The 57,363-nt window shown below is 65.0% G+C and carries 48 protein-coding genes, 1 other RNA gene and 1 pseudogene (2 of these 50 running past the window's edge); 35 read left to right on the plus strand and 15 right to left on the minus strand.

Annotation, left to right across the window (positions count from 1 at the left end):
- On the plus strand, window positions 1–261 hold the final stretch of the coding sequence (locus tag BM222_RS10870; protein ID WP_092228267.1) for an extensin-like domain-containing protein. Its footprint begins 933 nt before the window's first position; the window shows 261 of its 1,194 coding nt (coding positions 934–1,194); its start codon lies beyond the left edge, outside the window; it ends in the stop codon at window positions 259–261.
- Window positions 262–270: 9 nt separating this feature from the next.
- Here the strand turns inward: BM222_RS10870 and BM222_RS10875 are convergent, their stop codons facing one another.
- The gene (locus BM222_RS10875; RefSeq protein WP_092228268.1) at window positions 271–609 is read right to left on the minus strand and encodes a DUF6665 family protein; all 339 of its coding nucleotides are present in this window, start codon (window positions 607–609) and stop codon (window positions 271–273) included.
- 52 nt (window positions 610–661) lie between these two features.
- On the minus strand, window positions 662–1,297 hold the full coding sequence (locus tag BM222_RS10880) for a TetR/AcrR family transcriptional regulator (protein ID WP_092228269.1): 636 nt from the start codon (window positions 1,295–1,297) through the stop codon (window positions 662–664).
- Window positions 1,298–1,488: 191 nt separating this feature from the next.
- Between BM222_RS10880 and BM222_RS10885 the strand changes: the two genes are divergently transcribed.
- The 4 genes from BM222_RS10885 (at window position 1,489) to BM222_RS10900 (ending at window position 8,173) form a co-directional block, all read left to right on the plus strand.
- Window positions 1,489–2,793, plus strand: coding sequence for an HlyD family secretion protein (locus BM222_RS10885; RefSeq protein ID WP_092228270.1), 1,305 nt, complete (start codon window positions 1,489–1,491; stop codon window positions 2,791–2,793).
- A 28-nt stretch (window positions 2,794–2,821) separates the two neighbouring features.
- Window positions 2,822–4,408, plus strand: a complete 1,587-nt coding sequence (locus BM222_RS10890) for a DHA2 family efflux MFS transporter permease subunit (protein ID WP_092228271.1) — start codon at window positions 2,822–2,824, stop codon at window positions 4,406–4,408.
- A 503-nt stretch (window positions 4,409–4,911) separates the two neighbouring features.
- A complete protein-coding gene (locus BM222_RS10895) occupies window positions 4,912–6,711 on the plus strand; it encodes an ABC transporter ATP-binding protein (protein WP_092228424.1) in 1,800 nt (599 codons plus the stop codon).
- A 55-nt stretch (window positions 6,712–6,766) separates the two neighbouring features.
- Entirely contained in the window at window positions 6,767–8,173 is a 1,407-nt protein-coding gene (locus tag BM222_RS10900; protein WP_092228272.1) for an MATE family efflux transporter, read from the plus strand.
- Window positions 8,174–8,240: 67 nt separating this feature from the next.
- Here the strand turns inward: BM222_RS10900 and BM222_RS10905 are convergent, their stop codons facing one another.
- A complete protein-coding gene (locus BM222_RS10905; protein WP_092228425.1) occupies window positions 8,241–8,984 on the minus strand; it encodes a sulfite exporter TauE/SafE family protein in 744 nt (247 codons plus the stop codon).
- An 87-nt stretch (window positions 8,985–9,071) separates the two neighbouring features.
- Window positions 9,072–10,442 carry an aminotransferase-like domain-containing protein gene (locus tag BM222_RS10910; RefSeq protein WP_092228273.1) on the minus strand — a complete coding sequence of 457 codons (1,371 nt, stop codon included), beginning with the start codon at window positions 10,440–10,442 and terminating at the stop codon, window positions 9,072–9,074.
- Between the two features lie 48 nt (window positions 10,443–10,490).
- On the opposite strand from BM222_RS10910, the gene BM222_RS10915 reads away from it, so the two are divergent.
- On the plus strand, window positions 10,491–10,952 hold the full coding sequence (locus BM222_RS10915; protein ID WP_092228274.1) for a DUF983 domain-containing protein: 462 nt from the start codon (window positions 10,491–10,493) through the stop codon (window positions 10,950–10,952).
- Window positions 10,953–11,027: 75 nt separating this feature from the next.
- Window positions 11,028–11,741 carry an alpha/beta fold hydrolase gene (locus BM222_RS10920; protein WP_177243141.1) on the plus strand — a complete coding sequence of 238 codons (714 nt, stop codon included), beginning with the start codon at window positions 11,028–11,030 and terminating at the stop codon, window positions 11,739–11,741.
- A 188-nt stretch (window positions 11,742–11,929) separates the two neighbouring features.
- Here the strand turns inward: BM222_RS10920 and rnpB are convergent.
- An RNA gene (rnpB, locus tag BM222_RS10925) (RNase P RNA component class A) lies at window positions 11,930–12,346 on the minus strand.
- Window positions 12,347–12,496: 150 nt separating this feature from the next.
- On the opposite strand from rnpB, the gene BM222_RS10930 reads away from it, so the two are divergent.
- From BM222_RS10930 to BM222_RS10940, 3 genes are all read left to right on the plus strand, one after another.
- Window positions 12,497–12,847: a YciI family protein gene (locus BM222_RS10930; protein ID WP_092228276.1), complete on the plus strand. Its 351-nt coding sequence runs from the start codon at window positions 12,497–12,499 to the stop codon at window positions 12,845–12,847.
- An 88-nt stretch (window positions 12,848–12,935) separates the two neighbouring features.
- Window positions 12,936–13,286 carry a YciI family protein gene (locus tag BM222_RS10935; protein ID WP_092228277.1) on the plus strand — a complete coding sequence of 117 codons (351 nt, stop codon included), beginning with the start codon at window positions 12,936–12,938 and terminating at the stop codon, window positions 13,284–13,286.
- Window positions 13,286–14,518 (plus strand): RNA polymerase sigma factor, encoded by a 1,233-nt coding sequence (locus tag BM222_RS10940; protein WP_177243161.1) that lies wholly within the window; start codon window positions 13,286–13,288, stop codon window positions 14,516–14,518. Before BM222_RS10935 ends, BM222_RS10940 begins: the two co-directional genes overlap by 1 nt.
- Window positions 14,519–14,625: 107 nt before the next feature.
- Here the strand turns inward: BM222_RS10940 and BM222_RS10945 are convergent, their stop codons facing one another.
- Window positions 14,626–15,489: an N-acetylmuramoyl-L-alanine amidase gene (locus BM222_RS10945; protein WP_177243142.1), complete on the minus strand. Its 864-nt coding sequence runs from the start codon at window positions 15,487–15,489 to the stop codon at window positions 14,626–14,628.
- Window positions 15,490–15,942: 453 nt separating this feature from the next.
- On the opposite strand from BM222_RS10945, the gene rsmH reads away from it, so the two are divergent.
- From rsmH to recN, 19 genes are all read left to right on the plus strand, one after another.
- Window positions 15,943–16,932, plus strand: coding sequence for a 16S rRNA (cytosine(1402)-N(4))-methyltransferase RsmH (gene rsmH, locus BM222_RS10950; RefSeq protein WP_177243143.1), 990 nt, complete (start codon window positions 15,943–15,945; stop codon window positions 16,930–16,932).
- A gap of 3 nt (window positions 16,933–16,935) precedes the next feature.
- On the plus strand, window positions 16,936–17,328 hold the full coding sequence (ftsL, locus tag BM222_RS10955) for a cell division protein FtsL (RefSeq protein WP_092228280.1): 393 nt from the start codon (window positions 16,936–16,938) through the stop codon (window positions 17,326–17,328).
- Window positions 17,325–19,088 carry a peptidoglycan D,D-transpeptidase FtsI family protein gene (locus tag BM222_RS10960; protein WP_092228281.1) on the plus strand — a complete coding sequence of 588 codons (1,764 nt, stop codon included), beginning with the start codon at window positions 17,325–17,327 and terminating at the stop codon, window positions 19,086–19,088. Before ftsL ends, BM222_RS10960 begins: the two co-directional genes overlap by 4 nt.
- 81 nt (window positions 19,089–19,169) lie before the next feature.
- Window positions 19,170–20,642 carry a UDP-N-acetylmuramoyl-L-alanyl-D-glutamate--2,6-diaminopimelate ligase gene (locus BM222_RS10965; protein ID WP_092228282.1) on the plus strand — a complete coding sequence of 491 codons (1,473 nt, stop codon included), beginning with the start codon at window positions 19,170–19,172 and terminating at the stop codon, window positions 20,640–20,642.
- Window positions 20,639–22,018 (plus strand): UDP-N-acetylmuramoyl-tripeptide--D-alanyl-D-alanine ligase, encoded by a 1,380-nt coding sequence (locus tag BM222_RS10970; RefSeq protein ID WP_092228283.1) that lies wholly within the window; start codon window positions 20,639–20,641, stop codon window positions 22,016–22,018. The genes BM222_RS10965 and BM222_RS10970 overlap by 4 nt, the downstream gene beginning before the upstream one ends.
- Window positions 22,019–22,180: 162 nt before the next feature.
- Window positions 22,181–23,284 carry a phospho-N-acetylmuramoyl-pentapeptide-transferase gene (mraY, locus tag BM222_RS10975; protein ID WP_092228284.1) on the plus strand — a complete coding sequence of 368 codons (1,104 nt, stop codon included), beginning with the start codon at window positions 22,181–22,183 and terminating at the stop codon, window positions 23,282–23,284.
- Window positions 23,285–23,383: 99 nt separating this feature from the next.
- Window positions 23,384–24,781 carry a UDP-N-acetylmuramoyl-L-alanine--D-glutamate ligase gene (murD, locus tag BM222_RS10980; protein ID WP_092228427.1) on the plus strand — a complete coding sequence of 466 codons (1,398 nt, stop codon included), beginning with the start codon at window positions 23,384–23,386 and terminating at the stop codon, window positions 24,779–24,781.
- Between the two features lie 2 nt (window positions 24,782–24,783).
- Window positions 24,784–25,179 carry a hypothetical protein gene (locus BM222_RS10985; protein ID WP_092228285.1) on the plus strand — a complete coding sequence of 132 codons (396 nt, stop codon included), beginning with the start codon at window positions 24,784–24,786 and terminating at the stop codon, window positions 25,177–25,179.
- 264 nt (window positions 25,180–25,443) lie between these two features.
- Window positions 25,444–26,595 carry a putative lipid II flippase FtsW gene (ftsW, locus tag BM222_RS10990; RefSeq protein ID WP_092228286.1) on the plus strand — a complete coding sequence of 384 codons (1,152 nt, stop codon included), beginning with the start codon at window positions 25,444–25,446 and terminating at the stop codon, window positions 26,593–26,595.
- A gap of 88 nt (window positions 26,596–26,683) precedes the next feature.
- Window positions 26,684–27,784, plus strand: coding sequence for an undecaprenyldiphospho-muramoylpentapeptide beta-N-acetylglucosaminyltransferase (gene murG / locus BM222_RS10995; protein ID WP_092228287.1), 1,101 nt, complete (start codon window positions 26,684–26,686; stop codon window positions 27,782–27,784).
- A gap of 166 nt (window positions 27,785–27,950) precedes the next feature.
- Entirely contained in the window at window positions 27,951–29,354 is a 1,404-nt protein-coding gene (gene murC / locus BM222_RS11000; RefSeq protein WP_092228288.1) for a UDP-N-acetylmuramate--L-alanine ligase, read from the plus strand.
- Between the two features lie 4 nt (window positions 29,355–29,358).
- Entirely contained in the window at window positions 29,359–30,276 is a 918-nt protein-coding gene (murB, locus tag BM222_RS11005) for a UDP-N-acetylmuramate dehydrogenase (RefSeq protein ID WP_092228289.1), read from the plus strand.
- Between the two features lie 101 nt (window positions 30,277–30,377).
- Window positions 30,378–31,364 (plus strand): D-alanine--D-alanine ligase family protein, encoded by a 987-nt coding sequence (locus tag BM222_RS11010; RefSeq protein ID WP_092228290.1) that lies wholly within the window; start codon window positions 30,378–30,380, stop codon window positions 31,362–31,364.
- A gap of 348 nt (window positions 31,365–31,712) precedes the next feature.
- Entirely contained in the window at window positions 31,713–32,741 is a 1,029-nt protein-coding gene (locus BM222_RS11015) for a cell division protein FtsQ/DivIB (protein WP_092228291.1), read from the plus strand.
- Window positions 32,738–34,060, plus strand: coding sequence for a cell division protein FtsA (gene ftsA, locus BM222_RS11020; RefSeq protein ID WP_092228292.1), 1,323 nt, complete (start codon window positions 32,738–32,740; stop codon window positions 34,058–34,060). Before BM222_RS11015 ends, ftsA begins: the two co-directional genes overlap by 4 nt.
- An 87-nt stretch (window positions 34,061–34,147) precedes the next feature.
- A complete protein-coding gene (gene ftsZ, locus BM222_RS11025) occupies window positions 34,148–35,941 on the plus strand; it encodes a cell division protein FtsZ (RefSeq protein WP_092228293.1) in 1,794 nt (597 codons plus the stop codon).
- Window positions 35,942–36,304: 363 nt separating this feature from the next.
- Window positions 36,305–37,267: a UDP-3-O-acyl-N-acetylglucosamine deacetylase gene (gene lpxC / locus BM222_RS11030; protein ID WP_092228294.1), complete on the plus strand. Its 963-nt coding sequence runs from the start codon at window positions 36,305–36,307 to the stop codon at window positions 37,265–37,267.
- 242 nt (window positions 37,268–37,509) lie between these two features.
- Window positions 37,510–38,397, plus strand: a complete 888-nt coding sequence (locus BM222_RS11035) for an outer membrane protein assembly factor BamD (RefSeq protein WP_092228295.1) — start codon at window positions 37,510–37,512, stop codon at window positions 38,395–38,397.
- Window positions 38,398–38,421: 24 nt separating this feature from the next.
- Window positions 38,422–40,110, plus strand: coding sequence for a DNA repair protein RecN (gene recN / locus BM222_RS11040; RefSeq protein ID WP_092228296.1), 1,689 nt, complete (start codon window positions 38,422–38,424; stop codon window positions 40,108–40,110).
- Between the two features lie 80 nt (window positions 40,111–40,190).
- Here the strand turns inward: recN and BM222_RS11045 are convergent.
- A pseudogene (locus BM222_RS11045) lies at window positions 40,191–40,477 on the minus strand (GIY-YIG nuclease family protein).
- Window positions 40,478–40,597: 120 nt separating this feature from the next.
- On the opposite strand from BM222_RS11045, the gene ligA reads away from it, so the two are divergent.
- Window positions 40,598–42,751, plus strand: a complete 2,154-nt coding sequence (gene ligA / locus BM222_RS11050) for an NAD-dependent DNA ligase LigA (RefSeq protein ID WP_177243145.1) — start codon at window positions 40,598–40,600, stop codon at window positions 42,749–42,751.
- A gap of 186 nt (window positions 42,752–42,937) precedes the next feature.
- On the opposite strand, the gene BM222_RS11055 is transcribed toward ligA, so the two are convergent.
- Window positions 42,938–44,215 (minus strand): multidrug effflux MFS transporter, encoded by a 1,278-nt coding sequence (locus tag BM222_RS11055; RefSeq protein WP_092228298.1) that lies wholly within the window; start codon window positions 44,213–44,215, stop codon window positions 42,938–42,940.
- 110 nt (window positions 44,216–44,325) lie between these two features.
- Complete coding sequence (locus BM222_RS11060) at window positions 44,326–46,155, minus strand: aminopeptidase P family protein (protein ID WP_092228299.1); 1,830 nt, start codon at window positions 46,153–46,155, stop codon at window positions 44,326–44,328.
- 184 nt (window positions 46,156–46,339) lie between these two features.
- Between BM222_RS11060 and BM222_RS11065 the strand changes: the two genes are divergently transcribed.
- Window positions 46,340–46,519 (plus strand): hypothetical protein, encoded by a 180-nt coding sequence (locus BM222_RS11065; protein ID WP_092228300.1) that lies wholly within the window; start codon window positions 46,340–46,342, stop codon window positions 46,517–46,519.
- 115 nt (window positions 46,520–46,634) lie between these two features.
- On the opposite strand, the gene BM222_RS11070 is transcribed toward BM222_RS11065, so the two are convergent.
- Window positions 46,635–47,522: a 50S ribosomal protein L11 methyltransferase gene (locus BM222_RS11070; RefSeq protein WP_092228301.1), complete on the minus strand. Its 888-nt coding sequence runs from the start codon at window positions 47,520–47,522 to the stop codon at window positions 46,635–46,637.
- 163 nt (window positions 47,523–47,685) lie between these two features.
- Between BM222_RS11070 and BM222_RS11075 the strand changes: the two genes are divergently transcribed.
- A complete protein-coding gene (locus BM222_RS11075) occupies window positions 47,686–47,841 on the plus strand; it encodes a Flp family type IVb pilin (RefSeq protein WP_092228302.1) in 156 nt (51 codons plus the stop codon).
- 272 nt (window positions 47,842–48,113) lie between these two features.
- Here BM222_RS11075 and BM222_RS11080 read toward each other — a convergent pair whose 3' ends face one another.
- Window positions 48,114–49,724 (minus strand): phytoene desaturase family protein, encoded by a 1,611-nt coding sequence (locus tag BM222_RS11080; RefSeq protein WP_092228303.1) that lies wholly within the window; start codon window positions 49,722–49,724, stop codon window positions 48,114–48,116.
- A gap of 219 nt (window positions 49,725–49,943) precedes the next feature.
- Here BM222_RS11080 and BM222_RS11085 point away from each other — a divergent pair, with 219 nt between their 5' ends.
- Window positions 49,944–52,226 (plus strand): spermidine synthase, encoded by a 2,283-nt coding sequence (locus BM222_RS11085; RefSeq protein ID WP_092228304.1) that lies wholly within the window; start codon window positions 49,944–49,946, stop codon window positions 52,224–52,226.
- A 9-nt stretch (window positions 52,227–52,235) separates the two neighbouring features.
- On the opposite strand, the gene BM222_RS11090 is transcribed toward BM222_RS11085, so the two are convergent.
- Window positions 52,236–53,174 carry a glycerophosphodiester phosphodiesterase gene (locus BM222_RS11090; protein ID WP_244547088.1) on the minus strand — a complete coding sequence of 313 codons (939 nt, stop codon included), beginning with the start codon at window positions 53,172–53,174 and terminating at the stop codon, window positions 52,236–52,238.
- A gap of 299 nt (window positions 53,175–53,473) precedes the next feature.
- Entirely contained in the window at window positions 53,474–54,256 is a 783-nt protein-coding gene (locus tag BM222_RS11095; protein ID WP_177243148.1) for a L,D-transpeptidase, read from the minus strand.
- 373 nt (window positions 54,257–54,629) lie between these two features.
- Between BM222_RS11095 and BM222_RS11105 the strand changes: the two genes are divergently transcribed.
- Complete coding sequence (locus BM222_RS11105; RefSeq protein ID WP_092228307.1) at window positions 54,630–54,953, plus strand: hypothetical protein; 324 nt, start codon at window positions 54,630–54,632, stop codon at window positions 54,951–54,953.
- A gap of 28 nt (window positions 54,954–54,981) precedes the next feature.
- Here BM222_RS11105 and BM222_RS11110 read toward each other — a convergent pair whose 3' ends face one another.
- Together BM222_RS11110 and BM222_RS11115 are read right to left on the minus strand one after the other, a co-directional pair.
- A complete protein-coding gene (locus tag BM222_RS11110) occupies window positions 54,982–55,743 on the minus strand; it encodes an ABC transporter permease (protein WP_092228308.1) in 762 nt (253 codons plus the stop codon).
- Window positions 55,740–56,663, minus strand: coding sequence for an ABC transporter ATP-binding protein (locus BM222_RS11115; RefSeq protein ID WP_092228309.1), 924 nt, complete (start codon window positions 56,661–56,663; stop codon window positions 55,740–55,742). The genes BM222_RS11110 and BM222_RS11115 overlap by 4 nt, the downstream gene beginning before the upstream one ends.
- A 281-nt stretch (window positions 56,664–56,944) precedes the next feature.
- On the opposite strand from BM222_RS11115, the gene BM222_RS11120 reads away from it, so the two are divergent.
- Window positions 56,945–57,363, plus strand: partial view of a hypothetical protein gene (locus BM222_RS11120; protein ID WP_092228310.1) — the 5' portion only. 298 nt of this gene lie beyond the right edge of the window; only the first 419 of its 717 coding nucleotides appear in the window; it begins with the start codon at window positions 56,945–56,947; its stop codon lies off the right edge, out of view.

The following is a 57,363-nucleotide window of genomic DNA, read 5'->3' on the forward strand; positions in this document are numbered from 1 at the left end:
GCGTGCGCGCATTTCACGACCGTGCTCGCGCCGGGCTCGAACGTCTATCACTACGATCACATCCATGTGGACTTGATGCGCCGCGCCAGCCGCCGCCTGATCTGCCAGCCGGCCGCGGTCTCCGGCGAAGAGGTGGCCGCGCGTGCGCAGCGGCGCAGTCCGTATGCGAGCAATCGCGATCCCTCCGTGACCGGCTCGCTCGGCACGCACAAAGGCAAGCACGACAGGGGCAACGAGGAAGACGAGTCCTCGGACGATTGAGCGGACGCGCTACCTCGAGCCCGGCTTCGACGGCGGCGCGAGCCCCATGCAGCGCTGCACTTCGGCGGGGACATTGTAGGTCCGCATGATGTGCCTGCTGTCGCGCAGGCCCGTCGCCTCGCGTTGCACGACGAACATCCAGAGCGCCTGGCCGGCTTCCATCACCAGTTTGCGCCTCGCCGGCTGCGTCGATGCCGGCGTCTCTGGAAGCGCGTGGGTCGCGTCGAATTCGCGCAATCGCGCCAGCGCCTGCTCGAGCGTGCGGCCCATCCGTCCAAGCGCCGAGGCTTGTTCCTGGACGATCTCATAATGGAGGATATCGACCGGCGGGCGAAGGTCACGGGACATGATCCCCAATATAGCGGGGCAAGGCACATGCGCAACGCGCGGCCGGCTGCCGTCACTTCGCCTTGTAGGCGCCCAGGAACATCCGCGTCGCGCTCTCGATCACTTCCGTCATGCGCTGCTCCGACGGCGGCGGCGCGGCCTGGAAGACGAAGGGCAGGAACAGCGAGGCCTTGCACAGTTCCATGAACTGCGACGCCGCCAGATCGCAATCGTCGATGGCGAGATTGCCGGAGACGACATGGGCTTTGAGATAGTCGGACAGGCGGCTGATGGTCTTGTCCAGCACGCGCAGATAATAGCGGCGGCCGACGTCGGGCATGCGCTCGGCGATCGCCATCACGGTGCGGATCGCCGATCCGCCGCCGGGGCGGCAGAGCAGATGCAGATAGGCCTGGCCGAAATCCTTCAAGGTCGTCTCGGCGTCGCGCGCGGGGTCGAAATTGAACGCGACCTGGCCGTGAAACAGCGCCTCCTCCTCGAGGATGGCTTCGAACAGCGCGGATTTGTCGGCGAAATAAACGTAGAGCGTGCCCTTTGAGACGCCGGCCGCACGCGCAATCTCGCCCATGCTGGCGCCGTCGAAACCCAGGTCCATGAACACTTTATGGGCGCCGGCCAGGATCTGGCGACGCTTCGAGCTGTCCTCTTCGGAGACGACGTGCAGATGTTCGCGGTCGGCTGCAACCATTGGTTCAGGGTCTCGAACGGTTTTGGCTCGGAGCTTGGACCATGAAACCCAAATAAAAGATTCGGGCCAGTAGGGTCCACCCGGGTTGATATCTATATTGACCGAACCGTTCGGTCAATGATATTTGGATGGACGACAGGGACCAGGCCGCAGGACGGCCACCCTGGTCGCGTTTTTTTGGGGAGGCCTTTATGGCCACATCGAGAGACCAGGCTGCGCGCGTGCTTCGCCAGGAAGCGGTGGAGACGACTGCGAATGCTGACGCTGCGCCTGAGAAGTCCGCAGCGCTTGCCGAGCAGTTGCGCTCTCATGTGGCCGAAGAGACCAAGCGCCGTACCAGCGAGGCGCCGGAGAAGCCCGTGACCGAGCAGCCGGCCCCGACAGCGTCCGCGCCCGCGGTGCCGAAATCCGGCAAGCGCAAATTCATCATGATGGGCATCGGCCTCGTGCTGGCGCTCGCGGCGGCGAGCTATGCCGGCTACTACACGCTGGTCGGCCGCTTCTTCGTCTCCACCGACGACGCCTATGTCCGCGCCAACAACACCATGCTGGGCGCGCGCGTGTCGGGCCACGTCTCCTCGATTCTCGCCGGCGACAACACGCTGGTGCATGCCGGCGACACCATCCTGCGCATCGACGACGGCGACTACAAGATCGCGGTCGATGCGGCTGCGACCCGGATCGCGACCCAGCAGGCCACCATCGATCGCATCGGCCGCCAGATCGCGGCGCTCGACAGCCAGGTCGCGCAAGCCAAGGCGCAGCTCGTCTCCGCGGAAGCCGGCCTCAAGCGCGCCGATCTCGATTATGACCGCCAGCAGGCGCTGAGCAGCAAGGGCTTTGCCTCGCGCGCGACGTTCGAGACCTCGGAAGCCGGACGCGACCAGGGCGCCGCCGCGGTGAAAGCCGCGCAGGCCGCTTACGACGTGGCGGTGAGCAATGTCGACGTCGCCAAGGCCCAGCAGGCCGAAGCGCAGGCGCAGCTCGCCGAGCTCAAGACCACGCTCGCCAAGGCCGAGCGCGACCTCGGCTTCACGGCGGTGCGCGCGCCGGTCGACGGCATCTTCTCCAACCGTCTCGTCAGCGCCGGCGACTTCATCGCCGTCGGCCAGCGGCTCGGCAATGTCGTCCCGCTCGACGACGTCTATATCGACGCCAATTTCAAGGAAACCCAGCTCAAGCGCATCCGTCCCGGCCAGCCGGTGACGATCAAGGTCGATGCCTATGGCATGCGCAAATTCTCGGGCGTCGTCGACAGCATCGCCGCAGGCGCGGGCTCGGTGTTCACGCTGCTGCCGCCCGACAACGCCACCGGCAACTTCACCAAGATCGTGCAGCGCGTGCCGGTCCGCATCCGCGTGCCGAAGGCGGTTGCGAAGCAGAACCTGCTCCGTGCGGGCATGTCGGTCTACGCCACCGTCGACACCAACAAGGGTGCCGCCGACGCCGACAGCGAGATCGATCTCGACGATCCCACCATGATCCATCCCCAGTAAGCGCCATCAGGCGCTGCGAGGTCAGACCATGGCGAATGCCGCGACCGCTTCCCCTGCCATGATGGCATCAGACGCTTCGGAGCGCATTGCGCCGAAGCGGCTGCTCGCCTTCATCATCATGGTGTTCGGGATGTTCATGTCGATCCTGGACATCCAGATCGTCTCGGCCTCCTTGAGCGAAATCCAGGCCGGGCTGTCGGCGAGCTCGAGCGAGGTCTCCTGGGTCCAGACCGCCTATCTGATCGCCGAAGTGATCGCGATCCCGCTCTCCGGGTTTCTGTCGCGCGCCTTCGGCACGCGGCTGCTGTTCGCGATCTCGGCGGCGGGTTTCACGATATCGAGCCTGCTCTGCGGCTTCGCCACGACCATCGAGGAGATGATCCTCTGGCGCGCGCTGCAGGGGTTTCTCGGCGCCGGCATGATCCCGACGGTGTTCGCCTCGGCCTACACCGTGTTTCCGCGCTCGAAATTCCACATCGTCGGCCCCATCATCGGGCTTGTTGCGACCCTGGCTCCCACGATCGGACCGACCGTCGGCGGCTACATCACCGATTTGATGACGTGGAACTGGCTGTTCTTCATCAACGTCGTTCCCGGCATCGCCATCACCCTGGGCGTTTGGGCGCTGGTCGATTTCGACGAGCCGCATTTCGAACTGCTCGACCGCTTCGACTGGTGGGGACTGATCTTCATGGCCGGCTTTCTCGGCACGCTGGAATATGTGCTGGAGGAAGGCCCGCAATATGAATGGATGCAGGACACCTCGGTGGCGATCTGCGCCTGGATCTGCATCGTCTCGGCGATCGCCTTCTTCTGGCGCGTGTTCACGGCGGCCGAGCCGATCGTCAACCTGCGCACCTTCTCCAACCGCAATTTCGCCGTCGGTTGCGTCCTGCAGTTCTGCATCGGCATCGGCCTCTACGGCCTGACCTACATCTATCCGCGCTATCTCGCGGAGGTGCGCGGCTACAGCGCGCTGATGATCGGCGAGACCATGTTCGTCTCCGGCATCACCATGTTCCTGGTCGCGCCCCTGGTCGGCCGCCTCATGGTGAAGCTCGACATGCGCTACATGATCGCGTTCGGGCTCATCGTGTTCGCGATCGGCTCCTACCAGATGACCTGGATCACCCGCGACTACGATTTTTATGAGCTGCTGGTGCCGCAGATCCTGCGCGGCATCGGCATGATGTTCGCGATGGTGCCGACCAACAACGTCGCGCTGGGCACGCTGGCGCCCGACAAGGTGAAGAATGCGAGCGGCCTGTTCAACCTGATGCGGAACCTCGGCGGCGCCGTCGGTCTTGCCGTCATCAACACCGTGCTCAACGACCGCACCGATCTGCACATCACGCGCCTGCAAGAGCGCGTGACCTGGGGCAATGCGACCGCGACCGAAACCCTGACGATGCTGATGCAGAAGTTCCAGGGGCTCGGCGATTCCACGCTGATGGCGATGAAGGAGCTCAGCCAGATCGTGCATCGCCAGGCCGTGGTGATGAGCTTCGGCGACGCCTTCTTCGTGCTGACGGTGTTCTATCTCGGCCTCAGCGTGCTGGTCACCTTGCTGAACAAGCCGGCTCCGATGGCCGGCGGTGGCGGCGACGCGCACTGAGCAAGCCGAGCATTCAGTGTCATCGCCCGGCTTGACCGGGCGATCCAGTACTCCGAGACGGTCGTTGGAGAGCTCGCTCTCGTCACATCTGCCTCGGCGTACTGGGATGCCCCGGTCAAGCCGGGGCATGACAGAGGAAATTGAGGTGACAGCAGTCCGGCGCACCAAAAAGCAACACTCGTGCGTGATCTCGCACGGCACCCGTTGCAAATCGCGAACGCCACATCTATAAAGCGCACCTCATTCAATCGAACCGGGGAGAGATTTGCATGATTTCGTCGCATTCGCAGATCGCGTTTCCGCGCTCGATGATGGTCTGGCTCGGTATTTTCTCGGCCTAGAGGCCACTTCCGCCAGCTTCGATTGGGCCAGGGTCTAGCCCCAACGCCCCGATCGCTTCGCTTCCCAAGTCCAAGTCAGTTTTAAGTGACGCCGTCTCGGCCTTCGCGGCCGGCCTGCGTCCATCGATGGAGCCGGCTCGCGCCAAGCGGCCGGATGATGCCATGACCGCATCGTCAAAGAAGCCCGCGGCGATCCGCGTGGTGCTGCCCTTCGTGTTCCGGCACTGGCTCAAGCAGCCGGGGCGCGCGCTTGCCATCGCCGTCGGCCTATTGGGTGCGACCGCAGCCGATCTGTTCATGCCGGTGTTTTCGGGGCACCTGATCGACGCGTTGACGCGCGGCCCGTCGGATCCTGCCGCTCGCCACGCCGCGCTGGTGGCGCTGGGCGGCATCGTGGTGCTGGGGGCGGCCTCCATGGTGTTGCGTCTGAGCGGCCTGCAGCTGATCGTGCCGTTCACGCTGAAGATCATGTCCGATGTCGCGCACGACGCCTTCCTGCGCGTCCAGCGCTTCTCGGCCGACTGGCACGCCAACTCCTTCGCGGGCTCGACCGTGCGCAAGATCACGCGCGGCATGTGGGCGCTCGACCTCCTGAACGATACCATCCTGCTGGCGCTGATGCCGTCGCTGGTCGTGCTGATCGGCTCGATGATCCTGCTCGGCGTGCACTGGGCCTCGCTCGGCGCGGTGATCGCGTTCGGCGCGGCTATCTTCGTCACGATGACCGTGCTGTTCTCGACGCGCTACATCGCGCCTTCCGCGCGTGTGTCCAATGCCTGGGACACCAAGGTCGGCGGCACGCTGGCGGATGCGCTGACCTGCAACGCGGTGGTGAAATCGTTCGGCGCCGAAGCGCGCGAAGACGCGCGGCTTGCCCGCGTCGTCAAGCGCTGGCGCGTGCGGGTGAGGCGGACCTGGTTTCGCTACAACTACACCGCCATCGCGCAGCTCTCGCTGCTGCTCTGCCTGCGCGCATCCGTGATCGGCGGATCGGTGCTGTTGTGGATGTCCGGGCGTGCCTCGCCCGGCGACGTCACCTATGTGCTGACGAGCTATTACGTGATCCACGCCTACCTGCGCGACGTCGGCATGCACATCAACAACCTGCAGCGTTCGGTCAACGACATGGAGGAACTGGTGGCGATTCACGATGAGCCGATCGGGATTGCCGATGCCGCTGACGCACGACCGATCGCGATCGAGGGCGGCGAGATCAGGTTCGACGACGTCACGTTCCATTATGGCGGCCATCGCGCACCGCTGTATGACGGGTTGTCGGTCAGGATCCGCGCCGGCGAACGCGTCGGTCTCGTCGGCCGCTCCGGCTCCGGCAAGACGACCTTCGTGAAGCTGGTGCAGCGGCTCTACGACGTCAGCGGTGGTCTCGTGCTGATCGACGGGCAGGACATCGCGCGGGCGACGCAGCAATCTCTGCGCAGCCAGATCGCCATCGTGCAGCAGGAGCCGATCCTGTTTCACCGCTCGCTTGCGGAGAACATCGCCTATGGCCGGCCCGGTGCCAGCCTGGGGGCGATCGAGCAGGCGGCGCGGCTTGCCAATGCGCACGACTTCATCCTGCGCCTGCCGAAGGGCTACGGCACGCTGGTCGGCGAGCGCGGGGTGAAACTGTCGGGCGGCGAACGGCAGCGCGTGGCGCTGGCGCGTGCCTTCCTGGCGGATGCGCCGGTGCTGATCCTGGACGAGGCGACGTCGAGTCTCGATTCGGAATCGGAAGCGCTGATCCAGCAGGCGATGGAGCGGCTGATGAAGGGCCGCACGTCGATCGTGATCGCGCACCGGCTGTCGACGGTGAAGAGCCTCGATCGCATCCTGGTGTTCGACCATGGCGAGATCGTCGAGCAGGGCACGCACGCCGTGCTCGCGGCCAAGCCCGGCGGCATCTATCGCAGCCTGTTCGAGCGCCAGGTGGTGGAGCTCGGGCATATCGCAGCAGCGGAATGAGGTGCGCGGCGGCAGGGCGGAAGTCCTGCCGTCACGTCGCCAAAGGTGGAATGAGATGAAAGACCTGACGCGCGGCTCGATCGTGAGCCACATCCTGAGCATGGCGCCACCGATCGTAGCGGGCATGATCTCGATCATGATCTGCCAGTTGGTCGATCTGTATTTCGTCTCGGGCCTGGGCGATGCTGCCGTTGCGGGTGTCGCCGCGGCGGGCAATGCCGGATTTCTCGTCAACGCGCTGCTGCAAGTCCTCGGTGTCGGCGCGGTGGCACTGATCGCGCATGCCGTAGGACGCAAGGATCGCGACGACGCCAATCTGGTGTTCAACCAGGCGGTCGCGCTGTCGGTGATCTTCGGCCTGTTGACCGTTGCCGCGGGGGCCGGCCTTTCGCGCCTCTACATGCGCTCGGTTGCGGCCGATCAAGCCACCATCGATGCGGGGACCACGTATCTGTTGTGGTTCATACCAGATCTGGCACTGGAATTCGTCATGCAGGTGGTTGCGTCGGCGCTCCGCGCGACAGGCGTCGTACGTCCCGCCATGTTGGTGCGGGTCCTGGCGGTCGGCATCAACATCGCGCTGGCGCCGGTGCTCATCTCGGGCTGGGGCACCGGCTACGCGCTCGGGGTTGCCGGGGCAGGGCTGGCGAGCTCGATTGCCGTGGCGATCGGCGTTCTGATGTTGCTCGCGTATTTCATGAGATCGGAGCGCTATGTCGCGTTTCATCCCGCGCAGTGGCGGCCGCAGCTTCGGCAATGGAAGCGGATCCTCAATGTCGGCCTGCCTGCCGGCGGCGAGTTCGCGATGGTCTTTATCATCATGGCGGTGGGCTATTACGTGCTGAGCGTATTTGGCTCGGCGGCGCAGGCAGGATTTGGCATCGGGACGCGGCTGCTCGGCCTGATCCAGATGCCGGCGCTCGCCATCGCGCTTGCTGCAGGGCCCATCGCCGGCCAGAATTTCGGCGCCGGCAATGGCGCGCGCGTGCGAGAAACCTTTGTCAAGGCGTCGTTGATGGCGACCGCCGTGATGCTGGCTTTTCTGATCGTCGCGCAGCTCGCGCCGAGTCTGCTGCTTGCAGGGTTCTCCAGCGATCCGCAGACGATGGCGGTTGCGTCGCTTTTTCTGCGCATCGTCTCGTTCAACATGATGGCGCAGGGGCTGATCTTTGTCTGCTCCAGCATGTTCCAGGGGCTTGGGAACACCAGGCCGGTGTTGTGGACCTCGGCAATGCGGGTCTTCACCTATTCCCTGCCATCGGTCTGGCTCTCGACATGGCCAGGCTTCCGGATGGAGCACGTCTGGTACTTATCGATCGCGACCAACGCGCTGCAGGCCGCCGTGAGCGTGTCGCTGTTGCTGCGCGAATTCAGGAAGCGTCTTGCGTTGCCACCCCGGCATACGGTTACGCAGGCGCCGGATGCTGATCCCGTTGCACCGCCGCTGCGCGAGCCGGCGTAGCCAGGCTCACTTGCTTTGTCCCCCATCCACGGCTCCGGCTCGTCTGCCGCGCAGTGGAAAAGGAAGACTAGAGCGCGCTGATGCTGTTCCAGACCAGGGTGGCGCCCGACAGGAACAGCAGGCCGAGCACGACGTCGCCGAAATGCTTGTCGCTCAGCGCGTGATAGACGCGCGCGCCGACCCATGCGCCGATCAGCGTGCCCGGGAATGCGACCATCGCGAGCCAGACCACCTTGAATGCCACCAGGCCTGATGCCGTCTGCAGCACCAGCGCGGTCGCAAGCACCGTGAAATTGAACAGCTGGAAGATGCCGCGCCGCTCGTGCTTGTTCCAGCCGCGGATGTTGGCCCATAGGATCGGTAGCGGCCCGGATAGTCCGGCCAGCCCGCCCAAAATGCCGCCGGCAAAGCCGATCGCACCGTCGGCGATGCGACCGCCGAAGGTGACGGAAAACTGCTTCTTGTTGAGGTACAGCGCGCTCGAAAAGATCAGCAGCAGCACGCCGACGCTGAGCTTGAACACTTTTGGATCGGCGGAGGCGACCAGCTTGGTCCCGAGCGGCACGCCGATCAGCCCGCCAATCAGGAACGGCCACACCAGCGAGAGGTCGAAGCTCTTCCACATCGAGGGCAATGTCGAGGTCTGCGCGATCACCGAGCAGATCAGCACGAGCGGTACCGCGAGCGCGGGCGGCAACACGTAGAGCCAGATGCCGAGCGCCATCAGCGCCGTGCCGAATCCCGCCAGCCCCGAGACGAAGCCGCCGGCCAGTGCGCCGAACAGGATCAGTGCGTAAGTGAGCGTTTCCACCAATGAGTCCCAGTCGTTGCCCCGGGCCGCGAGCGGCCTCATGGCGCATAGCACAAAGGCAGGGCCGTCAGCATCAATCAAGATTTGCTACACGATCTGCCTGGTGTCGGCGGGCTTGTGCAAGGCGCCGACGAGGATGCGCAGGGCCTCGGTCAATTCCGATCTGTTGCGCGCCGCGCCGAGTGAGACGCGCGCCGCATGCGGCGATGTTCCGTCGACGGTGAAGGCGTCGCCGCCAACGATCGCGAGCCCATTGCGCAGCAGGTGCGCAGGCACGTCGGGCCGTCCTTCCGGCAAGTGCAGCCACAAATGATGGGCGGCGGGATTCGCTCGGAACCGAAACTCCTTCAAGGCGCGCTGAGCCAATTGTTGGCGGCCGACGGCCTCGTTGCGGACGGCGGTGATGATGCGGTCGGCGACGCCGCTCTCGATCCAGTGCGTCACCAGCGCGACCATCAGCGGTGCCGGCATCTGCACCGTGGCTTGCAGATAGCCGCGCATCTGCAGCTGCGCGCCGCTATCGGGCGTCAGCAGATAGGCGACGCGCAGTGCCGGCGCGATGCATTTCGACAGCGTGGTGGCGAGATATGTCCGCTCCGGGATGAGGTTGGCGATCGGTGAGGCCGATCGGTGGAGCAGCCCGTAGGCATCGTCCTCGATCAGAACGACATCGGCATCGCGGATGATTTTTGCGATTGCGTCGCGGCGATCCGGGGCGAGCGTCGCGGTGGTCGGATTATGCAGCGTCGGGATGAGATAGACCGCCTTCGGCTTGTGGGTGCGGCAAGCCTTCGCCAGCGCATCGGGCAGGATGCCGCCCTCATCCATGGCGACACTGACGAGCCTGACGCCAAGCTGCGCAGCGGCCGCCTTGATGCCGGGGAAGGTGAGGGCCTCCGTCAGCACGACATCGCCGGGACGTGCGAGACAGGCAAGCAGGTTGAAAAGGATCGTCTGCGCGCCGGGAAAGATCACGAGCTTGTCTGCGTGGGCGTGCGGAACGCGGGTCCGCATCCAGCGCACCGCGACCTCGCGCTCATGCGCGCTGCCGCCGGGCGGCTGGTAATTCAGGAATGCAGTCAAGCCCGATTGCGCGCGAATGGCCTCAAGGCCGGTGACGATGCGCTCATCGAGCCGTGCTTCGAGCGGGTGCGGGGGCACGTTCATGGAGAGGTCGATCGCGACCGGATGCGGCAGGTCGACCGCCCGGCGCACGCTGGTCTCCGACACGAACGAGCCCTGGCCGACGCGAGCCTCCATGATGCCGCGGCGCCGCGCCTCGGTGTAGGCGCGGGTCACCGTGGTGAGATCGATGCCGAGCGCTTTTGCCAGCGCGCGCTGCGTCGGCAATTGCTGGCCCCGCACCAGCCGGCCGGCGGCGATGTCGGCCTCCATGGCCTCCACGATGCGCTGATACCGCGGCCCTGACAGCTCCGAGATTGTAGGGGTCCAATCCATGCAATTAGGCCCGTATCCTTTGAATGTATGGATTCAAGATAGTATTGTATGGATCAGCAAAACGAAAGGGGTTCCGTCATGGCGACCGGTTCAATTTCCCTGGCAAAGGCGATGTGGCACGGTTTTCGGGGCAAGTGCCCGAACTGCGGCCGAGGACATCTGTTCGGCCGTTTCCTCAAGGTGGCCGACGCCTGCGATCGTTGCGGCGAGGAGCTGTTCCACCAGCGCGCCGATGACTTCCCCGCCTATCTCGTCATGGTCGTGGTCGGCCACCTCGTGGTGCCGGCGATCCTCGCGGTCGAGACGGCTTATGCGCCGCCGGTCTGGCTGCAACTCGCGGTGTGGCTGCCGGTGACGCTGTTTGCTTCGCTGGCGCTGCTGCAACCGACCAAGGGTGCGATCGTCGGCCTGCAATGGCAGATGGGCATGCACGGCTTCGAGGCGAGCAAATCGCGGCGGGAAGCCGGTCAGCTTGCGCCCGTGCTGGTGAAGGCGTCGCGCGCGGCCTGAGGCACGTCGCGTCGTTTACATCGCGCGGCTGCCCGCTACACTCCATCGTCTCAAACAAGAAAGATGGAAACGCTCATGGCCGCACGCGCGAAAACCTTCCTGCTCTGTCATGGCGCGTGGTCCGGCGGCTGGTCATGGCGGAAAATGCATCCTCTGATGGCGCAGGCCGGCCACCGCCTGGTCGCGCCGACCTATACGGGGCTCGGCGAGCGGTCACATCTCGCCAGCGCCGCTGTCGATCTCGAGACGCATATCCAGGATATCCTCAACGTCATCAAATTTGAGGACCTCAGCGACATCGTGCTGCTTGGTCACAGCTATGGCGGCATGGTCGCAACCGGCGTTGCCGATCGTGCGCGCGAGCGCATCACGCAATTGATCTATCTCGACGCCTTCGTGCCGCGCGATGGCCAATCGCTGTTCGATCTCAACGAAGGCGGTCGCGAGCCGATGCGCAAGGCGGCTGCAGCCGGCGATGGCTACCGCATCCCGCCCAATCCGCCGCCGCCGGATACACCGCAGGCCGATCTCGACTGGCTCAACGCGCGCCGCATCAACATGCCGCTCAAATGCTTCGAGACCAGGCTGAAGCTCGCGCACGGCGAACCCGCGATGCCGCGCAGCTACATCTATTGCGCCCGTATTCCGCCGGGCGATGTGTTCGGGCAATTCGCAAGGCGCGCGAGGAGCGAAGATGGCTGGCGCTATTTCGAGCTCGACGCCAGTCATGCGCCGAATGTGACGGCGCCGGAGGCGCTGATGGGTGTGCTGCAAGAGATCGTAGCGTAGCACTCACTTTCGTCATTCCGGGGCGTGCGCAGCACGAACTACGATGCGCAATTGCGCATCTGAGAATCCATTCCTCCACATTCTCTGCTGCGCGATGGATTCCGGGTTCTCGCTTCGCGAGCCCGGAATGACAGCCTGCCCAAATTGGTGAGGGGTCCGATGCGTCGGCATCGAACCCCTCCCTGCAAGATATCAGCCGGCCTGTAAGCCGGGTTCTGTAGGGCACCGCCCGCTTGCGCAGACGATACGTGACGGCCATTCCTCTGGGACCATGTTTGCACATGGCCTCGAGCAACCTACCCGGACGGCGGGCCTGACATCGCCCCGCGGCGTTATCGCTTTCGCGAACGGCCCGCTACGCCGTCCCTATTCGGTTTTGCTCCCGGTGGGGTTTACCATGCCGGCTCCGTTGCCGGACCCGCGGTGCGCTCTTACCGCACCTTTTCACCCTTACTTCCTCCGAGGAGGGAGCGGTTCGTTCTCTGTGGCACTTTCCCTGGGGTCGCCCCCGCCGGATGTTATCCGGCACCGCATGTCAAGGGAGCCCGGACTTTCCTCCCCGGCGGCCTTTCGGCACTTGCCGGAGCGGCCGTCCGGCCGACTGACCGACAAGGCAATGGGCATTTGTGACGTTTCCGTCAAGCAGAGATCGTCGCGCACGCCGCCGCGTAAATAATTTATCCTGAAGATGTCGTTGGGCGCGGACCCCGTTCGACTGGATGCCGGCAATCCAGCCGAACAACAGGAGACAAGCGATGCAGTATCTGCTGCTGATCTATCGTAACGAAGCACAACAGAGCCAGATGGCGCCCGCGGATTACCAGAAGCTGCTGGCGGAGTATTCTACCTACACCCAGTCGATCGTCCAGAGCGGCCATTTCAAGGCCGGTGACGGGCTGCAGCCGACCTCGACCGCCACCACGGTCCGCGTTCGCGACGGCAAGACCATGACCACCGATGGTCCCTTCGCCGAGACCCGCGAGCAGCTCGGTGGCTACTATCTCGTCGAAGCCAGGGATCTCGATGCCGCGATTGAACTCGCCGCGCGGATTCCCGGCGCCAGGCACGGCTCGATCGAAGTGCGGCCGGTCATGATCTACCAATGATCGGAAAAATAGTTTCGCGATGATGTCGTTTGGCATCGGCCCCGTTCGACAGATGTCGGCGATCCAGCCGAACCACAGGAGTTAAGCGATGCAATACCTGCTGCTGATCTACCGGAACGAAAGCTATTTGACCGACATGAACGCCGCCGACCGTCAGAAGCTGGCGGGCGAATACGGCGCCTACACGCAGTCGATCATCCAGAGCGGCCATTTCAAGGCCGGCGACGGGCTGCAGCCGACGACGACCGCGACCACGGTGCGCGTGCGCGACGGCAAGACCATGACGACCGACGGCCCGTTCGCGGAAACGCGCGAGCAACTCGGCGGCTACTATCTGATCGAAGCCAAGGATATCGACGACGCCATTGCGATCGCGGCGCGCGTTCCCGAGGCCAAGCGAGGATCGATCGAGGTCCGGCCGGTCATGATCTACAAGTGATCGCCGCCACCGACATCGACAAGGTCTTCCGCGACGAGGCGGGGCGGGCGCTGGCCACCCTGATCCGCCTCGTCGGGGATTTCGACTTGGCCGAGGATGCGCTTCAGGATGCATTTGCGGTCGCGCTGGAGCGCTGGTCGTCAGGTGAGCCGCCAGACAATCCGCGTGCGTGGCTGGTCAATGTCGGTCGCAACAAGGCGATCGACCGCATCAGGCGCCAGGCCGCCTTTCGCGGCAAGCAGCAGGCGCTGCTGCACGAGCTCGCGCTCAACGCGCAAGGCCCCGACGAGCCGCTGGCGATGCTCGACGACGACATGCTGCGGCTGATCTTCACCTGCTGCCATCCGTCGTTTGCGGCCGAGGTCCAGGTCGCGCTGACGCTGCGCACCGTCTGCGGCCTCTCCACCGCGCAGGTCGCGCGCGCCTTTCTGGTCGGTGAGGACGCGATGGCGCAGCGCCTCGTCCGCGCCAAGCAGAAGATCAGGCTCGCCGGCATTCCCTATCAAGTGCCGGAGAGCGACGCCCTGGCGCCGCGGCTCGACGGTGTGCTCGCCGTGATCTACCTCGTCTTTACCGAAGGCTATGTCGCGACCTCGGGCACCGATCTGATGCGGCCCGATTTCGCGGCCGAAGCGATCAGGCTCGGCCGTCTGCTCGACCGGCTGATGCCCGACCGCGCCGCCATCAAGGGCCTGCTCGCCTTGATGCTGCTGCACGATGCGCGCCGCGCCGGGCGCGAGACCGCGGCCGGCGACATCGTGCTGCTGGAAGAACAGGACCGCTCGCTGTGGGATCGCGCGCAGATCGAGGAAGGCTTGGCTCTCGTCGACGACGCGCTGCGCGTGCCGGGGCGGCCGCAGCCCTATGTGGTACAGGCCGCGATTGCCGCGCTGCATGCCCGCGCGCCGAGCTACGCGCAGACCGACTGGCCGCAGATCGCCGGGCTCTACGAAGTCCTGCTGCGGATCAATCCCTCGCCGGTCATCGAGCTCAACCATGCCGCCGCGATCTCGATGGTCGACGGCCCGGCGCGCGCGCTCGATCTCGTCGACGCGATCTCCGCGCGCGGTGGTCTCGACGGCTACGAGATGTTGCCGGCGGTGCGAGCGGATTTGTTGCGACGGCTGGAGCGGAAGCAGGAGGCGCGCGAAGCCTATGCTGCGGCGACCGGGGCGACGCAACTCGAGCCGCTGCGAAGGCTGTATGCGCGTCGGCTGCGGGAGATGGAGTAGCGCCACATCCTCCGTCATTGCGAGGAGCTCTTGCGACGAGCAATCCAGACCATCTCCGCGGTGACAGTCCGGATTGCTTCGCTACGCGCGCAATGACGGCTTCGCCGTCACTTCGACGCGACAGCCGTCCCGTCCGCCGGCAGACTCGCCAGCAGAGCCTGCAAGGTCGACAGCGTCGAGTGATCGGCAATCCCGTCCAGCCGCGCGGGACGGAAGTGGCGCTGGAAGGCGGTGACGACTTCCATGGTCGAGGCGTCGTATTTGCCTGACAGCGGCACGCCATAGCCATAGCGAGCGAGCGCCTGCTGAAGGCTCAGCACCTCGTCGCTGATGGTGCCGAGCATCAGGGTTTCGCCGCGCACGACCGGCGCCGGCGTCACCCAGTGGCCGACACCGGAATTGGCGAGGGAATGCCAGGGAAATTTCTCGCCGGGATCCTTCTTGCGCGCGGGCGCCACGTCGGAATGACCGAGCACCCGTTGCGGCACGATCTTGCGGCGGAGCATGATGCCGCGGCACAGCGCGATCACGGCGGCGATCTGGCGCAGCGGATATTCGGGATAACCCCAATCGTGACCGCGATTGATGATCTCGATCCCGATCGAACAGGAGTTGATGTCGTCCTCGCCGGCCCAGGACGAGACGCCCGCGTGCCAGGCGCGCCGCGCCTCCGGCACGCATTGCACGATGCGGCCGTCCTCCAGCACGACATAATGCGCCGACACTTCGGAGCCGGCCGTGCACAGCCGCGCCAACGCGCCCTCGACGTCGGGCATGCCGGTGTAGTGCAGCACGATCATGTCGGGCTGGCGGCCCTTGTTGCGCTCGCCATGATTGGGCGAGGGGATGATGTCGGAGACGATCGACGAATCCGGCTCGAACGTCCGCACGCTCGCCGCGGCCTTGGGAACCGGGAGAACGCGCTGACGCTTCGAATCAGCTCCAGGCGGCGTGGACGAACCGGACGACATAAACAACTCAAATCGGACAAGAGAATGGGCCAAGGCCTTCTCTTTACTATTCCTTTACCGTCTGCTTCGCGCAATCGCGCGATGCGGTTGCCGGTGCATTTTGGGCTCAGTGTGTGGATGACGCATCACTGCCCAAGGAACCGCGTAAGCACCTTTTCGAGATGTAACGACCCGATCAACGCTTTCTTAACGCTAAGCGCCGTTACTGAGAGATGAAGAGCCGACCCGCGTCCGGAGGCGGCCAAAGCGTTTTTGGCTCGAAATCCCATGGTTGCCCGACATATTCCACTGGGAACACAGGGTTTGCCGGCTGGGAAGATCGGGCTCGGCGTACATGGTGGATTGGGGTTGGGTCGTGGAACCGCCGCGACGCGGAATTATTCGAGGCGTGATGGGCTTTCTCGCCCCCAAATTGACCGGCCTGTTTTCTTGCGCACCCGGCAGGCGCGGCGCATGAGCAAGGCGCCGCACATTCCCGTGCTTGGCCGCGAAGCGATCGCGCATCTCGCGCCGGGTGAGGGCGGCATCTATGTCGATGCGACCTTCGGGGCCGGGGGCTACAGCCGCGCCATTCTCGACATATCAGGGACCCGCCTGATCGCGATCGATCGCGACCGTACCGCGATCGCCGGTGGCGCCGAGCTCGTCGCGGGCGCGGCCGGCCGGCTGACACTTGTCGAAGACCGTTTTTCGAATCTCGCCCAAGTCTGCGCCGCGCAGGGCGTCGATGCGGTCGACGGCGTCGTGATGGACGTGGGCGTGTCCTCGATGCAGCTGGACCAGGCCGGTCGCGGCTTCTCGTTCCGCCTCGACGGTCCGCTCGACATGCGCATGGGGCAGACGGGACCGACGGCGGCCGACATCGTTGCGCGCGCCTCGGAAAGCGATCTCGCCGACATCATCTATCTCTTCGGCGAAGAACGGCATTCGCGCCGCATCGCCCGCGCCATCGTGGCTGACCGGCAGGAGACGCCGTTCACCACCACGCGTGCGCTCGCCGATCTGGTCGGGCGGGTGGTGCGCTCGAAGCCCGGCGACATTCACCCGGCGACACGGACCTTCCAGGCCTTGCGCATCTTCGTCAACGAAGAGCTCGAGGAGCTGCAAACCGCGCTGATCGCGGCCGAGCGCATGCTCAAGCCCGGCGGTCGCCTTGTGGTGGTCTCGTTCCATTCGCTGGAAGACCGCATCGTCAAGAATTTCCTGAGCCAGCGCTCGAAGACCGGCGGCGGTTCGCGCCATCTGCCGGAGGTGGCGCAAGGCGCGCCGAGCTTCCAGCTTCTGACGCGGCGGCCCGTGATTGCCGGCGAAGAGGAGGTTGCGCATAATCCGCGCGCCCGATCCGCAAAGCTGCGCGCCGCCGAGCGCACCACAGCGCCGGCGCATGTCGACGACGAGCCGTCGTCCTGGCCAAAACTCTCCGACGTGATGAGGGGGGGCTAGCAGATGCGCTTCATCCACCTTCTCGTCATCGGCGCGCTGATCTTCGCGGCCGCCTATGTCTACCGAATCAAGATGGACTCCACCGCGCGCACCGAGAAGGTGCTGCGGCTGCATGCGGAGATTCGCGAGCAGCGCGACGCGATCGCCCAGCTGCGCTCCGAATGGGCCAAGCTCGATGCGCCCTTGCGCCTGCAGGGCCTCGTCGAGCGGCATCTGCCGCTCAAGCCCGTCAGCGGCACGCAATATGATTCTCTGAAGAACCTGCCGGACCGTCCGCCGCGGATGTTCCGGCCGGGCGAGCCTGATCCGATCGGGTCCATGATCAACACCATCGAAGCCGCGAGCGATCGTGACAGCGTGACGGGCTCGGTGCCGCAGCCCGAGGACAAGCAATGAGCGCTGTTCCGGCCAAGCCCGCAGGACGACCCACAGAGCGTCCAACCGAACCTTGGCGGCAGCGGCTGGTCCGCAGCCTGCTCTACGGGCGCAACGTCGATCGCGCCGCGAAGGCGCGCGCGCGGGTGGGCCTCGCCATGCTGGCCTTTGCCGCCGTCTACGCCATGATCGGCGGACGCCTCGTGATGTTCGCGATCGGCGCCGACGCCCACAGCGCGCGGCGTGCCGCCTCGCAGGAGGTGGTTGCGACCGCACGGCCCGACATCGTCGACCGCAACGGTGCGATCCTGGCGACCGACGTCAAGGCCGCCAGCATGTTCGGCGAGCCGCGCCGCATCATCGACAAGGACGAGGCGATCGAGCTTCTGACCGCGACCGTGCCCGATCTCGACGAAGCCGAGGTGCGCGAGCGCCTGTCATCGCGCAAGGGTTTCGTCTGGCTGAAGCGCGAGATCACCGCCAAGCAACAGCTCGACATCCACAAGCTGGGCCTGCCCGGCATCGGCTTCCTGCGCGAGAACAAGCGCGTCTATCCGACCGGCAACGAGGTCGCCCACCTCATCGGCCTCGTCAACATCGACAACCAAGGCATCGCCGGCATGGAGAAGTGGCTCGACAACCAGGGCCTCGCCGATCTCCACCGCGCGGGCTTTGCCATCGACCGGTTGCAGAAACCGATCGAGCTGTCGGTCGATCTGCGCGTCGAGCACGCGCTGCGCGACGAGCTGCTCAAGGCCAAGGAAAAATTCCACACCAAGGCGGCCTCGGGCCTCGTCACCAACGTCAACACCGGCGAGATCGTGGCCATGGTCTCGGTTCCGGATTTCGACCCGAACAATCCGAAGGAAGCCCACGATCCCGACCGCATCAACCGCCTGACAACAGGCGTCTACGAGATGGGCTCGACCTTCAAGGCGTTCACGCTCGCGATGGCACTCGACACCGGCAAGTACGGCCTCGACTCGCTGTGGGACGCGCGCGGCCCGCTGCACTACGGCAAGTTCGCGATCCATGACGACGAGCCGAAGGGCCGCTTCCTGAACATGAAGGAAGTGTTCACCTTCTCCTCCAACGTCGGTGCGGCGCGGATTGCGCTGTCGCAGGGCGTGGAAGCGCACAAGGCGTTCCTGCGCAAGATGGGGCAGCTGGATCGGCTGCGTACGGAATTGCCCGAGAGCGCGTCGCCGATCGTGCCGCGGCATTGGGGCGATCTCAACACCATTACCATCGCGTTCGGCCACGGCATTGCGGTGGCGCCGTTGCAGGCGGTGATGGGCGTCAGCGCGCTCGCCAATGGCGGCCTGCTGATTCCCCCGACCTTCCTCAAGCGCTCCGAGGAGGAGGCACGGGCGATCGCAAAGCGCGTGATCAAGCCCGAGACGTCGGACAAGATGCGGTTCCTGATGCGGCTGAACGCGGAGATCGGTACCGCCAAGAAGGCGAATGTTCCCGGTTACTACATCGGCGGCAAGACCGGCACGGCAGAGAAGGTGGTCAACGGCCGTTATGCCAAGAAAAGGGTGCTGACGGCGTTTACCGCGATCATTCCAGCGGACAAGCCGAAGTACCAGCTCCTGATCATGCTCGACGAGCCGCAGCCGCTGAAGGAGACCTACGGCTTCATCACGTCTGGCTGGAACGCCGTTCCGACCGCAGGCAACGTCATCACCCGTATCGGACCGCTGCTCGGCATCGAGCCCCGCTACGACCTGCCGCCCGCGGACCGCCTTATTCTTGCAGCATCCAGGACAACCCAGTAATCACAGGGGTAGGGCCGTGGCCGCCGCTGAGTCGGGGATTTCCCTCGGGATTCGGCTTTCGGGCAGGGCAACTGGAAGATCATGAAGCTGCGCGACCTCTTGGGTCAGGACGTTTTGGGCAATGATGCCACGATCGAGCCCGCTGTCGCGGCGATCGAGGTCACAGGCGTTGCGCTCGATAGCCGCGTGGTCAAGCCCGGCGATGTGTTCTTCGCGCTATCGGGCAGCAAGACCGACGGCGCGCGCTTCATCGATGCGGCCATTGCGGCCGGTGCGGTGGCCGTGGTCGGCGATCACGGGCCCGAAGGCGGCAAGGTGCCCTTCGTCACCGTGGCCAATCCGCGCCGTGCGCTGGCGCTGGCTGCGGCAAGAGTCTTCCCGGCACAACCTGCAACCATCGTCGCGGTGACCGGAACCAGCGGAAAGACATCGGTTGCGGCGTTCACGCGGCAGATCTGGGAGCGGCTGGGCCACGCCTCGGCCAGCATCGGAACCATCGGGCTCGTCTCGCCGAAGCGCACCGTTTACGGTTCGCTGACGACGCCGGATCCGATCGCGCTGCATCGGCAGCTCGATGAGATCGCGCGCGAAGGCGTGACGCATCTTGCATTCGAAGCCTCGTCGCATGGGCTCGACCAATACCGCCTCGATGGTGTCCGCGTCGGGGCCGGTGGCTTCACCAATCTCTCGCGCGATCACATGGATTATCATCCAAGCGTCGCGCACTATCTGTCCGCAAAGCTCCGGCTGTTCCGCGAGCTCGTGCCATCGGGCGGCGCGGCGGTGATATCGGCCGATCATGATTGCTCGGCGCAAGTGCTCGACGCGGCGAAATCGCGTGGCCTGCGCGTGATGGCGGCCGGCCGCCACGGCGACGGGGCAGGCGAGGGCATCCGCCTCACCGAGGCCGTCGTCGAAGGCTTTTCGCAAAAGCTGATGCTCGAGCATCGCGGCAAGAGATACGCGGTGCGGCTGCCGCTGGTCGGCGAATTCCAGATCGAGAACGCGCTGGTGTCGGCTGGTCTTGCGATCGGCACCGGCAGTGATGCCGCCGACGTGTTTGCGAGCCTCGAACATCTCGAAGGTGCCAAGGGCCGGCTCGAGCGCGTCGGTGAGCGCAACGGCGCGCCGATTTTTGTCGACTACGCGCACAAGCCTGATGCGCTGGCAAAGGCGTTGCAGGCGCTGCGTCCCTACGCCAAGCGCAGGCTGGTCGTGGTGTTCGGCGCCGGCGGCGATCGCGATGCCGGCAAGCGGCCGATCATGGGTGAGATCGCGGCGGAGAATGCCGATCGCGTCATCATCACCGACGACAATCCGCGCAGCGAGAAGCCGGAAGCCATTCGTGCCGCGATCCTCGCCACCGCCAAGGGCGCGCGCGAGATCGGCGATCGGGCGGCCGCGATCCGCGCCGCGATCGAGGAGCTGGAAGATGGCGATGCGCTGCTCGTCGCGGGCAAGGGCCACGAGACCGGGCAGATCGTAGGCCACGAGGTCCTGCCGTTCAGTGATCACGAGGCGGTCGCCGCCGCATTAGCATCGAGGGTCGCATGAGCGGGCCATTATGGACGGTTGCCGAGGTGGCGCGCGCGCTGGGTGCGGCCGGATCATTCCCGGACACGGGAATTGACTTCGTCACCCAGGACAGCCGTCTGGTGAAACCGGGCAGCCTGTTCGTCGCACTGTCAGGTACGCCGAGCGGCGGCTTCATCTCGGCTTTCGCCAGCGCGCGCGACGGCTGGGAGTTCGCGGACAAGGCGGAAGCGTCAGGCGCGGTCGCGATGATCGTGCCGCACGAGATCGCCGGCATCCGCGTTCCCCAGATCGTCGTGAAGGACACGCTGATCGACGGTCTCTGGGGCCTCGCCCGCGCCGCCCGCGCGCGTTTCAACGGGCCGGTGATCGGGCTCACCGGCAGCGCCGGCAAGACCAGCACCAAGGAGTTTCTGGCGGCCTATCCCAATGCCTATGCGAGCCCTTCGAGCTTCAACAATTTCTGGGGCGTGCCGCTGACATTGTGCAATGCCCGGCCTGACGCCAGCCTCTGGGTCGTCGAGATGGGCATGAACCAGACTGGCGAGATCGCGCGCCTGAGCCAATTGACGCGGCCGACCGTCGCGCTCGTCGTCAACGTCCAGCCGGTGCATCTGGAAAAGCTCGGCTCGCTCGACGCCATCAGGCGCGAGAAAGTATCGATCGCGCTCGGGCTGCCCGGGGATGGCGTGCTGGTGCTGCCGGCCGGGCTGAAGGCGTCCGAATGGAAAGGCAAGGTGGTGCGCTTCGGCGAGAAGGCCGAGGTGCACGAGGTTGCGCACGCCCCTCACGGCGACAGCTGGCAGGTCGTGGCCCGGATCGGCAAGAAGGAGATCGCCTTCAGCCTCACGCCCGGCGCGCCGCACCGCGTGCAGAATGCGCTCGCCGCGCTCGCTTCGATCCATGCTGCGCATCTCGACGTGGCCACGCTCGCGATCAAGCTCGACCGCGTCGGCATCATGTCCGGCCGTGGCGTGGAGCAGGCAGTCGGCGGCGTCACCGTGATCGACGACAGCTTCAACGGCAATCCCGCGAGCGTCGCTGCCGCGCTGCAAAGTCTGCAGGCGCGCAACGTGACGGGCGGGCGTCGTATTGCGGTACTCGGCGATATGCTGGAACTGGGCGACGACGCGCCAAGCTACCACACCGGCCTCACCGCCCATCTGGGCGGCATCGACGGTATCTATTGCGTCGGCCCGCTGATGCGGCACCTTTATGACGCGCTTCCCGCGGGCAAGGGGCTGGGCTGGCACGACGATCCCGCCACGCTGAAGGCTGGTGAGGTCGCCGGTTTGCTGAAGGCAGGCGATGTCGTGGTTGTCAAGGGCAGCAAGAAGATGTTCTGGGTCAACAAGTTTGTGCCGGCCCTAGTGGCCGCCTTGCAGGCAAAGGCGTAAACTGCTTGGAAGGCCCGTTCCCGAATCCCGCCGTTTTGCGGCGCTAAGCCGGCCGCTTTCCTGGAGGTCGCCCGACCGATGATGAAGACCAGCGAATGCGCTTGAGGCGAAATCTGCGTCTCGAACAAGCCTGCGTGCGAAAGGCGCCATAGGACCGTCTGAATGTTTTACTGGCTGATCGAGATCTCCAACACAATTCCGAGTTTCGGTGCGGTGCGCACCGTCCTGAACGTCTTCCGCTACATCACGTTCCGTACCGGCGGCGCTATCGTCACTGGCGCGCTGTTCGTGTTCCTGTTCGGGCCCTGGATCATCGACCATCTGCGCATCCGCCAGGGCAAGGGCCAGCCGATCCGCACAGATGGTCCGCAATCGCATCTCTCCAAGAAGGGCACGCCCACCATGGGCGGGCTGATGATCCTGTCCGGCCTGACGGTCGGCACCGTGCTGTGGTGCAATCCGCTCAATCCCTATGTCTGGATCGTGCTGGCGGTGACGCTCGGCTTTGGGTTTGTCGGCTTCTATGACGATTATCTCAAGGTCACCAAGCAGACCACGACCGGCTTCGGCGGCAAGCTGCGGCTGCTGATCGAAGGGCTCATCGCGCTGGTCGCCTGCTACGCGCTGGTGCGGTTGAACCGCGACCCCGCGTCGACCGCGCTGACGATTCCCTTCCTGAAGGACACGGTGCTGCATTTCGGCTGGTTCTTCGTCGTGTTCGGCGCCTTCGTCATCGTCGGCGCCGGCAATGCGGTGAACCTCACCGATGGTCTCGACGGCTTGGCCATCGTGCCCGTGATGATCGCGACCGCGAGCTTTGCTATGATCGCCTATCTCGCCGGCAACGCCGTGTTCGCCGATTATCTCCAGATCAAATATGTCGCGGGCACCGGCGAGCTTGCGGTGCTCTGCGGCGCGCTGTTGGGCGCCGGCCTCGGCTTCCTCTGGTTCAACGCCCCGCCGGCCTCGATCTTCATGGGCGACACCGGCTCGCTCGCACTCGGCGGCATGCTGGGCGCGATCGCGGTCGCGGTGAAGCACGAGATCGTGCTCGCGGTGATCGGCGGCCTGTTCGTGCTGGAGGCTGTCTCCGTCATCGTGCAGGTGGTGTCGTTCAAGTTGACCGGAAAGCGCATCTTCCGCATGGCACCGATCCATCACCATTTCGAGCAGCTCGGCTGGACCGAGCCGCAGATCGTGATCCGCTTCTGGATCATCTCGGTGATGCTGGCGCTGGCCGGCCTCTCCACGCTGAAGCTGCGGTGATGGTCCAGATCGTCATTCCGGACGACGCGAAGCGGCGATCCGGAATCTCGAGATTCCGGGTTCTCGCTCCGCGAGCCCCGGAATGACGGAGAAGAAATGATGATCCCGGTCACATCCTTTGCCGGCAAGACGGTCGCGGTGTTCGGCCTCGGCGGCTCCGGGCTCGCCTCGTGCCACGCGTTGAAGGCTGGCGGCGCCGAAGTGATCGCCGCCGACGACAATGCCGAGAACGTCGCCAAGGCGGCTCAGGCCGGTTTCATCACCGCCGATCTGCGCAGTGTCTCCTGGTCGAATTTCGCCGCGCTCGTGCTCGCGCCCGGCGTGCCGCTGACCCATCCGGTGCCGCACTGGAGCGTGCTGAAGGCGCGTGAGGCGGGTGTCGAGGTGATCGGCGACATCGAGCTGTTCTGCCGCGAGCGCCGGCGGCATGCCCCGGACGCGCCTTTCGTCGCCATCACCGGCACCAACGGCAAGTCGACCACGACAGCCTTGATCGCGCACCTCACGAAGGTTGCCGGTTACGACACCCAGATGGGCGGCAACATCGGCACGGCGATCCTGTCGCTGGAGCCGCCGCGCATGGGCCGCGTCCACGTGATCGAGATGTCGTCCTACCAGATCGACCTCACGCCCTCGCTCGATCCCTCCGTCGGCATCTTGCTCAATGTCAGCGAAGACCACATCGATCGTCACGGTACGATCGAACATTACGCTGCGGTGAAGGAGCGCCTCGTTGCGGGCGTGCAGGCGGGTGGCACCTCGATCGTCGGTGTCGACGATGGCTGGTGCCGCGACATCGCAGACCGGCTCGACCGCGCCGGCAAGAATGTGGTGCGCATCTCCGTCAGGAATCCGCTGGCCTCGGGCATCCATGTCGAGCATGGCACGATCGTTCGTACGTCCGGTGGCGCGCGTAGCGCGGTCGCCACGCTTGGCGGTATCGGTTCGCTGCGCGGCCTGCACAATGCCCAGAACGCAGCGTGTGCTGCCGCGGCTGCGCTCGCGATGGGCATCAGCCTCGACATGTTGCAGAACGGCCTGCGCAGCTTTCCGGGCCTGGCGCACCGCATGGAGCAGGTCGGCCGCCGCGGCAACGTGCTGTTCGTCAACGACTCCAAGGGCACCAACGCGGATGCGACCGCGCATGCGCTGTCGTCCTTTGCCGACATTTTCTGGATCGCCGGCGGCAAGCCGAAGGCGGGCGGCATCGCTGGCCTGACCGGCTACTTCCCGCGGATCCGCAAAGCCTACCTGATCGGCGAGGCCGCGCAGGAATTTTCCGGCACGCTTGGCCCGGTCGCACACGAGATCAGCCAGACGCTCGATCTGGCCGTCGAGCACGCGGCGCGCGATGCTGAAGCGTCAGGTCTCGCCGATGTGGTCGTGCTGCTGTCGCCCGCCTGCGCCTCCTTCGACCAGTACCGCAACTTCGAGATCCGCGGCACCAAGTTCCGCGAACTGGTGCAGGCGCTGCCGGGCGTGAAACCGGTGGTCTGAGAATGTCGCGGCGACGCTGGATCGGTATCATCGCTGCGCTCGCTATTCCCGTTGGCTTCCTCTGCGTCGTCGTCATCGACGGCGTCATGCACCAATTCGGCGCGTGTCGCGTCGTTCGCCAAAGTGCGTTCGCCTCCCCGAGCGGCAGCAAATTGGTGGTCGTGGTCTGGAAGTCGTGCGGAGCGAGTGTGCCCGACAGCACGCAAGCCAGCATCGTGGCGCGCGGCCGAACATTCTCGCCCGAGAGTACGCCGACCTTCGTCAGCGTGCGCGGGCATCTTGATGCCGTCGTCGTGTGGAGCAGCGAGCGGGCGGTCAGGATCGGTTTCGTTCCCGGAGCAGACCAGATCGACAAGCGCGACCAGCGCGCAGGGGATGTCGCGATCAGTTATGAATGATAGGTCATCCGACGCTTGCTCCGCGGTCCGCCCGGCCAGTGCGCAATTGCGCACGACGACCGGGCGACCCGTATCCAGAGGCCGTGCTTGAGCCGAAAAGGCGCGGCGTGCTGGATGCCCCGGTCAAGCCTGGTCAAGCCGGGCCCTGACAGTGTGGTGTGAGGCGGCAGCGGGGGATCATCTCCAATCATCAGCGATTCCTTAACCTCCCGGTAACCAACCTCGGCGACCAATGAACGGACCTCTGTCCGAAAGCGGCCGCCCATGCTCTCCCGTGAAGAACGCACCCCCTTTACCGAGTGGTGGTGGACCGTCGACAAGCCGCTGCTCGGCGCGATCCTGGTGTTGATGCTGACCGGCGTCATCCTGTCGCTGGCGGCAAGTCCGCCGGTCGCGACCCGCATCGGGCTCGATCCGTTCCACTTCTTCAATCGCCACGTGATGTTCCTGGTGCCGTCGTTTCTGGTGCTGATCGGGGTGTCCTTCATGTCGCCGCGCTCGATCCGGCGAAGTGCGCTGATCATCTTCACGATCAGCATCATCCTGATCGTGGTGACGCTCGCCGTCGGCCCCGAGGTGAAGGGCTCACGGCGCTGGATCACGCTCGTCGGCGTCAACATCCAGGCCTCCGAGATCGCAAAGCCCTCATTCGTCGTCATTGCGGCCTGGTTGTTTGCGGAATCGACCAAGCGGCCCGAGATGCCGGCGACCTCGATGGCGCTGGTGCTGCTCCTGATGCTGGTGTCGCTGCTGGTGATGGAGCCGGACTTCGGCCAGACCATGCTGATCCTGATGGTGTGGGGCTCGCTGTTCTTCATCGCGGGCATGCGCATGATCTGGGTGTTCGGCCTTGCCGGCCTCGGCGCGGCCGGCCTGTTCAGCGCCTATCTCTTCGTTCCGCACGTCGCGGGCCGCATCAAGCGCTTCATGAATCCGGCCTCCGGCGACACCTTCCAGGTCGATACCGCGATGGAGGCCTTCTACAACGGCGGCTGGTTTGGCCTCGGACCCGGTGAGGGCATCGCCAAGCGCAGCCTGCCTGATAGCCATACCGACTTCGTGTTCGCAGTCGCGGCCGAGGAGTTCGGCATCATCCTGTGTCTCGCCATGCTGGCGCTGTTCGCCTTCGTCGTGATCCGCACGCTGTCGCGCGCCTATGCCAACGAAGACATGTTCTCGCGCTTTGCGGCCTCGGGTCTTGCGATCCTGTTCGGCGTGCAGGCGGCCATCAACATGTCCGTCAACCTCCAGCTCATCCCCGCCAAGGGCATGACGCTGCCATTCATCTCCTACGGCGGCTCCTCAATCGTGTCGCTGGCCTATGGCGTCGGCATGATGCTGGCCCTGACGCGGCTGCGCCCGCGTACCGAGGTCGAGGCCAGCGGCCATGCCGACGCGACGCGGAGTTACGCGTAGCTCTTCGTCATTGCGAGCTAGCACCCGGGCAGTCTGGATTCCTTCGCTGCGCTCGCAATGACGGCAAAGGCCTTGTAAAAGGGCATTGATGGACACCTCTCCCTTGATTCTTCTCGCCGCGGGCGGCACCGGCGGCCATCTGTTTCCGGCCGAGGCGCTCGGCGTCGAGCTGATCCGCCGCGGCTTTCGCGTGCGCCTCGTGACCGATGAGCGCGCGCTGCGCTACAGCGGGCTGTTCAGCAAGGACATGATCGACGTCGTCGCCAGCGAGACCGCGCGCGGGCGCAATCCGTTCCAGCTCGCCTATGCCGGCCTCACGCTCGCCACCGGCACGCTGTCCGCCTACGGCCTGATCAAGCGATTGAAGCCTGTCGCCGTCGTCGGCTTTGGCGGCTATCCGACATTGCCGCCACTGGTTGCGGCGAAATTCGCCGGCGTGCCCGGCATCATCCATGACGCCAATGCGGTGCTCGGCCGGGCCAACCGTTTCCTGTCGAGCCGCGTCCGCGCGATCGCGACATCGCTGCCGGGTGTGCTGGACCGCGATCCGGCGCTCGCGGGCAAAACCACGACGGTCGGCACGCCGATGCGCCCCGCAGTCCTTGCCGCGGCGGCGGTGCCTTATGCCGCACCCGAAGCGAATGGGCCGCTGTGTCTGCTCGTCGTCGGCGGCAGCCAGGGGGCGCGCATCATGGCCGACATCGTGCCGGGTGCGATCGAGCGGCTCGAGCCGGCGCTGTGGGGGCGGCTCATCCTGACCCAGCAGGTGCGCGACGAGGACATGACCCGCGTGCGCACGGTCTACGACAGGCTCAAGATCAATACCGAGCTCGCGCCGTTCTTCACGGATCTGCCGGCTCGGCTCGCGTCCAACCATCTGGTGGTGTCGCGCTCCGGCGCGGGCACCGTGGCCGAGCTCGCCGCCATCGGCCGGCCCTCGATCCTGGTGCCGCTGCCGGGCTCGATCGACCAGGACCAGTTCGCCAATGCCGGCGTGCTGGCCAAGGTCGACGGTGCCGTCCGGATCCCGCAGACCGAGTTCACGTCGGATCGTCTTGCGGCCGAGATCTCCGCCTTCGCCGCCGAGCCGGCGCGCCTCGCCGCCATGGCAGCCGCCGCAAAAGGGGCAGGGCGGCTCGATGCCGCCGAGCGGCTGGCCGATCTGGTGGTCAAAGTCGCGGGAATCTGACGCGAAACGGGCAATTTCCATAGTTTTACCGTCATGGCCGGGCTTGTCCCCGCCATCCGCGTCTTGCAAAAAAGAGCCTAGGATTCGTGGATGCCCGGGAACGCCTTGCGTAAAGACGCGCTTCGCGCTTATGCCCGGGCATGACGATGGAACGACGGGATAAAGCATGAGACTGCCGCGCGAGATCGGACCCATCCACTTCGTCGGGATCGGCGGGATCGGCATGAGCGGCATCGCCGAGGTGCTGGTCAATCTCGGCTATACCGTGCAGGGTTCGGACGCCTCGGACAATTACAATCTCGACCGCCTGCGCAAGAACGGCGCGAAGGTTTCGGTCGGCCACAAGGCCGAGAATGTCGATGGCGCCGAGGTTGTCGTGGTGTCGACCGCGATCAAGCGCGACAATCCGGAATTGCTGGCGGCGCGCGAGCGGCGTATTCCCGTGGTGCGCCGCGCCGAAATGCTGGCGGAGCTGATGCGGCTCAAAAGCTGCGTCGCGATTGCCGGCACGCATGGCAAGACCACGACGACCACGATGGTGGCGACGCTGCTCGATGCCGGCGGGCTCGATCCGACTGTCATCAACGGCGGCATCATCAACGCCTATGGTTCCAACGCGCGGCTGGGCGCCGGCGACTGGATGGTGGTGGAAGCCGACGAGAGCGACGGCACGTTCTTGAAACTGCCGACGGACGTGGCGATCGTCACCAATGTCGACCCCGAGCATCTCGACCATTTCAAGACGTTCGATGCCGTGCAGGACGCCTTCCGGCATTTCGTCGAGAATCTGCCGTTCTACGGCTTTGCGGTGATGTGCATCGATCATCCCGTCGTGCAAAACCTCGTCGGCAAGATCGAGGATCGCCGCATCATCACGTATGGCCAGAACCCGCAGGCCGACGTGCGGCTTGTTGACCTGAGCCCGATGGGCGGCGGCTCGAAGTTCAAGGTCGCGTTCCGCGATCGCAAGACCGGTGCCGTACACGAGATCGCCGATCTCATGCTGCCGATGCCGGGCCGTCACAACGCCTCGAACGCGACGGCGGCGATCGCGGTGGCGCGCGAGCTCGGCGTTTCCGACGAGGCGATCCGCAAGGCGATCGCCGGCTTCGGCGGCGTCAAGCGCCGCTTCACCAAGACGGGCGAATGGAACGGCGTCACCGTGATCGACGATTACGGCCATCACCCCGTCGAGATCGCGGCGGTGCTGAAGGCGGCGCGGGAATCCACCAACGGCAAGATCATCGCCGTGGTGCAGCCGCATCGCTACACCCGCCTGCAATCGCTGTTCGAGGAATTCTGCACCTGCTTCAATGACGCCGATGCGGTTGTTGTCGCTGACGTCTATGCCGCGGGCGAGACGCCGATCGACGGCGTCGACCGCGATCATTTCGTCGCGGGCCTGCGCGCGCACGGGCATCGCGAGGTGGTGCCGCTGCCAGCGGCGCCGGAGCTGGCGGGGATTGTGAAGGCGCTCACCAAGTCGGGTGACCTCGTCGTGTGTCTCGGCGCCGGCAACATCACGCAATGGGCCTATGCGCTGCCGGACCAATTGAAGGCGCTGGGGTAGAGCGGTGAGCTTCCCCGACATCACCCCCTCACTCAAAGCCGCGATGCCGGAGCTGCGCGGCCGGCTGCTGGCCAACCAGTCGCTGGCCGAGCTGACCTGGTTTCGCGTCGGCGGCCCCGCGCAGGTGCTGTTCACGCCGGCGGATGAGGATGATCTCGCCTATTTCCTCGCGCATCTCGCAGGCGACATTCCGGTCTATGTCGTCGGGGTCGGCTCCAACCTGATCGTGCGCGATGGCGGCATTGCCGGCGCGGTGATCCGGCTCGGGCCGCGTGCTTTCGGCGACGCCATCGCGAGCGGCGACGTCCTTACCGCGGGCACGGCGGCGCTCGACAAGCGCGTGGCGGAAGTGGCGGCCTCCGCCAATATCGGCGGGCTCGAATTCTATTTCGGCATTCCCGGCACGATCGGCGGCGCGCTGCGCATGAATGCGGGCGCCAATGGCGGCGAGACCAAGGACGTGCTGATCGAGGCGCGCGGCGTCGGCCGCGACGGCGCGAAATACGTCTTCTCCAACGCCGACATGAAATTCGTCTACCGCAACAGCGGTGTCGATCCCTCCATCATCTTCACGTCGGCGCGCTTTCGCGGCGCGATCAGGGATGCCGATGCGATCCGCGCGCGGATGGCGGAGGTGCAAAACCATCGCGAGACGGCGCAGCCGATCCGCGAGAAGACCGGTGGCTCGACCTTCAAGAATCCGCCGGGCCATTCCGCCTGGAAACTCGTGGACGCCGCCGGCTGCCGCGGCTTGCGCGTCGGCGGCGCGCAGGTCTCCGAGATGCATTGCAACTTCCTGATCAACACCGGCGACGCCACCGCGCACGATATCGAGACGCTGGGCGAGACGGTGCGCGAACGCGTGAAAGCGAATTCCGGAATCGAGCTGCACTGGGAAATCAAGCGGATTGGAATTCCATGACCACCGTCATTCCGGGGCGATGCGTTAGCATCGAACCCGGAATCTCGAGATTCCGGGTTCGCGCTTCGCACGCCCCGGAATGACCAAGTATGAGGACACGAATGCGCATCACCATCCTCTTCGGCGGCTCCAACCGCGAACGTCTGGTTTCCGTCGCGTCAGCCCAGGCGCTGCATCAGGCGCTGCCCGAGGCCGATCTCTGGTGGTGGGACGTCGAGGACAAGGTGCATGTGGTGCAGTCGGAGCAGCTGCTCGAACATGCTCGCCCTTTCGAGGACGAGTTCAAGCCGGGCACCTCAGGCATTCCGCTGGCACAGGCGCTCGACAAGGCCAAGGCAGAAGACCGTGTGCTCGTGCTCAGCCTGCATGGCGGGGCTGCCGAGAACGGCGAACTGCAGGTGATGTGCGAGATGCGCGGCGTGCCGTTCACCGGCTCCGGTTCGGCCTCCTCGCACCTCGCCTTCGACAAGATCGCGGCCAAGCGCTTTGCCGCGCTCGGCGGCGTGACGCCGCCTGCGGGCATCGCGCTCGAGAACATCGACGAAGCCTTCGCCGAATACGGCAGGCTGATCGCAAAGCCGGCGCGCGACGGCTCGAGCTACGGCCTGATCTTCGTCAACGCCAAGCAGGACCTCCTCGCCGTCCGCAATGCGGCCAGGCACGAAGAGTACGTGATCGAACCCTACATCGCCGGCGTCGAGGCGACCTGCGGCGTTTTGGAGCGCACCGACGGCTCGCTCATCTCGCTGCCGCCGATCGAGATCATTCCGGGCGAGGGCAATTTCGACTACGCCGCAAAATATCTCTTGAACTCGACCCAGGAGATCTGTCCCGGCCGCTTTCCGCCCGAGGTCACCGCCGCGCTCAAGACCCAGGCCATGCTGGCGCATCGCGCTATGTCCTGCACCGGCTATTCCCGTTCCGACTTCATCGTCGCGGAGAAGGGGCTGGTCTACCTCGAAACCAACACGCTACCCGGGCTGACCAAGTCCTCGCTGTACCCCAAGGCGCTGAAAGCCGAAGGCATCGCCTTCGTCGACTTCCTTCGCGACCTGATCGAACTCGCCGAGCGGCGGGTGCGGAAATAGTTAGGATTGGTTAACGGCCGGACGGGCGAAAACGCCCGGTTTGGTGCCCAAAACCGGTAAAATGCCGGACTTCGTGGCGGAAGTGCCTCAGTAAACTGGGCAAAAAGCATCCCGCGTTAACGAACTTTACCTTTTGTTTACCAGGACGTCCGAAGGTTAACGCTGGCGGCGCATATGGCGTTTTGGCTGCCGGCGCGTGAGCCGTTTCGGATGTTTCCGGTCGGCGAACGCTTTGTAGGGGAGCGGCTTCTTCTGCCGAAGACCATTACCCGGCCCGGCACGACCGAGACGTCATGTTCGCCAGGACCCGCGCGGCGTCGCGGGGCAAACTGTTGACGAGCTCGTGCAATGGATGGTGCAGGAAGCCTCACCCGATCGTTTGTGAGATCGCTGAGGCCCCAAGCTGATCTGAAGGCGGCCGCTATCGGAGCGGTCGTGCTTCTGCGCGAGTGGGTGCAAGACAGGCGCGCGAAAAAGCACGCCGCCGCCGAGCGGAAGATCAAGGCCAAATCCAAGACCAAAGCGGTCGTCGAGCGTGAGCCGCCGCCGCGCGTGATCGCGCTGGTCGAGCGCTATCTGCCGCGCCGGGTCGGGATCGGCCTGACCGTGCTGCTGTTGATCGGCAGCTGCGGCCTCGGCATCGTCAAGGGCGGCCACCTCCAGGATTTCATCACCGCCGTCAGCGACGCGCGCAACGCCCTGGCCAATTCGGCCGGCTTCCGCATCACCTCCGTCGTGATCAACGGCCGCAAGCAGCTGAGCCAGGACGAGATCCTCGCGATCGGCGGCGTCAGCGGCCGCTCTTCGCTGTTGTTCCTCGATGCCGACGACGTCCGCGACAAGCTCAAAGCCAATCCGTGGATCGCGGATGCGACCGTGCTGAAGCTCTATCCGGGCCAGCTCATGATCGAGATTACCGAGCGGAAGGCGTTCGCGCTGTGGCAGGAGGCCGGCCGGCTCTCGGTCATCGCCGACGATGGCGCGCTGCTCGAGCCCTACGTCTCGCGCCGGTTCCTGACGCTGCCGCTCGTGGTCGGCAAGGGCGCCGATACCCAGGCGCGTGATTTCCTCGCATTGCTGGCCCGCTATCCGCAGGTCAATTCGGTGACGAAGGCCGCCATCTATGTCGGCGAGCGGCGCTGGAATCTGAGATTGAAGGACGGTCTCGACATTCGCCTGCCGGAGCAGGACGTCGGCAACGCGCTCGCCGCGCTCTCCAAGCTCGACAAGGACGACAGACTGTTCTCGAAGGACATCGTCGCGATCGACATGCGGCTGCCCGACCGGCTGGTGGTGCAGCTGTCCGACGACGCCGCCAAGGCGCGCGATGATCTGTTCAAGGACAAGAAGAAAAAGAAGACCGGGGACGCCGCATGACCGGTCTTGATCGCACCCAGACTCCGAAGACGCGGCCGATGCCGCACAAGCGCGGCGGCCTGGTCGCCTGCCTCGACATCGGCACCAGCAAGATCGCCTGCATGATCGCGCGGCTGAAGCCGTCGGCGCCGAGCGAAGCGCTGCGCGGCCGAACCCATGCGGTGGAACTGATCGGTTACAGCCAGATCCAGTCGCGCGGCATGAAGGCCGGCGCGGTGGTCGATCTCGGCGAATGCGAGCAGGCGGTGCGCCAGGCCGTCGGGCTCGCCGAGAAAATGGCCAAGGTCCGGGTCGAGTCCGTTTTGTTGTCGGTCTCCGGCGGCCGCCTCGCGGGCCAGCTGGTCGAAGCCGCGGCCGATATCCGTGGCGGGGCAGTGACGCCGGCTGACGTCAGCCGCGTCACCTCCACCGGCATGCGCCACGCCACCGGCGAGGGCCGCACGGTGCTGCACGCGCTGCCGGTCGGCTACACGCTCGATGGCGTCAAGGGCATTCGCGATCCGCGCGGCATGGTGGCGCATCAATTCGGCGTCGACATGAACGTCGTCACCTGCGACGCGACCGTGGCACGAAACCTGATGCTGGCGGTGGAACGCTGCCATCTCAACGTCGAAGCCATGGCGGCCAGCCCCTACGTGGCGGGCCTGTCGGTATTGACCGACGACGAGGCCGATCTTGGCGCCGCCGTGGTCGAAATGGGCGCGGGCACCACCACGATCGCGGTCTATTCCGGCGGCCGCTTCGTGCACGCGGCCGGATTTGCGGTCGGCGGGCAACACATCACGATGGATCTCGCGCGCGGACTCTCCGCGACCATTGCCGATGCCGAGCGAATCAAGACCTTATACGGCACCGTCATCACCGGCGGATCGGACTCGCGTGAGCTGATGTCTGTACCGACAGCCGGTGACGACCAGGACCTGCCGCAGATCGTTTCGCGCGCCACCATCGCCAACATCGTCAAGCATCGTGCCGAGGAAGTCTTCGAAATGGTTCGGGACAAGCTGAAGGATTCGCCCTTCGCGGCCGAGCCCAAGGGCCGCGTCGTGCTCTCGGGCGGCGCCTCGCAGCTGACCGGTCTCGTCGAACTCGGCACCCAGATACTCGGCCGGCCCGTGCGGGTCGGTCGTCCGCTCGGTTTCGGCCGGCTGCCCAACGAGGCGAAGAACGCCGCGTTCGCGGTGCCGGCCGGACTACTCGTCTACCCGCAATACGTTCACCACGAACATGTCGAACCGCGGCATACGCGGCAGCAGGTCAGGACAGGAACCGGCGGTTATTTCGGAAAGGTCGGACGATGGCTACGCGAGGGCTTCTGATGACTCATTTCCGCAAATGTCTGATTTCACCAACTCCCGCGGCCGCAGGCCGGGGCGAACCCACGCGCGCGTGATCGAGAGGCAAACATGACCATCAGCATCAACGTTCCTGATATTCACGAGTTGAAGCCCCGCATCACCGTGTTCGGCGTGGGCGGTGCCGGCGGCAATGCCGTCAACAACATGATCACGGCGGGCCTCCAGGGCGTCGATTTCGTGGTCGCCAACACCGACGCGCAGGCGCTGACGATGTCGAAGGCGCAGCGCATCGTGCAGATGGGCACCGCGGTCACGCAAGGACTGGGCGCAGGCTCGCAGCCGAACGTCGGCGCTGCCGCTGCTGAAGAAGTGATCGACGAGCTGCGCGACCATCTCTCCGGCGCCAACATGGTGTTCGTCACCGCCGGCATGGGCGGCGGCACCGGCACCGGTGCTGCCCCCGTTATCGCCAAGACTGCGCGCGACATGGGCATTCTCACCGTCGGCGTGGTGACCAAGCCGTTCCACTTCGAGGGCGGCCGCCGCATGCGCACCGCCGAAGCCGGCATCAACGAGCTGCACAAGGTGGTCGACACGCTTCTGATCATCCCGAACCAGAACCTGTTCCGGGTCGCCAACGAGAAGACCACCTTCGCCGACGCCTTCGCGATGGCCGACCAGGTGCTCTACTCGGGCGTCGCCTGCATCACCGATCTGATGGTCAAGGAAGGCCTGATCAACCTCGACTTCGCCGACGTCCGCGCCGTCATGCGCGAAATGGGCAAGGCGATGATGGGCACGGGCGAAGCCTCCGGCGACAAGCGCGCCCTGACCGCCGCCGAAGCCGCGATCGCCAACCCGCTGATCGACGACTCGTCGATGAAGGGTGCCAAGGGTCTGCTGATCTCGATCACCGGCGGCAAGGACCTGACCCTGTTCGAGGTCGACGAAGCCGCGACCCGCATCCGCGAGGAAGTCGACCAGGACGCCAACATCATCGTCGGCGCGACCTTCGACGAAGCCCTCGACGGGCTGATCCGCGTCTCGGTCGTCGCCACCGGCATCGAGCAGGCGGCGATCGCCCGCAACAGCCAGGCGACCTCCGCTCCGGTGGCGAACCCCGCGCCGCAGCAGCAGGCTCCCGCGGCTCCGGCCGTTGCTGCCGAGAGCCGTCTCGCCGATCTGACCGCGCGTCTGCGCGCCGACAACCAGCGTCTGGCCGAGCGTGCCCAGAAGATGGAATCGCAGATCCCGGCCGCAGCCCCGGTCGCCGCCGCGCCCGTCGCGCCGCGTCCCAATGTGGAGCGTGCGGCGCTTGCCGCCATCGCAGCTGCCGTTTCCGAAACCCCTCCGGCGCCCGCCCCGCAGACCTATGGTGACGTCACCGTGCGCCCGATCGCGCAGAAGCCCACGCTATTTCCGGAGCCCGAGCAGGCGCCCGTCGCCATGCACGAGCCGATGACCCCGGAAACGTTCATCCCGCCGCAGGCCGAGCGTGCGCCGGTTCGCGCGCCGCGGATGCCCCGCCTCGAGGAGTTGCCGATGCCGGCCCAGGCCGAGCTCCGTCAGGCCCGGGGTGAGGTCGAGGAGGAGACCCCGCAGAAGACCCGCCTGTCGCTGCTGCAGCGCCTCGCCAATGTCGGCCTTGGCCGTCGTGACGAGGAGACCGAGGCTCCGATCGCAGTTCGGACCGCCGGTCCCGCCATGCCGGCGCTGCCCGAGCGCAAGCCGCAGCGGACGGTGCAACAGCAGATCGCCGCCACCGAACCGGTGTCGGAATATGCCCGCCGGCCCGCGCCGCAGGGTCTCGACGCTCATGGCCGCCCGGCACCTGTTGCGCCGGCGCCACAGGGAGACGACCATCTTGATATCCCGGCCTTCCTGCGGCGGCAGGCGACCTGAGGATTGTTACAATAAGGCAGACGCAAAAAGGTCCCGGCAACAAGCTTGCCGGGACCTTTCCTTTTGTCCCGAGAAGCTCCGGATTGCGCGCTCAAGCAACTGATTTTAAATCATTAATTACTTGTTCGGTGCTTCAGTAAAGCCGCCGATAACGGGCCCAAATCCCGGCGCAATTTGGTTAAGCCTTGGCGCGAATACGGCGGGTTTGGGGTAACAATCGGTAAAAAAGCGTGAGTTGGCGCTGTTTGAGGCAGTGACTATGGTTCGACGTGACTTGGGGATACGGAGATTCGGAGGGTCGATCTCGATCGATCAGTCTGGTCCAGTATAAGTCGCAGTCGGTCGTAGTGGGGCGGGTTCCTGATGAAATTTAGCCGGCAAACAACGCTTTGTGCGCAAGCCACCGTGGCCGGCGTGGGCGTTCATTCCGGTCTTCCCGTCACCCTCACGCTTGGACCTGCACCCGTCGATGCAGGTTTTATTTTCGTCCGTACTGGCCTTGAGGGAAGTGACCGCGAAGTTCAGGCGACCGCCGAGCAGGTGATTGCGACCGATTTCGCGACCGTCCTTGGCGACCGCAGCGGCCCGCTGGTTTCGACCGCGGAGCATGTGCTGGCGGCGTTGCGCGGCATGGGCGTCGACAACGCCACCATTGAGATCGACGGTCCGGAAGTGCCGATCATGGACGGCAGTGCTGCCGCCTTCATCGCAGCGATCGATCAGGCCGGGATCGTCACCCAGCCGGCACAGCGCCGGTTCATCCAGGTTTTGAAGCCGATCTCGGTCAAGGTCGGTGACTCCTTCGGCGAGATCAGACCCTACGCCAACGGCTTCCGCACCGAGGTCGAGATCGACTTCACCAATCCCGTCATCGGTCGGCAGAGCTATGCCTTCGACCTCAGCCCGGAGCGCTTCCGCCGTGAGGTCGGCCGCGCCCGGACCTTCGGTCTGATGGGCGACGTCGCCCGGCTCTGGAGCGCGGGCTATGCGCTTGGCGCCTCCTTTGAAAATACCGTCGTGTTCGACGACGAGCGGCTGCTCAACACCGAAGGCCTGCGCTACGCCGACGAATGCGCCCGCCACAAGGTGCTGGACGTAATTGGCGACCTCGCGCTGGCGGGCCTGCCGCTGCTCGGCGCCTATCGCTCGGTGCGTGGTGGCCACAAGCTCAATCACGCGGTCCTGACCGCGCTGCTCGCCGACCGTACGGCTTGGCGGGTGGTCGAGGGCGAGGCGGCTCGGCGCTCCACGCGTGGCGTGGTCGAGGTCGGTAGCGGCATCGTCGGTGGCCGGATCGCTGCGGCCTACGGGCCAGACGTGTCCTGAAAGCCGTTGCGGCGGGCCGTCCGGCAAGACTTTCCCCGGGAAACTCCTGGTAACCATGATCGACTAGGATTGCGGCGATTTCGCCTTAATCCGGGCGGAATGCCTGCCTATCCGGTCGGCTAACGAATGTTTTTCGGTTGCATCGCCGTGGTCGTATGGCAGGCACCACGGTCACATGTCGCGCCCGTGACAGGGATCATGGGCTCGCGGGCACGCATCACAGGGCGTCAGGTCTAAAATTCATGTCGGCACAGCGTATGACGCGCGGATCTCTATTAGTTTCGCCTCGGGCCCGTGGACTGCTCCAGGTCGCCACGCTTGTCCTGTTCGCGCTGCCGTTGGCCGGCTGCGGCACCGGCGCCCTATGGGACAAGTTCACCGCCAAGGACGACACCTTCGTCGAGGAGCCTGCCGACAAGATCTATAATGAGGGCTTGTACCTCATGAACGAAAAGAAGGACATGAAGGCGGCGAACAAGAAGTTCGAAGAGGTCGACCGCCAGCATCCTTATTCTGACTGGGCACGCAAATCGCTGCTGATGTCGGCCTACGCATCCTACCAGGGTGGCGACTATGACGGCTGCATCGGGGCTGCGACCCGCTACGTCACCCTGCATCCCGGCAGCCCGGACGCGGCCTATGCACAGTACCTGATCGCCGCCTCGCATTACGACCAGATCCCGGACATCAATCGTGACCAGGGCCGCACCGAGAAGGCGATCGCCGCTCTGGAAGAGGTGGTGCGCAAATATCCGACGTCCGAATATGCGACCGCCGCCAAGGTCAAGATCGAGGGCGCACGCGACCAGCTCGCCGGCAAGGAAATGGCCGTCGGCCGCTACTACATGCAGAAGAAGGACTACACGGCCGCGATCAACCGCTACAAGGCCGTGGTGACGCAGTACCAGACCACCCGCCACGTCGAGGAGGCGCTCTACCGTCTCACCGAGGCCTATATGTCGATCGGAATCGTCGGCGAGGCTCAGACCGCCGCCGCCGTGCTCGGCCACAATTTTCCTGACAGCCGCTGGTACAAGGACGCCTATAATCTTGTAAAATCCGGCGGTCTCGAGCCGAGCGAGAATCAGGGGTCCTGGATCAGCCGGACCTTCAAGAAGATAGGCCTCTAGGTCTCGGCTAGGAAATTAGGTTCCATGCTGGCGCGTCTGTCGATCCGTGACATCGTCCTGATCGAACGGCTCGATATCGAATTCGCCACCGGGCTTGCGGTTTTGACCGGCGAGACCGGTGCGGGCAAATCCATCCTGCTCGATGCCTTTGCACTGGCGCTCGGCGGCCGCGGCGACGCCGGCCTCGTGCGGCATGGCGCGGAGCAGGGCCAGGTCACGGCCGTCTTCGATGTCCCGAGGAATCATCCGGCGTCGAAAATCCTGGCCGAGAACGGGCTCGACGATGCGAGTTTTGCCGAATCTTGCGAGATGATCCTGCGCCGGGTCCAGCTCGCCGACGGCCGCACCCGCGCCTTCATCAACGACCAGGCGATCAGCGTGCAGACGTTGAAGGCGGTCGGCGCCGCCCTGGTCGAAATCCATGGCCAGCATGACGAGCGCGCGCTGGTCGATGCCGCCACCCATCGCCGCCTGCTCGATGCCTTTGCCGGGCTCGAAAAGGACGTGGCGGATGTCGAAGCGCTCTGGGACGCGCGCCGCACCGCCAACACCGAGCTCGAGGACCATCGCGCCGGCATGGAGCGTGCCGCACGCGAGGCCGACTATCTGCGCCATGCCTCGGACGAGCTGAAGCGGCTGGCGCCGAAGGAGGGCGAAGAGACTTCGCTGGCCCACCGCCGCACCACCATGATGCAGGGCGAGAAGATCGCCTCCGATTTGCGCGAGGCGCAGGAGGTCGTCGGTGGCCACAATTCGCCGGTCGCGGCGCTGTCGGCCGCGGTGCGCCGGCTGGAACGCCGTGGCGTCAATTCGCCGGCGCTGGTCGAGCCTGCAGTCAAGGCGATCGATGTCGCGATCAATGCACTGGAGGAGGCCGACCAGCATCTCCAGGCCGCGCTGGCCGCGACCGATTTCGACCCGGCCGAGCTCGAACGCATCGAGGAGCGGTTGTTCGCGTTGCGCGCCGCCTCCCGCAAATATTCAACGCCTGTTGACGGCCTCGCCGCGCTCGCCGCCAAATACGCCGCCGACGTCGTGCTGATCGATGCCGGCGCTTCGCGCCTGAAGAAGCTGGAGCAGGCCGCGATCGAGGCAGATGGCCGCTATGCGGCTGCGGCGAAAAAGCTCTCAGCTGCGCGGCAGAAATCGGCCGACAAGCTCAACAAGGCCGTCAACGCCGAGCTCGCCCCGCTCAAGCTCGAGCGCGCAAAATTCATCACCCAGGTCACGACGGACGAGGCCGCGCCCGGACCGCAAGGTTTCGACCGCGTCGAGTTCTGGGTTCAGACCAATCCCGGCACCAAGCCGGGCCCGATGATGAAGGTCGCTTCCGGCGGCGAGCTGTCCCGCTTCCTGCTGGCGCTCAAGGTCGTGCTGTCCGATCGCGGCTCGGCCCCGACATTGGTGTTCGACGAAATCGATACCGGCGTCGGCGGCGCGGTTGCGGATGCCATCGGCGGTCGCCTGGCGCGGTTGGCCGGCAAGGTTCAGGTGATGGCCGTGACCCACGCCCCGCAGGTCGCCGCCCGCGCCGACCAGCATCTCCTGATCTCCAAGGATGCGCTGGACAAGGGCAAGCGCGTCGCCACTCGCGTCAACGCGCTGGCCGCCGACCACCGCCGCGAGGAAATCGCCCGCATGCTCGCCGGTGCCGAGATCACCGCCGAGGCGCGGGCGGCCGCGGACCGGCTGCTCAAGGCGGCGACGGCTTGAACTGTCGTTCCGGGGCGATGCGAAGCATCGAACCCGGAACCTCGAGATTGTAGGACGCCCTTCCGGATCGTCCCGGGAAGTTAGTTGCAGATCGATTCGTAGCGATCATCCCAATTGGGATGGTCTTTCTCGATCAGCTGAATCTTCCAGGCGCGTTTCCATTTCTTGAGTTCTTTTTCTCGCGAGATCGCCGAGACTGGATCATCATGGGCCTCGAACCAAACCAATCGCGTGATGTTGTATTTTGCCGCGAAGCCCGGAACGGTTTTGATTCGATGCTCATAGACACGGCGTATGAGGTCATTGGTGACGCCGACAAGATTGCTCCGTCCCGTCGGCTTGCTAGGATATAGACGTAATACGCCATGACTCCCGAGCCTTTCCCACCTGCCATTCCGGGCTGCATGAAGTTCGAACCTGGAATCTCGAGGTTCCGGGTCTGGTCCTTCGGACCATCCCGAAACGACGAGACACAATCTTAAGTATAATGGCCAGAGCAGAAAAATCCAAAGCAAAGCCGCTTCGCGACGTCACGGACCTCACCAAGGCGCAAGCCAAGGTCGAGCACATGCGGCTCACGCTCGAACTCGAAGAGCACGACAAGCGCTACTATCAGGACGACGCCCCCACCGTCACCGACGCCGACTATGATGCGCTGCGCCAGCGCCTCAATGCGATCGAGAAGCGCTTTCCTGAACTCGTCAGCGCGGACTCGCCGTCACAGAAGATCGGCGCGGCGCCGTCCGGGCGCTTCAGGAAGGTCCAGCACGCCGTTCCGATGCTGTCGCTCGACAACGCCTTTGCCGAAGAGGACGTGCGCGACTTCGTCGGCCGCATCGTGCGCTTCCTGAAGCTCGACGACGACAAGATCAATTTCTCGGCGGAGCCGAAGATCGACGGCCTGTCGATGTCGCTGCGCTATGAGGGCGGCGAACTCGTCACTGCGGCGACGCGCGGGGATGGCGCGGTCGGCGAGGACGTCACCGCCAACATCCGCACGCTCGAAGACGTGCCGCAGAAGCTGAAGGGCCGCAACGTCCCTGACGTCTGCGAGGTGCGTGGCGAAGTCTACATGACCAAGAAGGCCTTCCTCGCGCTCAATGAGCGGCAGAAGGCCGCCGGCGATACCATCTTCGCCAACCCGCGCAATTCCGCCGCCGGCTCGCTCCGTCAGAAGGACCCGACCATCACCGCCTCGCGTCCTCTGGGCTTCTTCGCCTATGCCTGGGGCGAGATGAGCGCGATGCCGGAGGAAACGCAAACGGGCATGATCCACTGGTTCGAGCGTTGCGGCTTCAAGACCAATCCGCTGACGAAGCTGTGTCACTCCGTCGAGGAATTGATCGCCTTCCACCAGAGCATCGAGGAAGAACGCGCCGAGCTCGACTACGACATCGACGGTGTCGTCTACAAGGTCGATCGCATCGATTGGCAGGAACGTCTCGGCTTCGTCTCGCGCACGCCGCGCTGGGGCATCGCGCATAAATTCCCGGCCGAGCGGGCCATGACGGTGCTGCGCGCCATCGAGATCCAGGTCGGACGCACCGGCTCGTTCACGCCGGTCGGCAAGCTCGAGCCGGTCGGCGTCGGCGGCGTGATCGTGCAGAACGTCACGCTGCACAACGAGGACTACATCAAGGGTATCGGCAACAAGGGCGAGGTATTGCGCGAGGGCCGCGATATCAGGATCGGCGACACCGTCGTGATCCAGCGCGCCGGCGACGTGATCCCGCAGATCGTCGACGTCGTCCTCGACAAGCGGCCGAAGAGCGCCGGGGAATACCAGTTCCCGAAGAAATGCCCGTGCCCGCTGCATACCGATGTCGTGCGCGGCGCAACGGCCGCGGGCGAAGAAGAATCCCGCGCCCGCTGCACCGGCGAGTTTGCCTGCCCGTTCCAGAAGATCGAGCACCTGAAACTGTTCGTGTCGCGGCGCGCCTTCGATATCGATGGTCTGGGCGAGAAGCAGCTGCAGTACTTCTTCGATCAGGGATGGGTCAAGGAGCCCGCCGATATCTTCACGCTGGAGCAGCGCAACGCCAAGCTCAAGCTCGAGGAGATCGAGGGCTATGGCGCGACCTCGGTGCGCAATCTCTTCGGCGCGATCGAGAGCCGGCGCAAAATCGCGCTGGAGCGCTTCGTCTATGCGCTCGGCATGCGTCATGTCGGCGAGACCACGGCCCTGGCGCTGGCCCGCGGTTACGGCTCCTGGGATGCCTTCCACGATGCCTGCCTCAAGGTCGCCAAGGGCGACGAGGAGGCGATGGCGGAGATGGACGCGCTCGACCAGATCGGCGACACCGTCATCAAGAGCATCGCCGATTATTTCGGCGAGAGCCATAATCGCGGCATCGTTGAGCGCCTGACCACGGAGGTCGAGATCATCGACGCCGAGAAGCCGAAGAGCAACTCGGCGGTCGCCGGCAAGACGGTCGTCTTCACAGGCTCGCTGGAGAAGATGACGCGGGACGAGGCCAAGGCGACAGCCGAGCGGCTCGGGGCCAAGGTATCGGGCTCGGTATCGAAGAAGACCGATCTCGTCGTCGCCGGCCCCGGCGCGGGCTCGAAGCTCGCGGAGGCCAACAAGCACGGCGTCCAGGTGCTGACGGAAGATGAGTGGCTGAAGCTGATCGGGGAGTGAACTCTGTCCTCGTCATTGCGAGAAGCTCTTGCGCCACTCACTCCGCTGTCATCGCCCGCCTTGACCGGGCGATCCAGCATTCCAGAGACAGTCGAGGATACGGAGAAGCCGCGGCGTACTGGATCCCCCGCTTTCGCGGGGGATGACGCCGAGAAATGTCGTGACGGCCGTCGCGCATAGCGACAACTACATCATCCCGGTCTCTTCCTCTTCCGCCTGCTCGATCAATTCTTCGCTCACCAGGACGTCGCGCCGGGGAACGATGAAGGTCATCGTGCAGGCGCAAAGCAGCGAGATCGCGAGAACCGCCGAAGTCAGCGGCAACGTGGTCGCGGTGTGGCCGCCGAGATAGGCGCCGAATTGCGACATCAGCGCACCGATGCCTTGCTGCAGGAAGCCCATCGCGCCTGATGCGGTGCCGGCTGCTTCGGGCCGGATGCTGATGGCGCCGGCTGCAGAATTCGCCATCACGAAGGCATTGCCGACCATCACGATCATCTGCGTGCCGAACAGCCAGGCGGGCGCCTCGTTCCAGGCAGTCAAGCTCCAGAGCAGGTTCAAGAGGCTGCCGCAGAGTTGCAGGGCCAGCCCGAACCAGATCAGCTTTTCCAGCGAATGCCGTGGCGCGAAGCGCACGCAGAGCAAATTGCCGACCAGATAGGCGAAGCCGGTCGTTGCGAACCAGGCGCCATATTCGGCGCTGGTCCGGCCCATCTGCGTCACGACGATGTAGGGGCCGCCGCCGGCGAAGGTGAAGATGATCTGCGATGCCAACACCTGGCACATCACATAGCCGATGAAGGCGCGGCTCTTGATCAGCACGCCAACGTCGGCGCGAAAGCCGCCGCTGCCGGCCGCGCGGTCGCGGCGGGTCTCTGGGAGTGCGATCGCGATGCCGATGGCGACCGTGATCGCGCCGATGGTGACGGCGTAGAAAATGGCGCGCCAGCCGAACGCGGTCTCGATCAGGCCACCGGTGAGTGGCGAGACCATCTGGCCGATCATCAGCGCGGCGACCACGAGGCTGATCATCGAGGCGACGCGGTCGCGCTCATAGATGTCGCGGATGATGGCGCGGCTCACCACCATCCCGGAAGCGCCGCCGAGTGCCTGGAAGAAGCGCGCGGCGATCAGCTGCGGCAGGGTTTCGGCGAAGCTACACGCAACGCTCGCCGCCACCATCAGTGCGAGGCCGCCAAGCAGCACCGGCCGCCGGCCCAACTTGTCCGACAGCGGCCCCATGATGAGCTGCGACAGCGCGATGCCGACCATGTAGAGCGACACCGTCATCTGAGCGATGGAGATGTCGCGGCCGAACGTCGCCGCCAGCGCGGGCAGTGCCGGCACCAGGATGTAAAGCGAGATCGGCGCGATCCCGGTCATCACGACCAGCAGCAGCAACACCACGCGCGAGGTCGCGATGTTGGTCGCTGCGCCCGGCGGTTGGCTGATCATACCGTGCATGGATCGAACACTAGCCGCACCGCCGCGGCCGCGAACTTGGTCGTTTCGGTATACGGCTATGCGTGATGCTGGAGCCTTGCGCCAATCGCGTAGCGCCATGCGGGCGCCGTCTAGGCCTTCAGCTCCGCGGTGGCCTGCTCGAGCCACGCTTTCGTTGGCTCATCCAGCCCCGGTCCGACTTCAGCGCGGACGCGCGCGTGGTAGGCATTGAGCCAGGCGAGCTCGTCGCGGTTCAGCATCGCGGTGTTGATGAGCCGGCGGTCGATCGGCGCCAGCGTCAGCGTCTCGAAGGCGTTCATCGATTTCTCGGCGCCCTCGACGGCGGCGGCGACGACGAGCTCGAGGTTCTCGATGCGGATGCCAAAACCGTCGGTCTTGTAATAGCCGGGCTCGTTGGAGAGGATCATGCCGCGCTTCAGCGGCGTGGTGCCGAGCTTCGAGATCCGCGCCGGGCCTTCGTGGACACTCAGGTAGCTGCCGACGCCATGGCCGGTGCCATGCTCGAAATCGACGCCGGCGGCCCAGAGATATTGCCGCGCCAGCGTGTCGAGCTGCGCGCCGGTGGTGCCGTCGGGGAAGATGGCGCGTGCGATCGCGATGTGGCCGCGCAGCACGCGGGTGAAGCGGTCGCGCATCTCCTCGGTGGGCTCGCCGATCGCCATGGTGCGGGTGACGTCGGTGGTGCCGTCTTCATATTGCGCGCCGGAATCGATCAGCAGCAGATCGCCGGGCACGATCCGCCGGTTGCTCTTGCGGGTGACGCGGTAATGCACGATGGCGCCGTTCGGGCCGGTGCCTGATATGGTCGGGAACGACACGTCCCTCAAGGCGCCGGTGTCGCGGCGGAAGGTCTCCAGCGCTTCGACCGCGTCGATCTCGGTGAGCTTGCCGCTTGGTGCCTCGCGATCGATGAAGGCGAGGAAGCGCGCCAGTGCGATCGCATCGCGCCGGTGCGCCGTCTGCGCGCCCTTGATCTCGGTCGCGTTCTTCACGGCCTTCAGCAGCGCGATCGGATCGCTGCCGCGTACAGGCTTGCCGCCCCCGCCCGCAATCAGCCGGCTCAGTGCCTCGGCCGCCGTGGCGCCGTCGAGCGCGATCGCCGCGCCTGACTTGGCGAGCGCCATCAGGGTGGGCGTCAGCGCATCGGGCTCGCGCACGTCGGCCGATTGCTCGAGATGATCACGCGTCAGATTGGAGAGCTTGCGATGGTCGATGAACACGGTGGGACGGCCGACCTTGGGCACCAGCGCGTAGGACAGGGGCAGCGGGGTATGTGCGACATCGGCGCCGCGGATGTTGAAGGTCCAGGCGACCGCATGGCTGTCCGACAGCACCAGTGCGTCGGCGCCCAGTCTGTCGATCTCGCTCTTGATCTGCGCCAGCTTCTCGGCCTCGGCGACACCGGCATATTGCAGACCGTGGATCGCGACCGGTGCGATCGGCGGCTGCGGTCGATCCTGCCAGACCGCGTCAATGGGATTGCTGTCGAGTGCCACCAGTTCGGCGCCGGCCTTGGCGCAGGCTGCGGCGAGGCGCTCGGCTGCCGCAAAAGTGTGCAGCCACGGATCAAATCCTAGGCGATCACCAGATTTAAGATGCGCCGAGATCCAGCTCTCCGGCGGCGGATCGACCAGCGATTCCACTGTCCACGCCTTGGCGTCGACCTGCTTGGCCGCCTGGATCGTGTAGCGGCCGTCGACGAAAATCGCGGCCTTCTGGGTCAGCACCGCCGCGAGTCCCGCCGATCCGGTAAAGCCGGTCAGCCAGGCGAGCCGCTCTTCGGAGGGCGCAACATATTCATTCTGCTGCTGATCGGCGCGCGGAATGACGAAGCCGGTCAGCTTGCGGCGGGCGAGTTCTTCACGGAGTGCGGCAAGCCGCGCCGTCAATGCGACGCCGGCTTCGGGCTCCTCGAATGTCTGGAAGTGCGCTTCGAACATGGCTCAGTTTAGGGTCATGAGGATCAGTCCGCAATGCGGACGCAATTGCACGGAATATGGCACGGACTGTGCTTGAAAATGTTCCATTCGAATTGAGTGGAGTAATGGATGCGGCAGTTGCGCTTCGTCCGGATGTCAGGGACATTCGAGCAGGTGGTTCATCTCAATGGCGAGGGGACACACGATGCCATCGTTCACGTTTGAGAAGATTTCGCCGCCGGTGCGTCGCGCGCCGACGCCGCCGACGCCGAAGAAGCCGCGCGGCCTCATCAGCCAGATGATCGACCGCGTCTCCGAGCGTCGCGCCCGGCGAGCGGTGCAGGCCGACCTGCCGATGCGCCGGGACGACAAACCGGCGAAGTAGGAGGCATTGATGGTGCCGTAGGGTGGGTGAGCGTCAGCGTAACCCGCCACTGTGTGTATCCGTCGAGGTAGAAGAGGTGGGTTACGCTGACGCTAACCCACCCTACAGCCCCACCCTACAGCGCCTTCCGCAGCAACAAACTGCTCCAGCCCTCGATCCGCAGATGCCGGAGCGGCACCAGGCCACGCGCGCGGTAGGCGGCGATCACGGCGGGGGCCTGGTGGCTCAGCAGGCCGGAGAGAATGACGCGCGCGCCGGGTGCAAGATGCCGGGCCATCGGGCCGGCCAATTGACGGAGCGGATTGGCCAGGATGTTGGCCAGCACCAGGTCAAACGGGCCGGTTCTGGCAAAATCCGGCGCGGCGAAGCCGGTGGCGCGGATCACCCGGACATGTTGACCGGCTTGGTTCAGCGCCGCGTTCTCGGCCGCGACCCGCACCGACGGCGGATCGATGTCGGAGGCCAGCACCGCACGGTGCAGCGATTTCGCGGCCGCGATCCCAAGCACGCCGGTCCCGGTGCCGAGGTCGAGCACGCGCTTCGGCCGCGCCTGTTTCAGGACATGGTCAAGCAGGAGTAAACAGCCGCGCGTGGTGCCATGGTGGCCGGTTCCGAAGGCGAGAGCGGCCTCGATCTCGATCGCGAGCTTGTTCGGTGCCACGCGATCGCGGTCGTGGCTGCCATGGACAACGAAGCGTCCGGCCGGCACCGGGACCAGATCCTCCAGGCTCGCCTTGACCCAGTCCTTGGCTTCGACCGTGTCGAAGGCAAGGTTGGCGGCAATGTCATTTCCTGCTGAAGTTGCAATGAGTTCGCGGAGCAATGCCTGATCCGGCGCCTCGGCGAAATGCAACGTGACGTCCCATTGTCCGTCCGGCCGCTCGAACGCGGCCACGGCAGCATCGCCCTCGAAAAACACCTCGGTGAGCACGTCGACGACGCGCCTGGCCGCGGCCTCGTTGCCGATCGAGAAAGTAGCGCGATAGGTCGGGGACAACTTCATTCCAGGGGCCCGTTGCTTTCAATTTGCGGAACTTTTGTTCCTGATTTTCCGTATAACTTGCGGTTCCCCAGTTAACTTGACTGAAGGTTGCGCTCCGTAGATTTCCGGATGTTGGATCCAGCAACACACCCTGGAAGGGAAATGGAGGCAAATCTTGAAGCGCATGGTTTCGAAGTTCTGGTCTGATGAGTCTGGCGCGACCGCGATCGAATACGGCCTGATCGCAGCCGGTATCGCGCTGGCGATCATCACCGTGGTGAACAGCCTCGGCACCTCATTGAACGACAAGTTTGGTTCGGTTAGCAGCTCCTTGAAGTAATTTCTGCCTCCCATTTCCCAGCGGGGCAACTTTCTTCATACACGGCTTTCGATGAGCGCCCGCTGGGGAGATTGTGCCTTGGCGGGCGACGTCGTTGGGCGACCATCGTCGCTTAGACCCACAAATTGTTCGCCGGCGATCCACCGGCCTATACCCGGTTTATCAACTCGCTTCTCCACAGCCCGCTTGGCGCTTGTACGACGCGATCGAGCCGTGCCTCCCCGGCTTCACCACAGCTTTGCCAACAGGCCTTTCCACAGCCCGTCCACATCCTATCCACGGCTTGCGAACAGGCTGCGGTGATCCCGCAAGATCGCCTGCGCGGCGTTGTGGCCGGGGGCGCCGGTGACGCCGCCGCCGGGGTGCGCGCCGGAGCCACAGTGATAGAGGCCCTTCAGCGGCCCGCGGTAGTCGGCATGGCCCAGCATCGGCCGGGCCGAGAACAGCTGGTTGAGCGACAGCGCGCCATGGAAGATGTCACCCCCTAAGAGCCCGAACTGCCGCTCGAGATCGAGCGGGGAGAGTATCTGACGGCCGAGCACGCTGGACGCAAAGCCCGGCGCGTAGCTGTCCACCGTCGCGATCATGAGATCGGCGACCTCGTCGCGATGGTCGTCCCAGGATTTGCCGTCGGGCAGTTCGGGTGCAACATGCTGGCAGAACAGGCTTGCAACGTGTTGGCCCGCAGGCGCGAGCGTATCGTCGAGCGTCGAGGGGATCAGCATCTCGACGATCGGCTGCCGACTCCAGCCCTGCGCCCGCGCATCGAGATACGCGCGGTCCATGTAGCCGAGACCGGGCGCCAGGATGATGCCGGAGGTGAGGTGATCGCCGTGACCAGGCAACGCGGTGAAGGAGGGCAGGCGGTCCAGCGCCACGTTCATGCGGAAGGTGCCGGAGCCGTTCCTCCAGTGGCGAATGCGGGCGAGAAAATCCCGGGGCAGGGCATCGGCTGCGATCAGACGCGTGTAGAGCAGTTTGGGATTGACGTTGGCCGCGACGTACTTTGCGCGGATGGCCGTGCCGTTTTCCAGCACCACGCCGACGGCGCGATCGCGCGCGACGATCACCTCGCGCACGCCGGCATCGAGGTCGATCGTGACGCCGCGCGCACGGGCGGCTCGGGCCATCGCCTGCGTGATCGCGCCCATGCCGCCGATCGCGTGGCCCCAGGCGCCCTTCTTGCCGTTCACCTCGCCGAAGGCGTGGTGCAGCATCACATAGGCAGAACCGGCGGCGTAGGGGCTCGCGTAATTGCCGACGACGGCATCGAAGCCGAACAGCGCCTTGACCAGATCGTGCTCGAACCGCTCATCCAGCATCTCGCCGGCTGAGCGGGTGAAGAGGTCGAGCAGGCTGCGGCTTTGCTCCAGCGTCAGGCCGCGCAGGATGTTGGCCGTCGTCAACGCATTTGCGGCCTCGCGGAGGGCGCCAATGCCGAAATTGCCGAGCAGGTTCGGCGGGGCGCGCAGCACGAACTGACGCAGCACGTCGGCAATGTCACCGAGCTCGCGCGAGAAGCCGTCGAGCGCATCGGCATCGCGCGCGCTGAGCCGCGCGACGGACGCCTTGGTCCGGCCCTCGCCGGTGAGGAGATAGTTGCCGTCGGGGGCGGGCAGGAAATTCTGCGCGCGCCGCTCGACCACGCGCAGGCCTTGTTCTGCAAGACCCAAGTCGCGGATGACCTGCGGGTTGAGCAGGCTCACCGTGTAGGCCGCGACCGAGTTGCGAAAGCCCGGATGAAACTCCTCGGTGACCGCGGCCCCGCCAACCACCTTGCGGCGCTCGACGACATGCACGCGCAACCCCGCCATTGCGAGATAGGCCGCGCAGGTGAGGCCGTTATGGCCAGCGCCGATGATGACGACGTCGGTTTCGGTCATGATGGGTTCGAGTTGTTCTGCCTGCCGTCATTCCGGGGCGCGCGAAGCGCGAACCCGGAATCTCGAGGTTCCGGGTTCGATGCTTCGCATCGCCCCGGAACGACCCTCTAATATCAAGCAATCCTCGCTGCAACATCACGCGCCCATTTATTGCCCGTCCAGGCGCGGTGTGCTCCATTGCGAGCGGCCGGCGCTCGCCGGAAGTAAGCCGGAGCTCCCATGGATTCGATCGTGCAACCCGCCGCGACGGAGCAGCCGTCCTTGTCGCGCAACCGGCTGCTGCTGGCGGTCTACACCGCCGCGATCTTCGTCAGTGCACTGCTGCTGTTTTCGGTGCAGCCGCTGTTCACGAAAATGGTGCTGCCGCGGCTCGGCGGCTCGCCGGCGGTGTGGTCGGTGGCGATGGTGTTCTTCCAGTCGCTGCTGCTGGCGGGATACGCCTATGCGCATCTCCTCATGCAGATCAGGAATCGCGTGGTTCCGGTCGTGGTGCATCTGGTGCTGCTGATTGCGGCCTTCATCACGCTGCCGCTCGGCATCGCCAGCGCCTATGGCGAACCGCCGGCGTCCGGTTATGCGTTCTGGCTGCTCGGCCTGTTCGTGATGTCGATCGGCCTGCCGTTCTTCGCGCTCGCCGCCAACAATCCGCTGCTGCAGGCCTGGTTCGTTCGCACCGGCCATCCTGACGGCCACGATCCATATTTCCTCTATGCCTCCTCCAACATCGGCAGCTTCCTGGCGCTGTTGTCCTATCCGTTCCTGCTGGAGCCGATGTTCACGCTTCATGCACAGAACCGGCTCTGGACCGGCGGCTATGGTCTCCTGATCCTGCTGATCGCAGGCTGCGCCGTGCTGCTGCTGCGCTCGCCAAAGCCGGCTGTGCTCGATGCGCAGACCGAAGAGGCAAATGCGCCTGCGCCCACACTGGCGACGCGGCTGCGCTGGATCTTCCTTGCGGCGGTTCCGTCGGGACTCCTGATCGCAGTCACTGCGCATATCTCCACCGACGTCGCGGCCGCGCCGCTGCTCTGGGTGTTGCCGCTGTCGCTGTACCTGCTGACCTGGGTGGTGGTGTTCCAGAAGCGTCCCTTGCTGCCGCACAAATGGATGCTGATGCTGCAGCCGGTCGCGATCGCGGGCGTCATCTTCCTGCTCGCCTTCGGCGGCGAGCAGAATTTGCTGCTGACGCTCGGTGGACACCAATTGTGCTTCTTCATCATCGCGATGGCCTGCCACGGCGAACTGGCGCGGACCCGTCCCGCAGCCAAATATCTCACCGGCTTCTACGTCGCGCTGTCGTTCGGCGGCATGGTCGGCGGTCTCTTTGCCGGCCTAGTCGCGCCCTTCACCTTCTCCTGGATCGCCGAATATCCGATCCTGGTCGCGCTCGCGGCACTATGCCGGCCGCCGGCGAACGAACGTCTTGCGGGCATCGTGAGATGGTACTGGCTGGCGCTGGCCTTGCTCGCGCTCGCGCTCGTCATGCCGTCCACCATGACGGGCGATCTCTCGACCTGGCTCGAGGATCAGCGCGTCTGGGTCGCCTGCGCGGTCGGCGTGCTCGCCGCGCTTCTGGCGCTGGCGTTCGATGCGGGGCGCTGGAAGATCTTTGCCACCGTCGCGCTGGCGCTGGCCTTGACGCGGATCTATCCTTCGGACGAAGGACGGGTCACCACCGTGCGCAGCTTCTTCGGCGTGCACAAGATCGTAGTGACGCCGGGCGGCTATTTCCATGTGCTGATGCACGGCACCACGATTCACGGCGCCGAGCGCTTCCGCAACAATGACGGCACGCCGGTCACCGGCCGGCCCGAGCCGATCACCTACTATCACAAGGACGGCGGGATCGGTCAGGCCGTCACCGCGGTCCGCGAGCGCAAGGGCGCGCCGTTGAAGGTCGCGGCGATCGGCGTCGGATCCGGCACGCTCGCCTGTGCCGCCGAGCCCGGCGAGGACTGGAAATTCTTCGAGATCGATCAGTCCATGGTCGATGCCGCGCGAGATCCGAAGAATTTCCGCTACATCTCGAGCTGCCTGCCCGACCTGAAGCCGGTGATCGGCGATGCGCGTCTCACCTTCGCGCGGGAGCCCGACGGTATCTACGACCTCATTATCGTCGATGCCTATTCGTCGGATGCAATCCCGATTCATCTGGCCACCGAAGAGGCGATGAAGATCTACAAGGACAAGCTCGCCCCGCACGGCGCCGTGGTGATGCACGTCTCCAACCGGCATCTCGATCTCGAGCCGGTCGTGGTCGGCATTGCCGATGCCAACGACCTCAAAAGCTGGGTCTTTGATGAGGATTCAGGCCGCGACGCCGACTACATCTTCTCCACCGACGTCGTCATCTCCGCGCGGGAGGCTGAAGACATCGGCAAGCTCGCCTCTTCAAAACAGTGGGAGGAGACCGACGCGGACGAGAAGGTGCGGGTCTGGACCGACGACTATTCCAACATCCTCGGCGCGCTGTACCGGCGCTTGCGATACGGGGAGCAGTAGATCCGACCCCTACGGCTGAACCGGCGTCCCCTCCGGCAGCGCTATTCCCTTCTCGCCGGCGACCTGCCGCAGCAGGTCAGGACGGTCAGAGATGATGCCGTCGACGCCGAACTCGATCATCCGCGCCATGTCGTCAGGCTTGTTGACGGTCCAGACCACGACGCGCAGTCCCTGCGTATGGGCGTCGGCGACAAGTGCTGCGGTAACGTCGCCGAAATAGGGCGACCACACCGCACCGCCCGCGGCCTTGATCGTGCGCGGCAGCGAGCCGCCGTGATCGGCCGGGTTGAAGCCCGCCGTCCAGCTGGTCGCCTTGTCGAGGGTGACTGATGGTGCCGAGCCGCGCTGGATCGTCAGGTACACGGTCGGAATGGTCGGGGCCTGGCGCTGGACCAGCAGCAGCGTCCGCCAGTCGAACGACTGGATCATGACGCGGTCGGAGAATTTCTCGTCTTCGATGACCCCGAGCAGCTTGGCAACGAAGGCTTGCGGCTCGAGCGATTCTTCGGGGTGATCCGGGTCGATCTTGGTCTCGATGTTGAAGCGCACGCGTTCGTTGCCGGATTTGCGCACCAGCGCGAACAGCTCCTTCAGCGTGGGAATGCGGGTCCCCGGCAGCGCGCGCTGGTCAGGAAACTGCTTGGCATAGGCGCTGTCCGGCCGGATCTGGCCAACGTCGTAGCTCCTGACATCGGCCAGGCGCAGCTTCACGAACGGCGTCCCCGGCGCGGCGACATAGGCGCCATTGGCATCCCGTGCGAGATCGGGATTGAGCCCGCGCTCATGCGACACGACGACCTCGCCGTCGGCGGTCACGCCGACATCGAGCTCCAGCGTGTCGACGCCCATCGAGAGCGCGTTGGCAAAGGCCGGCAGGGTGTTTTCCGGCAGCAGCGCCCGTCCGCCGCGATGCGCCTCGAGATCGAAAGCCATCGCTTGTCCAGTCATGGCGTATCCTGTCGTGAGAACCGTTAGCACGGTCAGAATTGTCGCAATAGATGACGGCATCACGGTTCGCAACCCGAGTGAAGGCAAAAGCATATGACGCGAGAGCGATCTCGCCGGCAAGATTCTGAAGGTCAACCTGCCGTTTCGTCGCGGCGCTTATCTCGACCCGGCCGTCGTGCCGCGATATCTGATGCCGCTGCGAAGAAGCCCGCCGAGATCATAGAGCCGGTCGCGCGCGCGTTGGTCGACGCTGTGCGGACAATCGTCGAACGCGGCGATGCCGCGTTCAAACGACTACATCAGTTCTGGTAGTAGTTGCGCGGCTGATAATACTGCCGCCGCTGCGGCTGATAGTAGTAGCCCTGCTGGCTATAGGCGGGGTCGTAGGTCGGCTGCGCTTGCGGCAGCTGCTGGTAGACCTGCGTACCGTAGGGGCGGGTGATCGGGCGCGGCGCCGGATAGCGCGCCCCGGTGTCGCTGCCGTCGGCGGGATAGATGTAGTTGTCGTCCTGCTGGATGTAGCGCCGCGCGGGCTGCATCGGCGGCGCCAGGTTCACGGGATCGCCTGAGGTGGCGTATTGCTGCTCCTCGGCCGGCTGCTGCGCGCGGGCGACTGCGTTGTTGGTGCGACCGCGACTGCGCGCGAGCGCGACCTGCGCCGAGCCGGTCAACGTCACCGTGGTGTTGAGCACGCCCTGCTCCTGCACCAGCGCGTAGAGCGTCGACGCGTTCTGACGCGACAGCCGCACGCAGCCGTGCGAGGCGGGCGTGCCCAATCGTCCGACCGAGTCGGTGCCGTGGATGGCGTGTCCGACCTTGGTGAAGAAGATCGAGTGCGGCATCGGCGCGTCGTCGAATTCCTTGGAGAAATGATCCTCTTCCATTCGGAAGGCGCGGAAGGACCCGCTTGGCGTCTCGCGCGAGGGGATGCCCGTTGACACCGGCCAGTGGTACCGCGTCACGCCATCGACGACGACGGTCATCTGCTGATTGTCCTTGTCGACGGTAATGTCGACCTTGGCCTGCGCGGTGCCCGCGCTCAAAAGCATCAAGGAAGTGAACGCAATGAATAAGGAACGCATCTGACGTCTGGCCTCCGGCCTGTTCACGCTGGAGCATGATCCGGAAAAGTGTGTAGCGTTTTCCGAAAAGATCATGCTCAAACAATAACGCCGCGGCTCACCGTCCCCCGGCATGCATTATGCCTGCAATCCGGCTTTCGTTCCAGCGGCCTGCCAAGCTAACCTTCCTGCCATCGTTAACGTGATGCCGGGCGTAAGCAAGGCCGCTTTGTGCCGCGCATGTCGCGGCGGCGCTGACATTTTCGCGAGCGGGAGATGCGTTCACATCGCCGACAATTCGTCACAAAGGCGCAACCATTCGGCCGCTTCCGGCGTTGATCGTCTCCTGCCAGACAGGCGACTTTCGCCGCCAGCCATCCCTTTGGGACCGAAGATGAACAAAGCTCGTACCACCGCCGCAGTCCTGCCGGCCGGCTTCCGCGTCCGCCTGCTGTTCGCGGCCGCCGTCGTCCTTCTCGCGCTGATCTCGCTGCCGCATCCCGGCCATGCCCAGGGCATCGTGCGCGGCGCCCAGGAGGGCTCTTATGAAGGCAACCGGATCGCTGGTCCCGTGGGCGGTGCAGTCGGAGGTGTCGTCGGTGCCGGGGTCGGCGGCGCCGTGGGCGCAGTCGACGGCATCCTGGGCATTCCCTATCACGGTCGCCGCCACTGCCGAGGATACTATGACGGCTATCACCACTTCCGCTGTTACCGGTAGTTGAACGAGCGCGCAATGACCGGAAGGATCAGTTTTTCAGCCTGTATCCGGTCCGGAAGATCCACCAGATCACGGCGAGACAGACCGCCAGGAATGCCAACGTCATGCCGATGCTGACGGAGACGCTGACGTCTGCAATCTCGTAGAAGCTCCAGCGAAAGCCGGAGATCAGGTAGACGACGGGGTTGAGCAGCGCGACCGTGCGCCAGGTCGGCGGCAGCATGCCGATCGAATAGAAGCTGCCGCCGAGGAAGGTCAGCGGCGTCACCACGAGCATCGGAATCATCTGCAGCTTTTCGAACCCGTCGGCCCAGATGCCGATGATGAAGCCGAACAGGCTGAACGTCACCGCCGTCAGCACCAGGAAGGCCAGCATCCAGACCGGATGGTGGATATGCAACGGGACGAACAGCCCGGCTGTCGCCAGGATGATGAGGCCCAAAATGATCGACTTGGTCGCGGCGGCGCCGACATAGCCGAGCACGATCTCGAAATATGAGATCGGCGCCGACAGGATCTCGTAGATCGTGCCGGTGAATTTCGGGAAATAGATGCCGAACGACGCGTTGGCGATGCTCTGTGTCAGCACCGAAAGCATGATCAGGCCCGGCACGATGAAGGTGCCGTAGCTGACGCCCTCGACCTGGCTGATGCGCGAGCCGATCGCGGCGCCGAACACCACGAAATAAAGCGAGGTCGAGACCACAGGCGACACGATGCTCTGGAGCAGCGTGCGCCAGGTGCGCGCCATTTCGAAGAGATAGATGGCGCGGATGGCGCGGTGATTCATGACGTCCTCACGAGGTCGACGAAGATGTCCTCGAGCGACGATTGGTTCGTGTCGAGATCATTGAAGCGGATGCCGGCGGTCCGGAGATCGCTGAGCAGGCTGGTGATGCCGGTGCGCTCGCCCTTGGTGTCGTAGTCGTAGACCAGCGTCTCACCGCCGTCGCAGAGGTCGAGCGCGTACTGGCTGAGACTCTCCGGCAGCGAGGTCACCTTGGCCTGCAAATGCAGCGTCAGGCGCTTCTTGCCGAGCTTCTGCATCAAGGTCGCCTTGTCCTCGACCAGCACGATCTCGCCCTTGTTGATGACGCCGATGCGGTCGGCCATCTCCTCGGCTTCCTCGATGTAATGCGTGGTGAGGATGATGGTGACGCCGGATTGCTGAAGCGTGCGGACCACCTCCCACATGCCCTTGCGCAGCTCGACGTCGACGCCGGCCGTCGGCTCGTCCAGGAACAGGATCTGCGGCTCGTGCGACAACGCCTTGGCGATCATCACACGGCGCTTCATGCCGCCGGACAGCGTAATGATCTTGTTGTCCTTCTTGTCCCAGAGCGAGAGGTCCTTCAGCACCTTCTCGATATGATCAGGATTCTTCGGCTTGCCGAACAGGCCGCGGGAGAAGCTGACCGTCGCCCAGACGCTCTCGAAGGCGTCGGTGTGCAATTCCTGCGGCACGAGGCCGATCAGCGAACGCGCCTTGCGATAGGAGGTCTGGATATCCTCGCCGCCGACCAGGACCTTGCCCTCGCTCGGATTGGCGATGCCGCAGACGATCGAGATCAGCGTGGTCTTGCCCGCGCCGTTGGGGCCGAGCAGCGCGAAGATCTCGCCGCGCTTGATGTCGAGGTTGATGTTCTTGAGCGCCTTGAAGCCGGACCCATAGGTCTTGGACAAATTGGCGACGGAAATGATGGAGGACATGGGGGCCGTGTGGGTGGGGGAGGCGCCGAAACCCGCACCCTGGGCGGGCGGAGAGCAGCGGAACCCTGAAATAGGAATGGCCTTGCCCCGTCGCAATTGCCGGGAGAAAAATGGTCTCAAAACCGGCCGTTAAGCGGCAGGTTGAGAACAAGTGTTGCGCGATGGTCACGGGTTGCGGCTAAGATCATTGTTCACGCGGCTCTTTGTTGCGTCTGCGAGCAGGCCGTGGCTACGATTCCGGTCAATCGCGAAGCGTATCCTAATCCCCGGGGAAGCCATCCATGAGACCGAACGGCCGTCACACAGCCGCCGCCAGTCAGTTGCCCACTCTCCGCATCTGGGCGATCTGCCTGCTTCTGTTGTCAGCTGTTGCCATGACCCCGACCTCCGCCCGGGCGGCACCGAGCCAGGCCGCGGCGACGACGCATGTCTATCTGCTCCGTGGCGTGCTCAACATCTTCTCGCTCGGGCTCGATACGATCGGCGCCCGGCTGCAGGCGCAGGGGATCCCGGTGACCGTCGCGAACTTCGTGTCCTGGTCCTCGCTCGCCGATGAAGCCGCGACGGAATACAAGGCGGGCCGGTTCAAGACCATCATTCTGGTGGGCCACTCCTCGGGCGCGACCGCGCTGCCTGACATGATCGCCAAGCTCAACCATCTCGGCGTTCCCGTGAAGCTCGCGATCGGCCTCGACTCCGT

It is taken from the genome of Bradyrhizobium sp. Gha (assembly GCF_900113735.1).
Taxonomy (GTDB): Bacteria; Pseudomonadota; Alphaproteobacteria; order Rhizobiales; family Xanthobacteraceae; genus Bradyrhizobium.

What these genes read in the sequence shown, in the direction of transcription:
- BM222_RS10875 (WP_092228268.1), bottom strand. Translation starts at nt 609, where the DNA reads ATGTCCCGTGACCTTCGCCCGCCGGTCGATATCCTCCATTATGAGATC.
- BM222_RS10880 (WP_092228269.1), bottom strand. Translation starts at nt 1,297, where the DNA reads ATGGTTGCAGCCGACCGCGAACATCTGCACGTCGTCTCCGAAGAGGAC.
- BM222_RS10885 (WP_092228270.1), top strand. Translation starts at nt 1,489, where the DNA reads ATGGCCACATCGAGAGACCAGGCTGCGCGCGTGCTTCGCCAGGAAGCG.
- BM222_RS10890 (WP_092228271.1), top strand. Translation starts at nt 2,822, where the DNA reads ATGGCGAATGCCGCGACCGCTTCCCCTGCCATGATGGCATCAGACGCT.
- BM222_RS10895 (WP_092228424.1), top strand. Translation starts at nt 4,912, where the DNA reads ATGACCGCATCGTCAAAGAAGCCCGCGGCGATCCGCGTGGTGCTGCCC.
- BM222_RS10900 (WP_092228272.1), top strand. Translation starts at nt 6,767, where the DNA reads ATGAAAGACCTGACGCGCGGCTCGATCGTGAGCCACATCCTGAGCATG.
- BM222_RS10910 (WP_092228273.1), bottom strand. Translation starts at nt 10,442, where the DNA reads ATGGATTGGACCCCTACAATCTCGGAGCTGTCAGGGCCGCGGTATCAG.
- BM222_RS10915 (WP_092228274.1), top strand. Translation starts at nt 10,491, where the DNA reads ATGGATCAGCAAAACGAAAGGGGTTCCGTCATGGCGACCGGTTCAATT.
- BM222_RS10920 (WP_177243141.1), top strand. Translation starts at nt 11,028, where the DNA reads ATGGCCGCACGCGCGAAAACCTTCCTGCTCTGTCATGGCGCGTGGTCC.
- BM222_RS10930 (WP_092228276.1), top strand. Translation starts at nt 12,497, where the DNA reads ATGCAGTATCTGCTGCTGATCTATCGTAACGAAGCACAACAGAGCCAG.
- BM222_RS10935 (WP_092228277.1), top strand. Translation starts at nt 12,936, where the DNA reads ATGCAATACCTGCTGCTGATCTACCGGAACGAAAGCTATTTGACCGAC.
- BM222_RS10945 (WP_177243142.1), bottom strand. Translation starts at nt 15,489, where the DNA reads ATGTCGTCCGGTTCGTCCACGCCGCCTGGAGCTGATTCGAAGCGTCAG.
- rsmH (WP_177243143.1), top strand. Translation starts at nt 15,943, where the DNA reads ATGAGCAAGGCGCCGCACATTCCCGTGCTTGGCCGCGAAGCGATCGCG.
- ftsL (WP_092228280.1), top strand. Translation starts at nt 16,936, where the DNA reads ATGCGCTTCATCCACCTTCTCGTCATCGGCGCGCTGATCTTCGCGGCC.
- BM222_RS10960 (WP_092228281.1), top strand. Translation starts at nt 17,325, where the DNA reads ATGAGCGCTGTTCCGGCCAAGCCCGCAGGACGACCCACAGAGCGTCCA.
- BM222_RS10965 (WP_092228282.1), top strand. Translation starts at nt 19,170, where the DNA reads ATGAAGCTGCGCGACCTCTTGGGTCAGGACGTTTTGGGCAATGATGCC.
- BM222_RS10970 (WP_092228283.1), top strand. Translation starts at nt 20,639, where the DNA reads ATGAGCGGGCCATTATGGACGGTTGCCGAGGTGGCGCGCGCGCTGGGT.
- mraY (WP_092228284.1), top strand. Translation starts at nt 22,181, where the DNA reads ATGTTTTACTGGCTGATCGAGATCTCCAACACAATTCCGAGTTTCGGT.
- murD (WP_092228427.1), top strand. Translation starts at nt 23,384, where the DNA reads ATGATCCCGGTCACATCCTTTGCCGGCAAGACGGTCGCGGTGTTCGGC.
- BM222_RS10985 (WP_092228285.1), top strand. Translation starts at nt 24,784, where the DNA reads ATGTCGCGGCGACGCTGGATCGGTATCATCGCTGCGCTCGCTATTCCC.
- ftsW (WP_092228286.1), top strand. Translation starts at nt 25,444, where the DNA reads ATGCTCTCCCGTGAAGAACGCACCCCCTTTACCGAGTGGTGGTGGACC.
- murG (WP_092228287.1), top strand. Translation starts at nt 26,684, where the DNA reads ATGGACACCTCTCCCTTGATTCTTCTCGCCGCGGGCGGCACCGGCGGC.
- murC (WP_092228288.1), top strand. Translation starts at nt 27,951, where the DNA reads ATGAGACTGCCGCGCGAGATCGGACCCATCCACTTCGTCGGGATCGGC.
- BM222_RS11010 (WP_092228290.1), top strand. Translation starts at nt 30,378, where the DNA reads ATGCGCATCACCATCCTCTTCGGCGGCTCCAACCGCGAACGTCTGGTT.
- BM222_RS11015 (WP_092228291.1), top strand. Translation starts at nt 31,713, where the DNA reads ATGGATGGTGCAGGAAGCCTCACCCGATCGTTTGTGAGATCGCTGAGG.
- ftsA (WP_092228292.1), top strand. Translation starts at nt 32,738, where the DNA reads ATGACCGGTCTTGATCGCACCCAGACTCCGAAGACGCGGCCGATGCCG.
- ftsZ (WP_092228293.1), top strand. Translation starts at nt 34,148, where the DNA reads ATGACCATCAGCATCAACGTTCCTGATATTCACGAGTTGAAGCCCCGC.
- lpxC (WP_092228294.1), top strand. Translation starts at nt 36,305, where the DNA reads ATGAAATTTAGCCGGCAAACAACGCTTTGTGCGCAAGCCACCGTGGCC.
- BM222_RS11035 (WP_092228295.1), top strand. Translation starts at nt 37,510, where the DNA reads ATGTCGGCACAGCGTATGACGCGCGGATCTCTATTAGTTTCGCCTCGG.
- recN (WP_092228296.1), top strand. Translation starts at nt 38,422, where the DNA reads ATGCTGGCGCGTCTGTCGATCCGTGACATCGTCCTGATCGAACGGCTC.
- ligA (WP_177243145.1), top strand. Translation starts at nt 40,598, where the DNA reads ATGGCCAGAGCAGAAAAATCCAAAGCAAAGCCGCTTCGCGACGTCACG.
- BM222_RS11055 (WP_092228298.1), bottom strand. Translation starts at nt 44,215, where the DNA reads ATGCACGGTATGATCAGCCAACCGCCGGGCGCAGCGACCAACATCGCG.
- BM222_RS11060 (WP_092228299.1), bottom strand. Translation starts at nt 46,155, where the DNA reads ATGTTCGAAGCGCACTTCCAGACATTCGAGGAGCCCGAAGCCGGCGTC.
- BM222_RS11065 (WP_092228300.1), top strand. Translation starts at nt 46,340, where the DNA reads ATGCCATCGTTCACGTTTGAGAAGATTTCGCCGCCGGTGCGTCGCGCG.
- BM222_RS11070 (WP_092228301.1), bottom strand. Translation starts at nt 47,522, where the DNA reads ATGAAGTTGTCCCCGACCTATCGCGCTACTTTCTCGATCGGCAACGAG.
- BM222_RS11075 (WP_092228302.1), top strand. Translation starts at nt 47,686, where the DNA reads ATGGTTTCGAAGTTCTGGTCTGATGAGTCTGGCGCGACCGCGATCGAA.
- BM222_RS11080 (WP_092228303.1), bottom strand. Translation starts at nt 49,724, where the DNA reads ATGACCGAAACCGACGTCGTCATCATCGGCGCTGGCCATAACGGCCTC.
- BM222_RS11085 (WP_092228304.1), top strand. Translation starts at nt 49,944, where the DNA reads ATGGATTCGATCGTGCAACCCGCCGCGACGGAGCAGCCGTCCTTGTCG.
- BM222_RS11090 (WP_244547088.1), bottom strand. Translation starts at nt 53,174, where the DNA reads ATGACTGGACAAGCGATGGCTTTCGATCTCGAGGCGCATCGCGGCGGA.
- BM222_RS11095 (WP_177243148.1), bottom strand. Translation starts at nt 54,256, where the DNA reads ATGCGTTCCTTATTCATTGCGTTCACTTCCTTGATGCTTTTGAGCGCG.
- BM222_RS11105 (WP_092228307.1), top strand. Translation starts at nt 54,630, where the DNA reads ATGAACAAAGCTCGTACCACCGCCGCAGTCCTGCCGGCCGGCTTCCGC.
- BM222_RS11110 (WP_092228308.1), bottom strand. Translation starts at nt 55,743, where the DNA reads ATGAATCACCGCGCCATCCGCGCCATCTATCTCTTCGAAATGGCGCGC.
- BM222_RS11115 (WP_092228309.1), bottom strand. Translation starts at nt 56,663, where the DNA reads ATGTCCTCCATCATTTCCGTCGCCAATTTGTCCAAGACCTATGGGTCC.